This is a genomic window from Rudaea cellulosilytica DSM 22992 (assembly GCF_000378125.1).
In the GTDB taxonomy this organism is placed as follows: Bacteria; Pseudomonadota; Gammaproteobacteria; order Xanthomonadales; family Rhodanobacteraceae; genus Rudaea; species Rudaea cellulosilytica.
Window position 1 is genome coordinate 2,065,067 of sequence record NZ_KB899241.1, and the last position, 57,671, is coordinate 2,122,737.

The 57,671-nt window shown below is 59.5% G+C and carries 42 protein-coding genes and 1 tRNA gene (2 of these 43 running past the window's edge); 36 read left to right on the forward strand and 7 right to left on the reverse strand.

Annotated features, from left to right (window positions below; genetic code table 11):
- Together F455_RS20325 and F455_RS0109065 are read right to left on the reverse strand one after the other, a co-directional pair.
- Window positions 1-573 carry the 5' portion of a tetratricopeptide repeat-containing sulfotransferase family protein gene (locus F455_RS20325; RefSeq protein WP_018972969.1) on the reverse strand. It extends 1,200 nt beyond the left edge of the window, so only the first 573 of its 1,773 coding nucleotides appear in the window; the start codon lies at window positions 571-573; its stop codon lies beyond the left edge, outside the window.
- 132 nt (window positions 574-705) lie between these two features.
- On the reverse strand, window positions 706-3,090 hold the full coding sequence (locus F455_RS0109065; RefSeq protein ID WP_026293221.1) for a TonB-dependent receptor plug domain-containing protein: 2,385 nt from the start codon (window positions 3,088-3,090) through the stop codon (window positions 706-708).
- A 225-nt stretch (window positions 3,091-3,315) separates the two neighbouring features.
- On the opposite strand from F455_RS0109065, the gene F455_RS0109070 reads away from it, so the two are divergent.
- From F455_RS0109070 to F455_RS0109155, 18 genes are all read left to right on the forward strand, one after another.
- Window positions 3,316-3,642, forward strand: a complete 327-nt coding sequence (locus tag F455_RS0109070; protein WP_018972971.1) for an FmdB family zinc ribbon protein — start codon at window positions 3,316-3,318, stop codon at window positions 3,640-3,642.
- Between the two features lie 138 nt (window positions 3,643-3,780).
- Complete coding sequence (locus F455_RS0109075; protein WP_018972972.1) at window positions 3,781-4,332, forward strand: DUF3011 domain-containing protein; 552 nt, start codon at window positions 3,781-3,783, stop codon at window positions 4,330-4,332.
- Between the two features lie 146 nt (window positions 4,333-4,478).
- Window positions 4,479-6,251: an aspartate--tRNA ligase gene (aspS, locus tag F455_RS0109080; protein WP_018972973.1), complete on the forward strand. Its 1,773-nt coding sequence runs from the start codon at window positions 4,479-4,481 to the stop codon at window positions 6,249-6,251.
- 35 nt (window positions 6,252-6,286) lie between these two features.
- A complete protein-coding gene (locus F455_RS0109085; RefSeq protein ID WP_018972974.1) occupies window positions 6,287-6,934 on the forward strand; it encodes an esterase/lipase family protein in 648 nt (215 codons plus the stop codon).
- A 1-nt stretch (window position 6,935) separates the two neighbouring features.
- Window positions 6,936-7,511, forward strand: coding sequence for a crossover junction endodeoxyribonuclease RuvC (ruvC, locus tag F455_RS20330; protein ID WP_018972975.1), 576 nt, complete (start codon window positions 6,936-6,938; stop codon window positions 7,509-7,511).
- Window positions 7,508-8,095 carry a Holliday junction branch migration protein RuvA gene (ruvA, locus tag F455_RS0109095; protein ID WP_018972976.1) on the forward strand — a complete coding sequence of 196 codons (588 nt, stop codon included), beginning with the start codon at window positions 7,508-7,510 and terminating at the stop codon, window positions 8,093-8,095. The genes ruvC and ruvA overlap by 4 nt, the downstream gene beginning before the upstream one ends.
- A gap of 20 nt (window positions 8,096-8,115) precedes the next feature.
- Window positions 8,116-10,014 carry a potassium transporter Kup gene (locus tag F455_RS0109100; RefSeq protein WP_018972977.1) on the forward strand — a complete coding sequence of 633 codons (1,899 nt, stop codon included), beginning with the start codon at window positions 8,116-8,118 and terminating at the stop codon, window positions 10,012-10,014.
- Window positions 10,015-10,057: 43 nt separating this feature from the next.
- Complete coding sequence (ruvB, locus tag F455_RS0109105) at window positions 10,058-11,113, forward strand: Holliday junction branch migration DNA helicase RuvB (RefSeq protein ID WP_018972978.1); 1,056 nt, start codon at window positions 10,058-10,060, stop codon at window positions 11,111-11,113.
- Entirely contained in the window at window positions 11,110-11,529 is a 420-nt protein-coding gene (ybgC, locus tag F455_RS0109110) for a tol-pal system-associated acyl-CoA thioesterase (RefSeq protein ID WP_018972979.1), read from the forward strand. The genes ruvB and ybgC overlap by 4 nt, the downstream gene beginning before the upstream one ends.
- A 14-nt stretch (window positions 11,530-11,543) precedes the next feature.
- Window positions 11,544-12,236, forward strand: coding sequence for a protein TolQ (gene tolQ, locus F455_RS0109115; RefSeq protein ID WP_018972980.1), 693 nt, complete (start codon window positions 11,544-11,546; stop codon window positions 12,234-12,236).
- Window positions 12,237-12,269: 33 nt separating this feature from the next.
- A complete protein-coding gene (gene tolR, locus F455_RS0109120; protein ID WP_018972981.1) occupies window positions 12,270-12,695 on the forward strand; it encodes a protein TolR in 426 nt (141 codons plus the stop codon).
- 25 nt (window positions 12,696-12,720) lie between these two features.
- Window positions 12,721-13,647 carry a cell envelope integrity protein TolA gene (gene tolA, locus F455_RS20335; RefSeq protein ID WP_018972982.1) on the forward strand — a complete coding sequence of 309 codons (927 nt, stop codon included), beginning with the start codon at window positions 12,721-12,723 and terminating at the stop codon, window positions 13,645-13,647.
- Window positions 13,644-14,960, forward strand: a complete 1,317-nt coding sequence (gene tolB, locus F455_RS0109130) for a Tol-Pal system beta propeller repeat protein TolB (RefSeq protein ID WP_425413739.1) — start codon at window positions 13,644-13,646, stop codon at window positions 14,958-14,960. Before tolA ends, tolB begins: the two co-directional genes overlap by 4 nt.
- 207 nt (window positions 14,961-15,167) lie before the next feature.
- Window positions 15,168-15,683, forward strand: a complete 516-nt coding sequence (gene pal / locus F455_RS0109135) for a peptidoglycan-associated lipoprotein Pal (protein ID WP_018972984.1) — start codon at window positions 15,168-15,170, stop codon at window positions 15,681-15,683.
- Window positions 15,684-15,755: 72 nt separating this feature from the next.
- Complete coding sequence (gene ybgF, locus F455_RS0109140) at window positions 15,756-16,604, forward strand: tol-pal system protein YbgF (RefSeq protein WP_020684069.1); 849 nt, start codon at window positions 15,756-15,758, stop codon at window positions 16,602-16,604.
- Between the two features lie 45 nt (window positions 16,605-16,649).
- Window positions 16,650-17,324, forward strand: a complete 675-nt coding sequence (gene queE / locus F455_RS0109145; RefSeq protein ID WP_245539956.1) for a 7-carboxy-7-deazaguanine synthase QueE — start codon at window positions 16,650-16,652, stop codon at window positions 17,322-17,324.
- Window positions 17,325-17,558: 234 nt separating this feature from the next.
- Window positions 17,559-18,248 (forward strand): 7-cyano-7-deazaguanine synthase QueC, encoded by a 690-nt coding sequence (gene queC / locus F455_RS0109150; RefSeq protein ID WP_018972987.1) that lies wholly within the window; start codon window positions 17,559-17,561, stop codon window positions 18,246-18,248.
- Between the two features lie 114 nt (window positions 18,249-18,362).
- Window positions 18,363-18,438 (forward strand) — tRNA-Lys (locus F455_RS0109155).
- 253 nt (window positions 18,439-18,691) lie between these two features.
- Here the strand turns inward: F455_RS0109155 and F455_RS0109160 are convergent.
- The gene (locus tag F455_RS0109160; protein WP_018972988.1) at window positions 18,692-19,636 is read right to left on the reverse strand and encodes a S1 family peptidase; all 945 of its coding nucleotides are present in this window, start codon (window positions 19,634-19,636) and stop codon (window positions 18,692-18,694) included.
- A gap of 61 nt (window positions 19,637-19,697) precedes the next feature.
- Here F455_RS0109160 and F455_RS0109165 point away from each other — a divergent pair, with 61 nt between their 5' ends.
- The 13 genes from F455_RS0109165 (at window position 19,698) to F455_RS0109215 (ending at window position 43,584) form a co-directional block, all read left to right on the forward strand.
- Window positions 19,698-21,776, forward strand: a complete 2,079-nt coding sequence (locus F455_RS0109165) for a hypothetical protein (protein WP_157578563.1) — start codon at window positions 19,698-19,700, stop codon at window positions 21,774-21,776.
- Between the two features lie 256 nt (window positions 21,777-22,032).
- The gene (locus F455_RS22920; protein WP_157578565.1) at window positions 22,033-22,296 is read left to right on the forward strand and encodes a hypothetical protein; all 264 of its coding nucleotides are present in this window, start codon (window positions 22,033-22,035) and stop codon (window positions 22,294-22,296) included.
- Window positions 22,297-22,499: 203 nt separating this feature from the next.
- Entirely contained in the window at window positions 22,500-23,267 is a 768-nt protein-coding gene (locus F455_RS22440; RefSeq protein WP_083918850.1) for a site-specific integrase, read from the forward strand.
- Window positions 23,268-23,873: 606 nt separating this feature from the next.
- On the forward strand, window positions 23,874-26,429 hold the full coding sequence (locus F455_RS0109170) for a S9 family peptidase (RefSeq protein ID WP_083918851.1): 2,556 nt from the start codon (window positions 23,874-23,876) through the stop codon (window positions 26,427-26,429).
- Between the two features lie 181 nt (window positions 26,430-26,610).
- Window positions 26,611-28,857, forward strand: coding sequence for a hypothetical protein (locus F455_RS0109175; protein WP_157578567.1), 2,247 nt, complete (start codon window positions 26,611-26,613; stop codon window positions 28,855-28,857).
- 346 nt (window positions 28,858-29,203) lie between these two features.
- Window positions 29,204-29,785, forward strand: coding sequence for an RNA polymerase sigma factor (locus F455_RS0109180; RefSeq protein WP_018972992.1), 582 nt, complete (start codon window positions 29,204-29,206; stop codon window positions 29,783-29,785).
- Window positions 29,782-30,798, forward strand: coding sequence for a FecR family protein (locus F455_RS0109185; protein WP_018972993.1), 1,017 nt, complete (start codon window positions 29,782-29,784; stop codon window positions 30,796-30,798). The genes F455_RS0109180 and F455_RS0109185 overlap by 4 nt, the downstream gene beginning before the upstream one ends.
- Before the next feature lie 274 nt (window positions 30,799-31,072).
- Complete coding sequence (locus tag F455_RS0109190; protein WP_018972994.1) at window positions 31,073-33,532, forward strand: TonB-dependent receptor; 2,460 nt, start codon at window positions 31,073-31,075, stop codon at window positions 33,530-33,532.
- 144 nt (window positions 33,533-33,676) lie between these two features.
- Window positions 33,677-36,097: a S9 family peptidase gene (locus F455_RS0109195; RefSeq protein WP_083918853.1), complete on the forward strand. Its 2,421-nt coding sequence runs from the start codon at window positions 33,677-33,679 to the stop codon at window positions 36,095-36,097.
- A 344-nt stretch (window positions 36,098-36,441) separates the two neighbouring features.
- Entirely contained in the window at window positions 36,442-37,017 is a 576-nt protein-coding gene (locus tag F455_RS20340) for an RNA polymerase sigma factor (protein ID WP_018972996.1), read from the forward strand.
- Window positions 37,010-38,125 carry a FecR family protein gene (locus F455_RS20345; protein ID WP_033408972.1) on the forward strand — a complete coding sequence of 372 codons (1,116 nt, stop codon included), beginning with the start codon at window positions 37,010-37,012 and terminating at the stop codon, window positions 38,123-38,125. Before F455_RS20340 ends, F455_RS20345 begins: the two co-directional genes overlap by 8 nt.
- 147 nt (window positions 38,126-38,272) lie before the next feature.
- Complete coding sequence (locus F455_RS0109210) at window positions 38,273-41,188, forward strand: TonB-dependent receptor (protein ID WP_018972998.1); 2,916 nt, start codon at window positions 38,273-38,275, stop codon at window positions 41,186-41,188.
- 41 nt (window positions 41,189-41,229) lie between these two features.
- The gene (locus F455_RS0109215; RefSeq protein WP_026293225.1) at window positions 41,230-43,584 is read left to right on the forward strand and encodes an alpha/beta hydrolase family protein; all 2,355 of its coding nucleotides are present in this window, start codon (window positions 41,230-41,232) and stop codon (window positions 43,582-43,584) included.
- Window positions 43,585-43,876: 292 nt separating this feature from the next.
- On the opposite strand, the gene F455_RS21975 is transcribed toward F455_RS0109215, so the two are convergent.
- From F455_RS21975 to F455_RS0109230, 3 genes are all read right to left on the reverse strand, one after another.
- Window positions 43,877-45,730 carry an alpha-L-fucosidase gene (locus F455_RS21975; RefSeq protein ID WP_245539957.1) on the reverse strand — a complete coding sequence of 618 codons (1,854 nt, stop codon included), beginning with the start codon at window positions 45,728-45,730 and terminating at the stop codon, window positions 43,877-43,879.
- 14 nt (window positions 45,731-45,744) lie between these two features.
- Window positions 45,745-46,143 carry an L-rhamnose mutarotase gene (locus F455_RS23630; protein ID WP_157578571.1) on the reverse strand — a complete coding sequence of 133 codons (399 nt, stop codon included), beginning with the start codon at window positions 46,141-46,143 and terminating at the stop codon, window positions 45,745-45,747.
- A gap of 190 nt (window positions 46,144-46,333) precedes the next feature.
- Window positions 46,334-47,551, reverse strand: a complete 1,218-nt coding sequence (locus F455_RS0109230) for a hypothetical protein (protein ID WP_169337309.1) — start codon at window positions 47,549-47,551, stop codon at window positions 46,334-46,336.
- 423 nt (window positions 47,552-47,974) lie between these two features.
- On the opposite strand from F455_RS0109230, the gene dld reads away from it, so the two are divergent.
- Window positions 47,975-49,798, forward strand: a complete 1,824-nt coding sequence (gene dld / locus F455_RS0109235; RefSeq protein ID WP_018973004.1) for a D-lactate dehydrogenase — start codon at window positions 47,975-47,977, stop codon at window positions 49,796-49,798.
- The gene (locus tag F455_RS0109240) at window positions 49,795-50,646 is read left to right on the forward strand and encodes a fumarylacetoacetate hydrolase family protein (RefSeq protein WP_026293226.1); all 852 of its coding nucleotides are present in this window, start codon (window positions 49,795-49,797) and stop codon (window positions 50,644-50,646) included. The genes dld and F455_RS0109240 overlap by 4 nt, the downstream gene beginning before the upstream one ends.
- A gap of 52 nt (window positions 50,647-50,698) precedes the next feature.
- Here F455_RS0109240 and F455_RS0109245 read toward each other — a convergent pair whose 3' ends face one another.
- Entirely contained in the window at window positions 50,699-51,469 is a 771-nt protein-coding gene (locus F455_RS0109245) for an IclR family transcriptional regulator (protein ID WP_018973006.1), read from the reverse strand.
- Between the two features lie 534 nt (window positions 51,470-52,003).
- Here F455_RS0109245 and F455_RS0109250 point away from each other — a divergent pair.
- The 3 genes from F455_RS0109250 to F455_RS20365 all read left to right on the forward strand — a co-directional run.
- Window positions 52,004-54,799, forward strand: coding sequence for a TonB-dependent receptor (locus F455_RS0109250; protein WP_083918854.1), 2,796 nt, complete (start codon window positions 52,004-52,006; stop codon window positions 54,797-54,799).
- 60 nt (window positions 54,800-54,859) lie between these two features.
- Window positions 54,860-56,746 carry an alpha-L-fucosidase gene (locus F455_RS0109255; RefSeq protein ID WP_083918855.1) on the forward strand — a complete coding sequence of 629 codons (1,887 nt, stop codon included), beginning with the start codon at window positions 54,860-54,862 and terminating at the stop codon, window positions 56,744-56,746.
- Window positions 56,747-56,842: 96 nt separating this feature from the next.
- On the forward strand, window positions 56,843-57,671 hold the 5' portion of the coding sequence (locus F455_RS20365; protein WP_018973009.1) for a sugar porter family MFS transporter. The gene runs 674 nt beyond the window's last position; 829 of the gene's 1,503 nt are visible here — the first part of the coding sequence; the start codon lies at window positions 56,843-56,845; the stop codon falls past the right edge of the window.

Below are 57,671 nucleotides of genomic sequence, written 5' to 3' on the forward strand. Positions count from 1 at the left end.
CTCGCGCAACAATTCGGCATAGATGTCGATTGCGGTGGCGTACTCGCCGATACGGCAGAGCACGGCGGCCTTGAGGTTGCGGTATTGCGGATTGGCCGGATCGTCGCGCAGCAGCGCTTCGAGTTCGGCGATGGCCTCGATCGGCCGGTTCGCACGATGCAGGACGATTGCATGATTGTGTCGCGCCTCGCGGAAGCCGGGTGCGAGTTCGAGGCAGCGCGCGAGCAGGTTCTCCGCGTCCTCGATGCGGTCGACGCGCACGGCGAGCTCGGCGAGCATGCGGATCGCAACGACGTCGGTGGGCGCCTCGCGCAATTGCGCACGCAAGCGAGCCTCGGCTTCGGGGATGTGATTGGCGGCGAGCGCCGCCGCGGCTTGCATCAGCGCCGGATCGTGAACGCTGTGGCTGACGTGTTCGAGATAGGCGTTGGCGGCTGCGGCGCTGTCACCCGCTGCGAGCAGACGGTCGCCGAGCTGACGCCAGATCTGCGGTTCGGTCGGCGTGCGTCGTGCCGCTGCACGCAGGGCAACGAGATCGGAACGGATGCTGCTGTCGATACCGCAGTCGAGCATACGGCGCCTGGACGATGGACATTGCGCAAGCTCCGCTCCACCGGAGCGGAGCGGCGAGGGTTTCGCCGCTCCGCGAGCGAGTTTGCAACAAGTCCGTCATATCCGCCACTGCCGTCTGTGGCGGATGTCGCTTTACCAGTGCAACGTCGCCTTGCCGTAGACGAACGCGCCGTTGAAGCCGAACGGCGAGTAGTTCGAGTACGGTAACTGACCGCTCTGCGAGTTGGCGTAGATCGTTGCGTCCGGATAGACGTTGGTCACGTTGTCCGCGCCCAGAGTGAAATCCCAGCGGTCGAGATGGTAGGTGCCCGAGACATTGAGCAGCCACTTCGCGCCGTAGGTCTGGTCGAGCGCCGCGTTGCTTGCGTTGAGCACGGTGACGTCGCCGTAGCGGGTTACGTCGCCGTGCAGGGTCAGGTTCCAGAAGCTCCAGTCGGCGCCGAACACGTATTTGTCTTTCGGCGAGCCCAGGGTGATGCGGCCGACTTCGTCGCGCGTCACGCGCGCGAGAACGAGGCCGTTCTGCTGCAGTATCGCCGGGTTCGGCTGGATATAGAGGACGTCGGTCTTGTTATGGTTGGCCGCAAGGCTGAGGTTGAGCGTGCCGGCCGAATCGAGGTCGAGCCTGTAGTTGGCGACCGCGTCGACGCCGCGCGTGCGCGTGTTCACCGCGTTGGTGAAGTAACGGCCGCCCTGCACGCCGGGATAACCGTTCGCCTGCAGATAGTTGCTGACCGCCGTGCCGGTCAAATTGCCGGAGAGCACGATGCGATGATCGACGGTGATCTGATACGCATCGATCGTCGCCGAGAACGCGTCGGTCGGCTGCAGCACGAGTCCTACGCTGTAATTGCGCGACTTCTCGGCTTTGAGCGGTTCGGCGCCGAGCGCGATCGCGGCCGGATCGGAAACCGGGAAGGTGCGCACCTGCTGCAACTGGTTGCCGCTGGGTGTCGACACGAGGTTGGTCGCGGTCGAGGAAAAATACTCCTGGGCCAGCGACGGCGCACGGAAACCATTCGACGCGGTCGCGCGCACGGCGATGGCATCGACGATCTGGTAGCGCGCGGAAAGCTTGCCCGACAGCGCGCTGCCGAAGTCGCTGTAGTCCTCGTAACGGCCGGCGAGGCCGGCGGAGAGCTTGTCGGTGAAATTCGTCTCGAGATCGAAATACGCCGCGTAGCTGTGCCGGCTGTGCGAGCCGGCGTCGTTCGGCGTGAAGCCGGGATACACCTGCGCGCCGGTGCCGAAGTACGAGGCCGGGTCGCCCGCGCTGACCGAGTAATTCTCGTGGCGGTATTCGCCGCCAAAGGCCACGGTCACGGCGTTGGGCAGGAAGCCGAATGTCACGTCCTTGCTCAAGTCCGCGTTCAACGCGCCCTGTTCGCTTTGCAGGATGCCGTCGAAGAAGTAGGTCGGACTCGTCGGCCCGATGCTGGTGTTGAGGCTGTGCGCGGTGTCGATCGCGATGCGGCTGTAGCCGTAATCGGCGCTGAGGTCGTAGTGCCAGCCGTCGGCGACCGTGCCACGCAGGCCGGCGACGCCTTGGCGGTCCTGCGCGTGCACCAGTTCCAGCGGCAGATAGCCGTTCGGATAGATCGAAAGGATGTTGTTGCTCGCACCGGCTGCGCGGAAGAAACCGTTCGAGGTCGAATTCAGATTGCGGGCGCCGCCAAAGGCATAGAGCGTGGCGGCATCGGACAGTTTGTACTGGCCGTTGAAGGAAAATTCCGGTTGCTCGATCTGCGGGTCGCCATAGCGCTGCGCCACGACGCCGAGCGGCGGCTGACTCGCGCTCGGGGTTCCCAGGTAGGGGCCCGCGCGATTCGACCAGTCGTTGCTGTTGTATTGCGCGGCGAGGTGGATCCAGCCGCTGTCGCCGAGCTTGAAACCGCCGTCGCCGCCCGCAAGCAGCTGGGCGCCGTCGCCGGCGCTGTATTCACCGGTCTGCAGCGATGCGCTGCCGTGTTCGCTGCCGCTCTTGAGCACGATATTGACGACGCCGGCGATCGCATCCGATCCGTACTGCGCGGAGGCGCCGTCGCGCAGCACTTCGACGCGCTCGACCGCACTCAGCGGAATCTGGTTCAGATCGAACGGCGCCGAGCCGCGGCCCTGGCTGCCGTTGACGTTGACCAGCGCCGAAGTGTGCCAGCGCTTGCCGTTGACGAGGACGAGGGTCTGGTCGGGTGAGAGGCCGCGCAGCTGCACCGGGCGTACCGCGTCGGTGCCGTCGGTCAGCGACGGATTGGGGAAATTCAGCGATGGCACCGCGCGCGACAGCGCCGCAGTGAGCTGGGCCGCGCCGGTCGCCTGCAGCGCTTCGGGGGTGATGATGTCGATCGGCGAGAGCGATTCGGCCACCGTGCGGTTCTGTACCTTGGTGCCGGTGACGATGATCGTCTCCATTGCCTTCGTTTCCTTGGGCGCCTCTGCGAGAGCCTGCTGGGCGGTCGCATTGGTAACGATACCAACAGCAAACACGGCAAGCGCGGCGGGAATAGGGCTTCTGTTCATGGGCATTACTTCTCTGGCTAGCGGTATTTCGACGCAAGTATTTGTTACAATTGGGTTAAAGTTAATGTTGCGTTGCGGCAATGTCAAATATCCTTTGCTTCTAAGCGAAGGTTGTTTGGCAAGTCCGCGGCCTCTTGATAAACGCCCAATCGACCCGATACTTCGCCGCTGCGCGAGTCGAGCCGGCTTGGCAGTCTCGTCATCATCGAACCTGCGGAAGACCCGATGCCCATCTACGAATTCGAATGTGCTGCCTGCGGCAACCGTTTCGACCGCCTGCAGAAGCTCAGCGACCCCGATCCGACCGCGTGCCCGCATTGTGGTGCCGAGCGCGTCTCGCGCCGTCTTACCGCACCTGCGTTCCGTCTGAGCGGAAGCGGCTGGTACGAAACCGATTTCAAAAAGGACGGCGACAAGAAGCGCAATCTCGCCGGCAAGGATGAAGCGCCTAAATCCGCTGCGGAGCCGGCGACCAAGTCCGACGCGGCAAAGCCCGCCGCCGCTCCCGCGGCGGCGAAGTCGCCGGCAGCGAAAGGCGACTCGGCGGCGTAGTGCTGTATGCAATGAACGTGTGCTGATCGGTTGCCGACCGCAGACTAAACACTGTTCGCGACGAGGCATTGCGCACATTGCCGCTCGAGTCGCATGGGGTACACTCGTCCTCACTCAACAAGAGAGAGGGAGAGCGTCATGTTGATCCGCATTTTCGTTGCAATCCTCGTCGTCGCGGCCGGTTTGCTGCCCGCCGCTTCGTTGCATGCGCAGTACGGAGGCTACGGCCCGGGTCCGGGCGAGGCCATCGAGTGCAAGAGCAGCGGCTACAACTATCAGCGTTGCCCGGTGCCGTGGCGCGACGCGCAGATCGTGCGCCAGTTGTCCGACACGCAATGTCGTCGCGGACAGAGCTGGGGTTTTGACCGCCGCGGCGGGTTCATCTGGGTCGATCGCGGCTGCCAGGCGCGCTTTGTCGCCGCCGGTGGTGGTTATCCGGGGCAGGGGCCGGGTCCGGGTCCGTGGCAGCCCGGTCCAGGCTGGGATCAGCGTTTTTCGGTCCGTTGTGAGAGCAACGACGGGCGCAACAATTTCTGCCAGGTCGACGTCGGCGCACGCGGGCGCGTGTACCTGGAGCGCCAGGAATCCAGTACTCCGTGCCGGGAAGGCCAGAACTGGGGCTGGAACCGTGGTGGCGTCTGGGTCGCACAGGGTTGTCGCGGCGTGTTCACGGTCGATCGGCGCTGGTAGCGCGACTGCTTCGTCGAAAACACCCGCCGCTGGCGGGTGTTTTCGTTTGCAGTGCAGCAAAAACCCTCGTAGCATGCCGGGCTCGTTTCGCGCGGTGTCTCCGCGAGACTTGAAATTTGGGATTCCTGGTGGAGTAGGTTTTGGGCATGCGCACGCATTATTGCGGCCTCGTCGACGAGGCCCTTGTTGGTTCCGAAGTCGCGCTTTGCGGCTGGGCGGACACGCGCCGTGATCACGGCGGAGTGATCTTCATCGATCTGCGCGATCACGAAGGCGTCGTCCAAGTTGTCATCGAACCGGAAAACGCGAACGCCTTCGGCGTGGCAGAGAACGTGCGCTACGAATACTGCCTGCGCATCACCGGCAAGGTACGCGCGCGTCCGGCGGCGCAGGTCAACGATCGCCTGAAAACAGGAAGGATCGAAGTCGTTGCCGACAAGGTCGAGGTGCTCAACGCCGCGGCTCCCCTGCCGTTCATGCTCGACGACACACCGGGCGAAGACGCCCGCCTGCGTTACCGCTATCTCGACATCCGCCGCCCCGACATGCAGCGCAAGCTGCGCATGCGCACCAAGCTCGTCGCCGCGCTGCGCCGCTATCTCGATGCGCGCGGTTTCCAGGACATCGAAACCCCGATCCTGACCAAAGCCACGCCCGAAGGCGCGCGCGACTACCTCGTGCCTTCGCGTGTGCATCCGACCGAATTCTTCGCCCTGCCGCAGTCGCCGCAGTTGTTCAAGCAGCTGCTGATGATGGCCGGCATGGACCGCTACTACCAGATCGCGCGCTGCTTCCGCGACGAAGACCTGCGCGCCGACCGCCAGCCCGAATTCACCCAGCTCGACATGGAGTTCGCCTTCGTCGAAGAGCGCGACGTGCAGGACACGGTCGAGGCGATGATCTGCGAGGTGTTCAAAGAGGTCGTCGGCGTCGAATTGGCGAAGCCGTTCCCGCGCATGACCTACGCCGAGGCGATGCGCCTGTATGGCTCGGACAAGCCCGACCTGCGCATTCCGCTGCAGCTCGTCGATATCGCGGAGCAGGTCAAGCATGTCGATTTCAAAGTGTTCGCGGGCCCGGCCAACGACGCCGGTGGCCGCGTCGTCGCGCTGCGCCTGCCGGACGGTGCCGCACAGCCGCGCAAGTATCTCGACGAGCTCGGCGTCTACGTCACGCGCTACGGCGCGAAGGGCCTTGCCTGGATCCGTGTTGACGACATCGCGAAAGGCCGCGACGGCCTGACGTCGCCGATCACGAAGTTCCTCGATGACAAGGCGATCGACGGCATCTTCAAGGCCGTCGCTGCGCAGGACGGCGACGTGATCTTCTTCGGCGCCGGCCCGTACAAGACGGTCAGCGACTATATGGGCGCGCTGCGTCTCAAGGTCGGCAAGGACAACGGCTTCGTCGAGAACGCGTGGAAGCCGCTCTGGGTCACCGATTTCCCGATGTTCGAGTACGACGCGGAAGCCAAGCGCTACGTCGCCCTGCATCATCCGTTCACTGCGCCGAACATCGACGACATTGCCGATCTCAATGCGAACGCCGCGACGGCGCTGTCGCGCGGCTACGATATGGTGCTCAACGGCAACGAGATCGGCGGCGGTTCGATCCGTATCCATCGTCCGGAAATGCAGTCGGCCGTGTTCGAATTGCTCGGCATCGGCGCCGAGGAAGCGGAAGCCAAGTTCGGATTTCTGCTCGAAGCGCTCAAGTACGGCGCGCCGCCGCACGGCGGCATCGCGTTCGGCATCGACCGCATCGCGGCGCTGATGGCTGGTACCGAATCGATCCGCGACGTCATCGCATTCCCGAAAACCGCGAGCGCGCAGGACCTGCTCACCGGCGCACCGTCGAACGTAGCCGAAGCGCAGCTGCAGGAATTGCATGTACGCACGGTGAAACCTGTAAAGGCTTGAACAACGGAAACGTGGAGCAGCGGGGCAGGGGCCGTATGGACGAACACGTCATCCTCGTGCACGGATTGTGGATGCGTGCATTCACCCTGGCGGCGCTGCATCGCCGGCTCGAGCGCGAAGGCTACAAAGTACACTTTTTCGACTACGCCAGCGTGCTCAGCGAGCACGATGCGAGCATCGACAAGCTGGTCGAGTTGGTGCGTTCGATCGAGGTGACGGACGATCCTCCGGGCAGAATCCATTTCGTCTGCCACAGCCTCGGCGGCTTGATGGCGCTGCGCGCGCTGCGCAAACTGCCCGATCTAGCGCCCGGCTGCGTGGTCTGCATCGGTTCGCCGCTGCGCGGCAGCGCAATCGCGCGCAGTGTTGCGCAGTTGCCGGGCGGGTCGTTCTTCATCGGCAAGAACCTCAGTGTGCTGCTAGAAGGCTTCGAGCGCTGGAGCGGCAAGCGCCCGGTCGGCGCGATCGCTGGGCGCCTGCCGTTCGGCCTCGGCCTCGTTTTCGGCGCGCTGCCGATGCCGCATGATGGCACGGTCAGTGTCGAGGAGACGCAATTGCCGGGTTTGACCGATCACATCGTCGTGCCGGCCACGCACACAGGCCTGCTGTTCTCAGATGAGGCTGCGGCACAGACTGTCGCGTTTTTGCGCAACAAACGCTTTCATCACGCTGCGGCAGCGTAAAATGGCGGCCATGAGCGCGGGCTCGACAATTCGCATCCTCGGCATCGACCCCGGCTCGCAGCGCACCGGTGTGGGCATCGTTGACATCGACGCGGCTGGACGCACGACGCACGTGTTTCACACCGCGCTGAACCTGCTCGGCAACGACGACTTCCCGCTGCGCCTCAAGCAGATTTTCGACGAGTTGCGCGACATCGTGCTCGCCCACCGGCCGCATGAGGTCGCGATCGAGCGCGTGTTCATGGCGCGCAATCCCGACTCTGCGCTCAAGCTAGGCCAGGCACGCGGTGCGGCGATCTGCGCCGTGGTCGCGCACGGTCTGAGCGTCGCCGAATATTCGGCCAAGGAAATCAAGCAGTCGGTGGTCGGTGGTGGCGGCGCGGAGAAACGCCAGGTGCAGCACATGGTCAGCATGCTCTTGAACATCGACCGCAAATTGCAGGCCGACGCGGCCGATGCGCTCGCGATCGCGCTCACCCATGCGCACGCGCGTGCGAGCGCGCAGCGCCTGCGCGCCGGGGTGACCCTTGCAACGCGTACACGCGGCACCACATCGTCGTGGCGGAGTTTCCGATGATCGGACGCCTGCGCGGAATCCTCGCTTCGAAGCAACCGCCGTGGCTGGTCATCGACGTCGGCGGCGTCGGCTACGAAGTCGAGGCGCCGATGTCGACGGTGTTCGACCTGCCCGAGACCGGGCGCGAGGTCGCGCTCTACGTGCACTACGCGGCCAAGGAAGACACAGTGTCGCTGTACGGTTTCCTGCGCGAGGCCGAGCGCGTGTTGTTCCGCACGATCCAAAAAGTGTCGGGCATCGGCGCGAAGACGGCGCTCGCCGTGCTCTCGGGCGTATCGACCGACGAATTTGCGCGTCTGGTCCAGTCGGGCGACGTGCAATCTCTGACGCGTATTCCGGGCATCGGTAAGAAGACCGCCGAGCGCATCATCGTCGAGCTGCGCGATCGCGTCGACGGCATGGCGCTGGCGCTGCCCACGGGCGCGGCGAACGCGCCGAAGGATCCGCAGGCCGAAGCCGCAAGCGCGCTGCAGCAGCTCGGCTACAAGCCGGTTGAAGCTGCACGCCTGGTCAAGGAAACCTTCGCCACCGGCGACGATGCCGAGGCGATCATCCGCAAGGCGCTCAAGGCGGCGCTGCGCTGAAAGCGCTTCAAGGAAACCGCATGCAACCCAACGCACAGACGCTCACCGGTTCCGCGCGCAGCAAAGCGCTCGCTGCGCTTGCGCTCGGCGCGCTCGGCGTCGTCTACGGCGACATCGGCACCTCTCCGCTGTACGCGGTGCAGGTCACCTTCGGCGAACAGGGCATACCGGTCAGCCCCGAGAACGTGCTCGGCGTGCTCTCGTTGATCTTCTGGTCGCTGATCCTCGTCGTCTCGCTCAAATATGTCGTCTTCATCATGCGCGCGGACAACAAGGGCGAGGGCGGCATCATGGCGCTGATGGCGCTGGCCCAGCGCGGCGCGCACGGCAATGCGCGTCTGCGCCGCGTCATCGTCGTGCTCGGCCTGTTCGGCGCCTCGCTGTTCTACGGCGATGGCGTAATCACGCCAGCGGTGTCGATCCTGTCAGCCGTCGAAGGCGTCAAAGTCGCCGCCCCGGCGCTCGACCGTTTCATCGTGCCGATCACGCTGGTCATCGTGATCGCACTGTTCGCCGTGCAGAAGCGCGGCACCGCGACCATGGGCGCAATGTTCGGCCCGATCATGATGCTCTGGTTCGCCACGCTCGCCGCGCTCGGTCTGTTTCAGGTCGTGCAACAGCCGCAGGTACTGTACGCGCTCAATCCCTGGCACGCGGTCGTGTTCTTTCACGACAATGGCGCGCATGCGTTCCTCGCCTTGGGCGGTGTCGTGCTCTGCCTGACCGGTGCTGAGGCGCTCTATGCCGACATGGGGCATTTCGGCAAGCGGCCGATCCGCATCGCCTGGTTCGGCTACGTTTCGCCCGCGCTCGTGATCAACTATTTCGGCCAGGGCGCACTGCTCATGCACCAGCCGACCGCGGTATCCAATCCGTTCTTTTTGATGGTGCCCGAAGGGCTGCTCTATCCGATGATCGCGCTGGCGACGGTGGCGACGATCATCGCATCGCAAGCGGTGATCACCGGCGCTTTCTCGATGACGCGCGAGGCGATCCAGCTCGGCTTCGCGCCGCGCATGGCGATCAAGCACACCTCGAAGGAAACCCAGGGCCAGATCTTCCTGCCCTGGGTCAACAGCATCCTCATGCTCCTTATCCTCGGCGCCGTGGTCGGATTCCGCTCGTCGGAAAATCTCGCTGCGGCCTACGGCATCGCCGTGACCGGCACGATGGCGATCACGACCTGCCTCGCGCTAGTCGTCGCGCGGCGCCTGTGGGGATGGAACCGAGTGCTGGTCGTCTTCGCCGGTGTGATTTTCCTCATCATCGACGTCGCCTTCTTCAGCGCCAACGCGATCAAGATCGAGCACGGCGGCTGGTTCCCGCTCGTGCTCGGCCTGTGCTCGTTCCTGATCATGAGCACTTGGCGCAAGGGGCGCGAGCTGGTGCTGCGCGAGTTGCGCCAGGGCGGCCTCGCGCTTGAGCCCTTTATCGAAAGCGTGACCGCGCACCCGCCGCTACGCGTGCCCGGCACGGCCGTGTTTCTCACCGCGAACGTCAACTCCGTGCCGAACGCGATGCTGCACAACCTGAAGCACAACAAGGTGCTGCACGAGCGCAATATTCTGATGACGGTGGAGACGCTCGACACGCCCGTGGCCGAATACGGCGAGCGCACCGAGATCACCGCGCTCGGTCATGAGTTTTATCGCGTCGTGCTGCGCTACGGTTTCGCCGAAGATCCGGACATCCCGATGTCGATGCAGAACTGCGAAGCCAAGGGCCTCGGCTTCGACATGATGGACACGACGTTCTTCTTGAGCCGGGAAAACGTGATTGCATCAGCCGGCGCGCGAGGCATGCCGATGTGGCGCGACAAGCTGTTCGCCTTCCTCACCCGCAATGCGAGCCCGGCGACGGCGTTCTTCCGCATCCCCGGCAATCGCATGATCGAGCTGGGTACACAGGTAGAGATTTGAGCCCGGCCCACTGGCGCACAAGCGTTCCTGCCATAATTGCCGCATGAACGATTCCCGCCTGATTTCCTCGACATCCACGCGCGAGGACGAGCTGCTCGAAGCGTCGATCCGACCGCAGAAACTGTCCGAATACCTCGGCCAGCAGGCGGTGCGCGAGCAACTCGGCATCTACATCGAGGCGGCGAAACGGCGTGGCGAGGCGCTCGATCACGTGCTGATCTTCGGGCCGCCCGGTCTGGGCAAGACCACGCTCTCGCATGTGATCGCGAACGAACTCGGTGTCAACCTGCGCTCGACCTCGGGGCCGGTGATCGAACGCGCCGGCGATCTCGCCGCGCTGCTCACCAACCTGCAGTCGCGCGACGTGCTGTTCGTCGACGAAATCCATCGTCTGTCGCCGGTGGTCGAGGAAATCCTCTACCCGGCGATGGAGGACAACCAGATCGACATCATGATCGGCGAGGGCCCGGCCGCGCGCTCGATCAAGCTCGACCTGCCGCCGTTCACCCTGATCGGTGCGACCACGCGCGCGGGCATGCTGACCAATCCGCTGCGCGACCGTTTCGGTATCGTCCAGCGCCTCGAGTTCTACACCCCGGACGAGCTCGCCGCGATCGTGCGCCGCTCGGCCAAGATCCTCGCCATCGCCTGCGCCGACGATGGCGCGGTGGAAATCGCGAACCGCTCGCGTGGAACGCCGCGCATCGCCAACCGCCTGCTGCGACGCGTGCGCGATTTCGCCGAGGTAAGGGCCGACGGGCACATCACGCGCGAAGTCGCGATCGCGGCGATGCAGATGCTCAAGGTCGACGACGCCGGTTTCGATGCGCTCGACCGGCGTCTGCTCGGCACGATCATCGATCATTTCGACGGCGGTCCGGTCGGGGTCGAATCGCTCGCCGCCGCGCTCAGCGAGGAGCGCGGCACGATCGAGGACGTGCTCGAACCGTTCCTGATCCAACAGGGCTATCTGATGCGCACCGCGCGCGGGCGCATGGTCACGCGCAAGGCGTATCTGCATCTGGGATTGAAGGCGCCGAAGCGTCTGCCGCAGCCCGAAGACCTGTTCGACGGCAGCGAGGCCGAATCCGGCGAATGAGCGCGAACGACGCAGCGGCGGTGCCGGTCTTTTCCTGGCCTGTGCGCATCTACTGGGAAGACACCGACGCCGGCGGCGTCGTCTACTACGCCAACTACCTGCGCTTTCTCGAACGCGCGCGCACGGAATGGCTACGCAGCCTCGACATCGACCAGTCGCAGGTGCGTGACGAGCTTGGCGTGGTCTTCGTCGTGCGCGAGGTGGCGATCGAATATCTCGCGCCGGCAAAACTCGACGATGAGCTCGAATCCCGCATCGATGCGGTCGAGCGCCGTTCAGCTTCGATGACTTTTGCACAACGTATACTTCGCCGCATCGACGGCGCCGTGCTGGTGACGGCGCAAGTGCGCGTCGCCTGCGTCGCCGCCGACGGTTTCAAGCCGCAACGCATCCCCGAATCCCTGTTCCTCCGATAACGAAAAATATCGACATGCCCGCCGCTCCCAGTGGTCTGAACATCATCGACCTCGTGCTCAATGCGAGCATCTTCGTCAAGCTCGTGATGCTGCTGCTTCTGATCTTTTCCTTCATGTCCTGGGTGATCATCTTCCGCAAGCGGGCGATGCTCAACCGGGCGATGTCGGGCGCGGACGATTTCGAGGAGCGCTTCTGGTCGGGTGCCGACCTCGCCGGTCTGTTCCGCGAAGTCACCTCGAACGGCACGACGACCGGCATCGAAAGCATTTTCGAAGCGGGCTTCCGCGAATTCGCGCGCCTGCGCCAGCGCGGCCGCCTCGACGCACGCACTATCCTCGAAGGCGCGCAACGCGGCATGCGCGTGGCCGAGTCGCGCGAGCTCGATCGGCTCGAACAGAACGTCGAGTTTCTCGCCAACGTCGGCTCGATCAGCCCCTATGTCGGCCTGCTCGGCACGGTCGCCGGCATCATGGTCGCCTTCGTCGGTTTGGCCAATATGAAGGATGCGACGATCGCCACGGTCGCGCCCGGCATCGCCGAGGCGCTGATCGCGACCGCGATGGGCCTGATCGCCGCGATCCCCGCGGTCTGGGCCTACAACCGTTTCCAGACCAAGATCGAGCGTCTGTCGACGCGCTTCGACACCTTCGTCGAGGAGTTCTCCTCGATCCTGCAACGCCAGGTCCACGCCGACGACGGCGCCTGACCCCGCGCCGCAGCGAATCCCGTTCAAGCCATCATGCGCACGCGCAAGAAACGCAAGCTCAAAGCCGAGATCAACGTCGTTCCGTACATCGACGTGATGCTCGTGCTGCTGATCATCTTCATGGTGACGGCGCCGTTGCTCAACCTCGGAGTCGACATCAAGCTGCCGCAGTCGACCGCGAAAGCCGTGTCCGTGCCGAAGGAGCCCATTCTCATCGGCGTCGACAAAGACGGAAAGTTCTATCTGACCAAGAGCGGCTCGTCGCGCGAGGAGATGTCGGCTGACGACATCGTCAAGCAGGTCGCCGCGATCGTGCGTCAGAACCCGGATGTTCCGGTGCTGTTCGGTGCGGACGCGCGCGTGCCGTACGGGCAGGCCTATCAGATTCTTCCGGGACTGCAGGCGGCCGGTGTGACCAAGGTCGGGCTGATGAGTCAGCCGCTGCAGGATTCCAAGTAGCGATAGGCCGCATCGCAACCGAACCATGGAAAGCCAAAGCGACAAGGTGCGCGCCTACCTGTATGCACTGCTCGTGCATCTGGGTGTGTTCGTCTTGCTGTTCATCGGCCTGTTCTGGGCGACGCCGCAGGCGATGCCGCTGCTGCAGGGGCCGGTGATCGAAGCCACGATCGTCGGCAAGCCCGGCGCACCGAAGCCGACACCGCCGAGCAAGACGCCGCCCGCGCCGCCGAAGGAAGAAACCGCGCCGCCACCCGCGCCGAAGCCCGCGCCGCCGCCTCCGCCACAGCCGGAGAAGACGCCGCCGCCGACCGTGCAGAAGAACGACAACCGCGACCAGGAAAAGATCGCCGAGATGGCGATGCAGAAGGCCGAGCAGGCGAAGAAGGCGGAAGAGGAAAAGGTCAAGCAGAAGCAGATCGAGCTGCAGCAAGAGGAAGAACGCAAGGAAGCCGAACAGCGCGAGAAGCAACTGCAAAACCAAAAGCTGCTCGAAGAAGTCCGCAAGGAGCGCGCGGCGAACGACAAGAAGCTCAAGCTCGCGAAAGAAAAATTGAAGCAGCTCGACGACCTGCAGAAACAGCAATCCGCGCCCAAGCCGGTGAAGGCGCCGGCCGCCGACGTGCCCGAGGCCGCCGAGGCGCGCACCGGCATGAACGGCAACGATTCGAGCCTGCTCGCCGAATACAGTTCAGCAATCGTCAAGGTCGTGACTGATAATTGGAATCGCCCGGATACGACACCGAGCGGGGTGCGTTGCACGATCACGATCACGCAGATTCCCGGCGGTGCGGTGATCGATGCGACGATCGGCTCGCCGTGCAATGCCGACATGATTACGCAGAATTCGATCAAGCAGGCCGTGACCAAGGCGCAACCGTTGCCGTACAAGGGCTACGAAAGCGTCTTCCAGCGCAAAATCACCTTCATCTTCAAGTACGACGGAACCTGACCATGCATACGCGATTTATCACCCGGCTAGCCGCCCTCGCATTGGCGATCTGCGCGGCGCCGTTGTTCGCGCAAAGCCTGACGCTCGAAATCCCCAACGGCAACGCTTCGGCGATTCCGGTCGCGGTCGTGCCGTTCGCTACGCAGACCGGCGCGCCGGGGGACACGAGTGTTTCCGACATCGTCGGCAACGATCTCAACCGTTGCGGCCAGTTCCGGGCTTTGCCGAAGGCCGACATTGTGGAATCTCCCGCGCGAGGTAGCGAGATCAAGTTCCCGACCTGGCGCTTGCTCAAGCAGGACTACATCGTCGTCGGCCGCGTCGTCGACTCGGGCGCGGGTGAGGTCAAGGTCGAATTCGAGCTGTACACGGTCGGTGACCAGAAGAACCTCCTCAGCTCGGCGATTGCGGGCCAGCGCAGCGACATTCGCGGCGTCGCCCATCGCGTCGCCGATGCGGTCTACGAGAAGATCACTGGCGTACGCGGCGCGTTCGACACGCGCATCGCCTACGTCACCGCGAAAGGCACCGGCAATAATGCCTCTTATGCATTGATGGTCGCCGATTCGGACGGTTACGGCCCACAGCAAGTCGTCACCTCGCGCCAGCCGTTGCTGTCGCCGGCGTGGTCGCCGGACGGTCGCAAGCTCGCCTACGAATCGTTCGAGCGCGGCTCCTCGGCGATCTATATCCAGGACATCGGCACCGGCGCGCGCGAAGTCGTTTCCGCGCGCAAGGGCATCAACGGTGCGCCGGCGTTCTCGCCCGACGGATCCCGACTCGCGCTGAGCCTGTCGAACGGCGTCAACCCGGACATCTACGTCATGGATCTCGGCAGTCGCGCATTGACCCAGATCACGCGCAACTACGCGATCGACACCGAGCCGGTGTGGGCGCCGGACGGTGCGACGATCTATTTCACCTCCGATCGCGGCGGCAAGCCGCAGATCTACCAGGTCGCCGCAGGCGGTGGTGGCGAGTCGCGAGTGACCTTCACCGGCGACCAGAATGCCAAGGCCACGATCAGCTGGGATGGCAAGAAAATCGCCATGTCGCAGGGCAATAAAAACATGTATCATATCGCTGTTTTGGATCGCGCTTCGGGCAGCAACACGCCGATTTCGACGGGGAATTTCGACGAATCGCCGAGTTTCGCGCCGAACGCGAGCATGCTTCTGTACGCCGCGACCGAGGGATCGCGCGACGTACTCTACGCTGTGTCGGCGGACGGTCGCGTTCGCCAACGGCTGGTTCTGGCCGACGGGGATGTACGCACGCCGGCGTGGGGACCTTACCGTCAGCGTGGACAATAAGCGGGTTGCAAAACCGCATCGGCACAGGATGTGCCGACGAACCGAGCGCGAAAGCGATCGGTTCGACAAACGTGGCGCGGCTGTGCCGCGACCGTTTGTTTGCAAACCGAGGCAGGATGCCTGGTTTTGCAATCGATAATAAATTCCTCGACCTGGATGTTGAGATACCGAACTACTCCCTAAAAGCCAACCACTGAGGCAATGACAATGAAAAACTTGCGCGTTCTCCTGACCACCGTTGCTGCGACCGCGGCTCTCGCCGCTTGCTCGGGCAAGAAAGCCGTCAAGCCGCCCCCGCCGCCGGTCGACAATGGTGGTGTCACGACCGCCCCGGCCCAGTCCGGCCCGTACAGCGGACCGGAAGCCCTCGACAAAGATTCCTGCCTGCGTCAGCGCGTGATCTACTTCGATCTGGACAAGACCGAGATCCATTCGGAATTCCAGGCGCAGATCGCCTGCCACGCCGCTTACCTGCGCCAGTTCCCGGGCGCGAAGGTCACGCTGGAAGGCAACGCCGACGAGCGCGGCACGCGTGATTACAACCAGGGTCTCGGCGAGCGTCGCGGCAACTCCGTGTCGAGCGCGGTGGCCGCTGCCGGTGCGTCGACCAGCCAGCTCAACGTCGTCAGCTACGGCGAAGAGAAGCCGGTCTGCCGCGAGCACAACGAAGAATGCTGGCAGAAGAACCGTCGCGTCGAGATCGTCTACACCTCGAAGCAGTAATCGCGGAACCAGTCTCGAGGCGCGCAGGTCGAAGCACCGGCGCGCCTTTTTCTTTTTTGATCGGACGAAACCATGTCCAACATGTCGACCCGTTTCCTCTGTGCGGCTCTTGTGGCCATCGCGGCATTCGCCGCTCCTGCGCATGCCCAGCGCGAAAGTCTCGCCGAGCGCGTCGCCCGGCTCGAGCAGCAGCAGGGCGGCGGCCAGGGCAGTGTCGAGCTGGTCAACCAGATCAATGCGCTGCAGTCGCAGATGCAGCAGCTGCAGGGCCAGAACGAAGAGCTCAAGCATCAGCTCGAGCAGCTCAAGCAACAGGTCCGTGACCAGGCCATCGATGCCGATTCGCGCCTGAGCAAACTCGAGGGCAAGCCGGCCGGTAGCGGCTCCGGCACAGTCGCGCCAGGAACGACCGCGAACACGAATGTAGCTCCGCCGGACGTGCAGCTCGGCGGCGGTGCCACGACCGCGTCGAACAACAACACCGCGCCGCCGCCTGCGGCACAGCAAGCTCCGTCCGCGCCCTCGGTCAATCCGGCCGACGAGAAGGCCGCGTATGACCAGGCCTTCGCTGCGCTCAAGGATGGCCGCTACGCCGAATCGGCGAAGATGTTCCAGGGCTTTCTCGCCCAGTATCCGAATGGTGATCTCGCGCCGAACGCCTACTACTGGCTCGGCGAGTCGTACTACGTGACCCAGAATTATCCAATCTCGCTTGACGCGTTCAACAAGCTGCTCGCGCAGTACCCGAACAGCCAGAAGGCGTCCGCCGCGCTGCTCAAGGTCGGTTATTGCCAGTACGAACTCAAGCAGTGGGACCAGGCTGAGACGACGCTCAATCAGGTCGTCGCCAAGTATCCCGGTACGCAGGAAGCGAACCTTGCCCAAGGTCGCCTGCGCGCGCTCAAGATGGAACGAAGATAATTTTTGCGATCGTCCTTGATCGCGAAAGTCAAAAAGCAGCCATCCATGGCTGTACTTTTCAAAAAAATGCCCGATTCCTCCGCGCGCCTGCGCATCACCGAAATCTTCCACTCGCTGCAGGGCGAGGCGCGTGCGGTCGGCTGGCCGACGGTGTTCGTGCGCCTGACCGGTTGCCCGCTGCGCTGTGTCTGGTGCGACACCGAGTATTCGTTCCACGGCGGCGAATGGCGCGACATCGGCGACATCATCGCGGAAGTGAAAAAGTATAAAACGCGACATGTCTGCGTCACCGGCGGCGAGCCGCTCGCGCAAAAGCGCTGTCTCGATCTATTGCGCCGCCTCTGCGACGAGGGCTTCGAGGTGTCGTTGGAAACTTCGGGTGCGCTCGACGTCTCCGAGGTCGATGCGCGCGTCAGCCGTGTCGTCGACGTCAAGGCGCCGGGTTCGGGTGAATCCGCACGCAACCTGTGGAGCAATCTCGATGTGCTCGGCGCGCATGATCAGATCAAGTTCGTGCTCGCTGATCGCGCCGACTACGATTGGGCGCTCGACGTGCTCGACCGTCGCGATCTGACCGCGCGTTGTGAAGTGCTGTTTTCGCCCGTAGCCGGCAAGCTTGCACCGCGCGACCTCGCCGACTGGATAATCGCCGACGGCCGTTCCGTGCGCATGCAGGTGCAATTGCATAAGCTCCTCTGGGGTGATGTTCCCGGACACTGAAGGGAATCTCTAAATACCTACTGCGCTCGACAATTTGCGCGCGGGCGGTGCTCGGAATCCTCATGTACTGATATGTACAGTCCGGTTCTTGCGCTCCGGCGTCGCACCCGATCTTATCTAGAATCGGCTCTTCGCTCGCTACGGTTTTTAGAGGTTCCCTGAACAATGACCGTTGCCCCGGCAGGGAATGCCGGGGCCCAGACTGCACGGATGCCCGCAATGGCAAACCGAAACATGTCCAGCTCCAGCAAACGCGCCGTCGTCCTCCTCTCGGGCGGCATGGATTCCGCCGTCACACTCGCGATCGCGCGTGCGCAGGGCTTTGCTTGCTACGCGCTTAGCGTCGAGTACGGCCAGCGCCATGCTTCGGAACTGGCCGCCGCGCAGCGCGTCGCCGCGCGCTACGCGGTCGCGCACAAGACCGTGAGCGTCGACTTGCGCAGCATCGGCGGCTCCGCGTTGACCGATGACATCGCCGTGCCACAGGATACCGATCAAAGCGGGGGCGGCGGGGGCATCCCGGTCACTTACGTGCCGGCGCGCAACACGATCATGCTGTCGCTCGCGCTCGGCTGGGCCGAAGTGCTCGGCGCGCAGGACATCTTCTGCGGCGTCAACGCGGTCGACTACTCGGGTTATCCCGACTGCCGGCCCGAGTTCATCGAGGCGTTCGAGCGTCTCGCCAACCTTGCCACCAAGGCCGGCGTCGAGGGCGCGAAGCTCAGCGTGCACGCGCCGCTGATCCGCCTCTCCAAGGCCGACATCGTGCGCCGCGGCAACGAACTTGGCGTCGATTTCGCCACCACTGTATCGTGTTACCAGGCCGACGACGACGGCCGTGCCTGCGGTCACTGCGACGCCTGTCGCCTGCGCGCGCTCGGCTTCGCCGAAGCGGGTGTAGCGGACCGTACGCGCTACCGCTGAGACATTCCGACGGCTTGCTGCGTGCCTCCGGAAGTAGTTTTCCTTGATGATTTTCCACATGGCCACTAAACTTCGCGGCCCGCATTCGTGCGGCGTTCTTGCGTGTCGCTTCATGGGCCGTTAGCTCAGCCGGTAGAGCAGCGGACTTTTAATCCGTTGGTCGCAGGTTCGACTCCTGCACGGCCCACCATTGAGACCGACGCGCGGAGCATTTAGCCGCTTCAAAGCCAGAAAAGCCCGCCGTGCCGCGGGCCTTTCCATTTCCGTTGGTCACCGGAGACGAAAAAGGAGCACATTTTCCCTCTGCAAGAGGGCTGCGTCTCTGTGTTCGCATCGGTACGACCAACGAGCGTCCGGTAGCGACCACGCTCGTTGCAGGTGTTTGAGATGTCTCCCCGGAGGCGCGAAAGCATAGGTGAGGCGCTCAGATCCGCAGTTGCGATCTATTCCCACGGCGTATAGTGTGTCGTGACCCGTCCGGTGAGCTCGTCCAACGTGTATGAGATCGCTTCTGGTCGCACGATCGGACAAATCTGCGGTGCCAGTTCCAACAAAGTGCGTTTGCCTTCAAATGCCTGCGCTGGCCATCCCCCCTCAAACTTCGCTGTCAGCGCCTGCCACAACAGCGAGACATAGGACACGCCATCACCATCCTCCAGTTCAAGCGAGGAGCAGAGCAGGCCAATGAGATGGCCACCTTCGTCGAAAACGGGTCCGCCGCTCATTCCTCCCCATGAGGGGCAGTCGACCTCAAGAACGGGCCACGGCAACATCGCTTTGTCGCGACCTTGTGGATACCGCTCCTTCACAACGCCGGCGGACACCAGGAGCATCGCATCGACGCCATAGCCACGCTCACCATTGTTCATTGACCGTGTCGCTGAGTTCGCCCTGAACCCAACGATCTGCAGACGATCGCCAATCTTTGGTAGTCGGGTCGAGACGATTGCCTGTCGAAAAGTCCGTTCCGGCGGCATCGCAGAGTTCAACTCAAGTCCAAGGATCACAATATCCACGTCCGTCAAGATCGTCATCTTCTTGACGGTCCAGACGTTCATTCCGCTTTTTGCGATGCCAATGCACATGGCGTGCCTCTCGCCCTTCATCAGTCGATCAAGGTGCGACTTGATCACGTGTTTTGCTGTCAGAGCAATTCCGGGTGCAACGATGATAGCTGAGCCTTCGACGTTGTGTTCGTCGGCATCTGCGAAGTGGAACGACAGAACCGCACCATCGAAGGCGTCAATGTTCTCCATGACGACTGTTGCGTTCTTAGGCAACAGAGTTACGCTGATCGGCTGAAATCCGAGCGTGTCGCCCTCCTTGGGATTCGCGGCTGGGTCATTGACTACTCGCCCAACTACCTGCTTCTTGGCCTGTTCGTTCATTAGTCTTCACGTCGCTACGAGGGTGCTAGCGGTTTCGAGCTGCGTCCTCGCAGTCTACGCCTTGTTCGCCCTGCCCAGGGACTCAACAAAACCAATGGAAGAGGCGATCTATGAATTCCATCTAAAGTTGTTCTTCGACATCGATTCATCCACCAACCACATTCCCAACGAAATTCTTTCGAAGGATTTTACCGGCGATCCCGACGATCAAATCGCATCGCCCTTCGGCAAAGTGGTGTTTCTTGCGGACAACCGCACGCTTGCCTATTTAGGACGAGACGGCGATGAAACGCAGGTTTACACGGTCGATACGGTCAGCAAGAAGGTAAACCAACTCACGCATCACCCGTCACTTGTTCGCTCATTCGTGGTCGATCCTGACGGGAGTCTGCGCGCATTCGCCGCAGTCGCCGTCCCCGAGAAGAATCAAAGAAAGTCGCGACTGGAAGGTGACGGCGTTTTCCTCTGGGACAGCAAGCTTTTTCCCTTGCAGTTCGGCTCCTTCTCGCCCATGCCGTTGCTGTGGCAGACGGAAGGGCATCAGATACGACAATATTTTTTGAACACTGCAGACGGGCCGAAGCTGTTCTTCGACTCGCGGCAGAGCAAGCCGGCAGAGGCGGTTGACCTTAGCGATCGAAAAGTCGCCACATCCGGCGGCACCGAGTCCTGGGAGGACGAAGCGATGCTGCGCGGTTCGTCGACGCTTGCTGAAAATCCCAAGGACAAATCCCTCGTCATGTTTCCGTATGCACTGACGAATCATCCGATGCATCCGGAGCGTTACGCGTACTACAACCAACCACTTAACAAAAATGCATTCATACGTCGTCTCGCGGCTCCGTACGGACTGGTGAACCCCAATACGGGGAAGGTAGAGGTATTGATCGACGCACCGCACCCGGTCTCCGAACGATACGAAGGTGGAGATGCGTTGTGGGGCCCCGACGGCAAATCGGTGCTTATCTACACCTTGTTGCCCGATGCACCGGCCGATCCACCGAAATGGGTGGAAGTCGACATCGCTACGCGCAAGGCGACGCCACTGGGATTGCCTAAGGACTGGCACCCGATCGCGTGGGCCGCAGATGGCAAGTCGCTGATACTCAGCGGCAAGGATGGCAAGTTCGGCAATGTGCCGCGTACTTCGAGTGGGTGGGGGAAATTCGTGGAGACGGGCGCGGCCAAGGGTTTCAACAAAGACTGGCCGGTGGCCACGAATGGGCAGAAGCTGGTTGGTGTGCGCGACGCGAGTTTGAGTCCGCCGGAGCTTGCAACGTACGAATTGAACTCGGGGAAAGTCGAGGACCTCAGCAATTTCAATCCGCAGCTGCACCAACGCAAATACGGTTCCGTGGAACTGTGGCATTGGCCGAGCACGAGCCAGAAGGATGCAGCAGGCTTCCTGATCAAGCCGGTGGGCTACAAGTCCGGTACGCGCTATCCGCTCGTCGTGCTACTCGACGACAACACCATGGGGCGTGTAGGCGAGCCCTACCTGCTCGACGCATCATGGCAGTTGAGCGGTCACGCAATCCAGATGCTCGCCGCCCAGGGGTACGTGGTGCTGTATCCCCGTGAACCGATTCTACGCGATGTTGTAGAAACCGATGCAGAAGGCAAACGCGTGCGCGAGTACCTCGAGAGCGCGGTTGCCGAGCTCGATAAGGAAGGGCTTATCGATCCCAAACGCGTGGGCCTGTCGGGTTGGAGCCGCGCGGGCTACTACACCGACTACATGTTGATCCATTCCTCGATCAACTTTGCTGCGGCGTCCGCGATCGACGGTGGTGGCGTCGAATACAACGACGGCATGCGGGCCTTCAGCGACGACGAGCTGAAGCATATCCACACGCCAAAGTTGCTCGAGGCGCATGGCTTGACCTCGCTTGTCTGGCTGGCCGGTATGGCCGATCGCATGACCTCGCTCGGCAAGCCGAATGACATTCTCTACTTCGCCACTGCGTCACATTCGACCACGCGACCCCTGCACCGCTTGCGCTCTCTCGGCACCCATCTGGATTGGTGGAATTTCTGGCTGAAGGGCCAGGAGGATCCTGATCCCGCCAAGGCTGACCAGTACACGCACTGGCGCAAGCTGCGCGAGACACAAAAAAGTGCCGGCAAGTTGCCTGGTTGAGGTGCTTTTCGGAACGAGGTAGGGGTTGCACGCTCAAGATCGTCGTTATTCGTGGGCTCGGCAACGATCGTCGTTTCTGCAGAGGCGAGTTCCAGCGTCTTGAAAGCAAGAAGACGCTGGATTCCGTCGATGTGGATAACGAGCGGAGCTCCACACGACGGTTGCCAGGGGAGGTAAGACCAATGCGCAAGACAGCACCGGATTGCATTCGCACTCAGACGCGGAGGTTCAGTCTCCTCGCGGAAGAGCGCTGGGTATGAGCGATCTTCGCATTCGCCGGAGGTTCGCGGTATTCCTCGGCATCGTGCTGTGGTCGTCGTTCTGGACGGGGTTCGGGGCGACGCTACAAGGCAGCGAGTCGTCTTCAGAAGAGGAGGAAGCGGCTTCAATCACGGCGCGTTGCAAGGAGCTTCGCCGTGAACAACGAAGAGCAATGACGGCTCGCGCGGGTATGCCGAATCAGGAAAGGGAAACTGTTTCACCCCTGATGGTCATTGCCTGCTGGATTCTCGATGGGTGAGGGCGCGCAGTTGACGTAGATACACACCGAAGAATGGCACTAGCGAGTAAGCCGGCGCCGGCGCCATTAATCGCGATTTGCCGATCTAAGCGGGGGGAGTTTGCGCTCTTTTGCGTCTAGTAAGGGTGCACGCCCTCTGTCGAGTGCCTTCTACTCGACGGAGATATCCGTTTTTCTCCTCTCAAGCACATAGGACTAGCCGCATGCCCGGTTCTGGCACCGTCGTCGCTGGCGAATTGCCTAGCAAGTTCCCACTCTTGCAGCAAGGCAATTCGACGCCGCCGCGGCAATTGATTCAGCTCGCCAAAGTCATCGACTGGCTCGATAACCTTGAGGCAACGGCGCGTGTGCGTGGGAATCGCGCCGCAGTGGTGCGCGCAAAGCGCGACCGATCCTTCGTTCTATTGGGGTTCTGGTGCGGGCTGCGCTCCCAGGAGTTGATCCAACTTCGGGTGGAACATATCAGTATCGCGCCCGGCGCCGGCATGACTTGCTTTCTGGCGTCGCGCGAAGCAAGGGGCTTGGATGAGGCGGTCCATTGGCTGCCTTCGCTGACGCCTTGGTGTCCGATTGCATCGACTCTTGCATGGAAGAACGCGGCGAGGTTGACGCAAGGACCGCTGTACCGTGCGGTGAACTATCGAAACGTTGTTTCGGAAGCGGCTTGGGGTCCGTCAAATGTTTTCCGCTCGTTGCGGCGCATTCTTACCCGCGCTGGATTGCGAGCTCCGAACGATTTCACCGGGCGTTCTCTGCGTAGGGGATTCTCCAGCTGGGCCGAGAGTGACGGCTGGGATGTGAAAGCACTGATGGAATATGTGCGAGTGGGGAACGAGCATTTGACGATGCTTAGCGACGCCGACGACCACTGCGATCGTCGAAATCGTCTCGAATCCATCCCTTCTGCAAGTGCTTCACCATTTCCCAAGCAATTTCGAACGAGGCAACGCGTGCATCAGAGGGCATGTTGAGACGAGTCGATTCGCCTTCCGGAGCTCGCGAATCAACGACTCGTTGCTCGTTGCTTAGGATCAGGGTGTCGGGGGCATTTGGAATTCACAGTGAGGGACTGGGTTGAGAGAGCAAACGAATCTTGCGAGTTGTGATGATCTCGTTCGTGAGTTGGAGAAGCTTGTTGCAAGCTGGCGCAAAAAGCCTTCGCGATCCCGTGAGTACTCTGAGCGCGTGCGTTGCAGTGAATTGATCAAAGCTATCGAGAACCGATTCGGTCGAACCTATTACATCGTCGCAACCAACCATCAGCCGGGTGACTATCAAGTATGCAGCGACCACCCGATGCTTCGTCAGAACGAGTCAGAAACAACGTGAAAGACGGCTGGGAAAAACTAAAAAACGCTGAACGAATCTTTCGTAGCTGCCAAGCGTCCTGGCTTGCGCCGTAGTCCCTATTGCGCGTCACCGAAAACGGGTAATTCGAGTCATCAAGGTGGGGCAAACCCGCCTAGCATCGTCTATTGCATACGTACATGGGTCTTCGTCGACAAAAGTTTGCCGACGACGGTACCTGTTTCCCCTACTTGTACGTAGATGTTTCGACTGGATGACAAGGTGAAACGATGAAGACGGCTCAACATTGGTGCATGGTCGGCATTTTCTCCCTGGCTGCGGCAGTGACGCCGGGCAAGACGTTCGCGCAACCGACATCAACGAAGGGAAACACAGCAACCAAGCGTGCCTATACGGTTGACGACGCCCTGAATCTTGAGCAGATCGGCATGTATTTCGGCGGTCCGTTCTCCTTTGCGCCTGACGGAAACAAGCTTGCCTTCACGCGCGTGCGAACGAAGAGCACGTTGGCGAACCTCAAGTGGGAGTACCTGTGGGGCAACGCCGGCGGCGATGTATGGGTGCAGGCTGGGCAGGGCGGTACCGCATCGAATATCACTAACGGCGTTAGCGATGGATCGGGTTGGTGGTCGCCGCAGTGGTCCCCGGACGGAAACAAGCTAGCGATGTTGTCTACGCGCGGCGGAAACGTTCGGATCTGGCTGTGGGATCAGAGTTCTGGACAACCGCGGTTACTCTCTGCGCGCGGCGTCGACTTCACCGATCCGCACCTACGTCCCTTTCTCTGGCTCGACGGCCAACACCTACTCTATTCCGCACTGCCTGAAGGGGAGCAGCCGTTCAGCATGCGTGTCGAACTCGACACGCCCACGATTGCTTCACGAGAATGGCCCAAGGTCACAAAAGGCAAGGAGGCTACCGCCAGCGTACTCGATAGCGGCATGCCGATCGATCTCGCCAAGCGATCGCACGGCCAGCTTCGCCTGGTCGATCTGGCTGGCGGAGAAGAGCGTGTTCTCGTCGATGCCACGACCAGCGAGTGGAGTATCGCACCGAAGCACGATGTCGTCGCTTTTGCGCGACAGACGAGCGTGTACGCGCCGAAGGCGAACGAACCCCTTCCGTTTGGAAACAGCGAAACCTACGGGCTGGGTCTTGCCACGCTCAACGGCAAAAATATCGAGTTGAAGGGCGATGTCAGCCCTGACATTTTCCGGGACTCGCTACGCTGGTCCCCGGATGGCGATCAATTGGCGTTCCTGGGCTATCCCGGCGGCGATCGACTAAAGCTTCCGGTGCTCTATCGCGTGGATATCGCGCAACGTACCGTAAGCGCACAAGCGCTCGGCGAGCTCGATGCCGCTCCGATCGTCCGCGAGAGCGCACAGCTCGAATGGACAGGTGATGGCGCCTTGCTTGTGCTCGCGGTAAAGCGGGTGGGCGATGCTAAACCTGACGTGCGTGCGCGGCGCGACTGGTGGTTGATTGGCAAGGATGGAAGCCGACGTTCTCTTACCGCACAGATGCCGGCAGCGCCTGGGGGGCTATGGGCCGAGCCGACCCATCGCTCGTTTGTCGGGCTAGCCAAAGGCAAGCTTTGGCGCGTCGATCCGGGTAGCGGCAAGGTCGATGACTTGACCGTGGCGTTCAAACCTGAGATCGCGCAGATCGCTTGGCCTGCGTATACCAACACGGGTGTAGAGGAATGGCCGCAGCGTGATCGCACGTACACGCAATTGATACTCGGTGTGCGCAATGGGGAGGCGATCGCGTCATATCGCATCTCGCTCGTAAACGGGAAGATCGATCCGATCCCGGCGCCCGGTCCGAAAGCAGAATTGAAGATTTTCGAGCCCACCACCGAAACGGCGATCTTCTACCAAAGTGATCGAGATGGACTGTATCTGTGGCGCCGCAGCCTTAAAGTCGGCAAGACAGATGAACTGATTGCCGCCAACACGTACTTGCGGGAGATCGCAAGCGGACAGTTCAAGTCGATCGACTACACCAGCCTCGACGGCAAGCCACTCAAGGCATGGCTGTTGCTACCGCCCGACTATGTGGCCGGCAAGCGCTATCCACTGTTGACCTGGGTCTATGCCGGTTCGGTCGCTGGACCCAAGCCATCGATCATTGCCGACATCGGTTTCGGCGGCAGTTTGAATATGCAGGTACCCGCGGCGCACGGGTACGCAGTGCTGATGCCGAGTATGCCGCTCAACCCCGAAGGCATGGTCGACGATCCGATGTTGCGTCTACCGAATGGCGTGTTGCCGGCCGTCGACAAAGTGGTCGAATTGGGTATTGCCGATCCCAAACGAGTGTTCCTCATGGGGCAAAGTTTCGGCGGCTTCTCGACCTACGGCTTGGTGACGCAGACCGACCGCTTCGCCGCTGCAGTTTCGTTGGCAGGGTTGTCCGATCTGATCAGCTTGTATGCGCAGTTCGATGCGCGCATGCGTTACCTCGATCATCCAGAGGAGCACGGCCTTTTCATGATGGCTCTGGCGGAGGCAGCGCAGACGCGCATGGGCGGTCCGCCGTGGAAGGACCTCGGACGCTACATCCGCAACAGTCCGATCTTCCAAGTCGATCGCGTCAACACGCCGCTGATGATCATTCAGGGTGACGTCGACTACGTGGCGATCCAGCAAGGTGAGGAGTTCTTCAACTCCCTCTACCGGCAGGGCAAGCGCGCGCGTTTCGTGCGCTATTGGGGCGAGGGTCACGTCCTCGAAAGTCCGGCGAACATCCGCGACATGTGGGAACGCATCTTCGGCTGGTTCGACGAATTCCCGCCGAAGGAAACAGTATCGGCAAAATAGTTCCTGCGTCCGCGAACGAGATCTTTGCGCGCGACCGCACTGGAGAATATCTGGGAGCCGGCTTGGATTCCCGGATCCCCGTCGATGGCTTCAAAGCTGTGTCTCGAAGTTGGCAATCCGACGTAGGGGGGAGCCCCTCTTTGTCGTCTCGTATTGGCAATACTCAGTAGTCGAGGGCGATATGAAGATGACAATCACGGTTGGGTTGGCGTGGGTACTGATGTTGGTGTGCTCTGCGGCCGTTTCAGCGAAAGACGAATCTGCGTCGACGGCAAGCGTCGTCGATGCGATCGAGATGACTCGAATTCAACACGAGGCGGGGGCGGACGGTGCCGTAGCTGCGATTTCGCCCGACGGCACACAAGCAGCGTTTGTAACGTGGCGCGGGGACATGGCGCGCAACACCAACGCCTATGAGTTGCGGCTGCTGGATCTGCGAGCGCCATTGCAATCGCGTCCTTCGAAGACGCTTTTGACGCGCCTCTATCCCGGAGATCGTCATGATCAGCAGGCGTCGCCGATCAAGCAATTGCGTTTCGTGCAGCAAGGAAAAGCGTTGGCGTATCTGGGGCTCGATGGGAGCGCGGTGGCACAAGCGTACGTCGTGGAGATCGCGACCGGGAAAGAGCGTCAGCTGACCAAGCATCCAAGCTCCGTTCGAAACTTTGTGCTCGACGCAAAAGGCGGCTTACTCGCCTATTCGGCCGTGGCTTATCCGCAGGATGAAACGTCGCGCCGCGTGGAAGAAGATGGTGTCTTCCTCTGGGATTTCGCGATGTTCCCGGACTATCGCGCGTCGTTCCCGGCCGGCTCGATCCTGGCCCGGCAAGGCGGTTGGAAGGGGATCCGCCAGTACTTTTTGGCAGGCAATTCGCCGAAGCTGATTTTTGATTCGCGCCAGAGCCGACCCGCTGAGCAGAGTGCTCCGAGCGATCCGAAGGCAGCAGTCAGTCCATCGCAATCGCTTATGGACGACATGGTGTTGGGCTTTGCGGCGTTGTCGGCAGACCCGAGTGGCAAACAATTTCTGCTCTATCCGTACCAGATCACCGAACATCCGATGCACCCGGAGCGCTACCAATACTATCGCGCTCCGAACATGAATTCATACGCGCGTCGCGTTGCGCCGCAGGTCGCTTTGGTCGATGCAGCGACCGGCAAGATCTCACCCCTGATCGATGCGCCGAGTCCGCAATTCGAACGCTACGAGAGCGGAGCGCCGCTGTGGTCGGCGGACGGGCGTTCGGTTTTGATGTACACCCTTTTCTCAGATAAGCCAGATGTACCGCCCGCATGGGTCGAAGTTGAACTGGCTTCGCGCCGAGTCGTTTCGCTAGGCTTGGAAAAGGATTGGAAGCCGGTCGGCTGGGCAAGCGATGGAAAAAGTCTGGTCCTTTCGAACAAAGGCGAACGGTTTGCGCTGCTGCATCGAGGCGATGATGGTCGCTGGCTCAAGCCGCAGAACAGCGGCAGCATCAAGGGACTCAATCCGGATTGGTCTGCGGTAACCGACGGCGCCGTTGTGCTTGGGGTCAAGGATGGGTTGCGCCAGGCGCCCGAGCTTGCCGCGTACGATTTGCACGCAGGAAAAGAACAGCTCTTGACGGATCTGAATCCACAACTGCGCCAACGGCGCCTTGGGGAGGTATCCGGGCTTCACTGGCGCGATCCGCCCAGCACGGAGGCCGAAGGGTTCCTGGTGAAACCGGTGGGGTTCCAGGCGGGGAAGCGCTATCCGCTGGTGGTCTTGCTCGACGATGGCACACTGCGCCGCGAAGGTGATCCATATTTTCTTGACGCCGCTTGGCAGCTCAGTGGACATGCCGCACAAATGTTGGCGGCGCAAGGTTTCATGGTGCTTTATCACCGCGAGCCACCGCTGCGAGACGTGATCGAAACACCGGAAGAGCCGCGCCGCATGCAGCGTGACATTGAGGCAGCGGTGGCAAAGCTAGACCAGGAAGGTCTGATCGACAAGGCGCGGATTGGGATCTCTGGTTGGAGCCGGGCGGGCTTCTATACAAGTTATTTGCTGATCCACTCTTCACTGCATTTTGCCGCGGCAACCAACATCGACGGTGGCGCTTCAGAGTACACCGACCGGATGCGTCCTTTTACCGATGACGAGCTGAAGCAAATTTCGGGTCCCGTGATGTTCGAGTCCCACGGTCTATGGAGTCTCGTCTATCACTCGGCGATGGCCGAGCGAATGACTGCGCTCGGTGTGCCGAACGAGATTCTGTATTTCGACGCCGCGTCACACTCGACCACGCGGCCGCAGCATCGCTCGCGCTCTTTGCAGACCAATATCGATTGGTGGCGATTTTGGCTGCAAGATCAGATCGATCCGGAACCAGCGAAAGCCACGCAGTATGCACACTGGCAACAGTTGCGTGAGGCAGAGCAGGCACGCAAGCCAAAATCTTGAGGCCGGCAGACCGTAGCCAGCATCAAGGCGGATGCCGGGATGTGTGCCTTGCCGGGTAAGACCAATAGGTGAGAACCTCTTGGCCCGAGGCCATGAAGCAACCAAGTGGCGAACGCAGCGCATCGGTGGGGAACTTCCCCCGATGCGCTTTGTTTAGCCCTAACCGAAACCTGAGTGCCAGCCTTCGTCCTTCGAATTGTGTGGTCCGATTGGTTTGGCGACGCACGAGAGGGCTCGCCCCCTACCCCAAGAAATGAAAGAAAAATGAAATATTTTTCTTGTGGGGGTTGCGAATGGATGCAAGACTGGAATCCTTGCTACGCCCCAATCGCAAGCCTTCGAGAACATGGCTGAAACGTACTCGTCAGGCGGTGAATTGACCCTTCAGGAACGGGATTTTCCGCGGGACGAGCGCCGCTACCCGCAGCAGGACTTCGATGCCTTCTTCCAAAGGCACCGCCCGTCGCTGATCGCATTCTTGCGCCGTCGCACGCCGACGGAAGCGGACGCGGAGGAGATTGCGCAGGAAAGCTATACGCGCCTACTCGGATCCGACTACAACGCACCACGGCCACCGGAAGTGTGGCGATCGCTCCTCTACCGCATCGCCGGAAATCTTGCGGTAAGTCAGCACCGCATGCGCCAGAGTCAGCACACGCAGAGCGGCTACAACCTCGAGGAAATGGAGTTCAGTGGCGATTCTCCCTCACAGGAACGCATGGTCTCGGCGCAACAGGAATTGGTTCTGGTGCGCATGGCACTCGCCGCGTTGTCGCCCAAGTGTCGGAAGGTCTTCATGCTGAGTCGGGCGCACCACAAGACGTATCCAGAGATCGCGCAGCTTTGCGAGATCTCCGTAAAAATGGTGGAGAAATACATGTCGCAGGCGCTGGGCGCCTTGCGTCGGGCGGTAGGGGACAGGGCATGAACAGCGTCAAAGCAAGCATGGAAAAGGATCAGCGTGCACTTGACGAGGCGGAGGCTTGGTTCGCGCGCCGGCTTGCACACGATGACAGCGATAGCCAGCAATTCGAGAAATGGCTTCGCGAGAATCCCGCGCATGCCAGTGCATGGCAGAAAACGCAGGCCCTGTGGGATCACATGGGGGACTGGGTGCAAGATGAAGCGCTCGCAGACTATGCGCGCGAAGCATTCGAGCCCGAGCACACTACATCGAGCGCGGGTCATCGCGAGAGAGACATCGCCACTCGGCATCGTCGTGCTTCGCTTCGGCGCCATCTCAAGTACGCAGCTGCCGCCGCCGCAATCGTTGCCACTGTCACTATCGGACTTGGAATCGGCAGAACTCGTTCTCAGGTCTATACAACCGACATCCAGGTCGCCGACATTCACCTTTCCGATGGGTCGACAGTCCGGCTCGACGCAGGATCACGCTTGGAAGCGAGCATGAGCTGGTGGCGTCGCAATGTGCATCTGCTTCAGGGACGAGCATTGTTCGATGTGACTCATGATGCTTCCCGACCCTTCATCGTTGACGCCGATGCTGGTCGCATCACCGTGCTTGGCACCAGCTTCGAAGTCGACCGTCGAACCGACGATGTGGTGGTTACCCTTCTTCGTGGCTCCGTATCGATTGATACGCCAGGAGATCCTGTGCCAACCAAACTCCGACCCGGCGAGCAGGCGCGCTGGCAAGCGGACGCCAAACATTGGAGTCAACGAGGCGTGGATGTAGCAGTGGCGACACGCTGGACAACGGGCTTCCACGTGTTCGACGCGATGCCACTCTCGCAGGCGGTGGCAGAGATAAATCGTTATTCGGCACGCAAGATACGGTTGGCGGATTCTTCTCTCAGTGCTCTAGAGCTCAATGGCAATTTCCATCTTGGCGATGCCGGCGGTATTGCCAACGCACTTCCCTACGTGTTGCCGGTGAAGGTGCGTGATGAGGGTGCAGAAATCATTGTGTCGCATCGGTAGGGTGGCAAGACATCCCCGCGTCTAAGGTCAGGCCAACGCCATCGCAGCAATCGCGCGCGATGCCACGCCAACCATGGGGAAAAACATGTTTGCAAATGTTCATCGTCGACGGAGCAACGGAGTGTTACGCCGTTTGTGCCTGAGTTCGATCATTGTCTGTTCGCTCGTAAGCGCAACTTGGGCGCAAGGTACTGAGCAAGCGTTTGACTACTCGTTGCCAGCTGCGAGCCTAACGCAGTCCGTGACTGCGATCAGTCAACATAGCGGTATCCAAGTGATCTACGAATCCGCGCCGTCGAAGGAACTGAAGGCGGCGCCGATCAACGGTCACTTCACCGCAAAGCAAGCTTTGGACAAGGTGCTGGTCGGTAGTGGACTGACCTACGAATTTATCAATAGCGGCACGGTGGTCATCCGCAAATCTCCCGGCAATACCGCTGACGGTAAACAGTCGCCTGCTTCAGCCAGGAACAAACAGAGCTCGAACGGCAAGGCGGACGGTGGTGAGGAGCCCACGGTCCTGAACTCAGTGTCGGTCACAGGTACGCGCATCCGCGGAGGAGACACTGCTTCGCAGACCATCGTGATCGACGATCAGCGAATGAAGGAAGAAGGTCTCAACGATCTCGGCGAGGTGATTCGCAGCATCTCGCAGAACTATCGGGGAGGTCAGAATCCAGGCGTTACCGCAGGAGCTTCGGCGGGCGGCATCGCCAATCAGAATATGACCGGCGGTTCTGCCCTGAATCTTCGTGGCCTGGGTCCGGATGCGACGCTAACATTGCTCAATGGGCGTCGCTTGAGTTACGACGGTTTTGTTCAGGCGGTAGATATCAGCCAGATCCCACTGGAGGCTGTCGAACGCATCGAAGTCGTGCCGGATGGAGCTTCTGCGATTTACGGTTCGGATGCGGTGGCGGGTGTGGCCAACGTCGTCCTGAAACGCGATTTCGATGGCGTGACGTTGTCGTCGCGGTACGGTTCGGCAGCGGACGGGGGATTGACCGCGCACGAGTACAGCGCGACTGCGGGCACCACCTGGCCGACCGGTGGGGTGATCGCGACGTTCAAGACGACGGATCAGGACCCCATCTACGCCACCCAACGCGCGTATACGCGAGCTATGGACGATCCGACGACGATCTACTCCGGAACGCAGATGCGCAGTGGCCTGTTGAGTGCGCACCAGTCGATCGGAGATTCCATCGAATTGCGACTGGATGCACTGCGTACAACTCGCGACTTGCTGGACTCGATTGCCTATCCGGGCTACTACTACTTGGACGAACCGCGAACGATCGTTTCGTTGATCGCGCCGAGCATCGTGTTCTCTTTGCCCAATGACTGGTCGTTGACTACCAGTTTTACCAGCGGCAAGGATCGCAACGTCTACAAAGACTATATGGTGACTGGCGGCGTGCCTGCTCTGCAGGCGCGCGGCTGCTACTGCAATAAGTCGCGGACCGCCGAAGCCAGCGCAGAAGGCCCGCTGTTTCATCTCGGTCAGAACGAGGTGAGATTGGCTGTTGGCGCCGGAACGCGCACGGATGACTTTCTCATCCATTCGTATACGTCCGGTCATCAGTATGGCGGCGAAGAAAGCAGTCGCTATGTCTATGGTGAGTTGGCTGTGCCGATCGTTTCGCCGGAACAGGGCCGTCCTGGTTTGCAGCGGCTTGAGTTGAGTCTTGCCGCGCGGACGGAAGACTACGACAGCTTCGGACGAGTCACCACGCCGAAAGTAGGCCTCGTCTATGACCCCTCCGGCGACTACACCTTGAAGGCTTCGTGGGGACGCTCATTCAAGGCGCCAACACTGCTGCAACAATACTCGGATCGGATTGCGTATCTGTGGAACGCGCAGCAACTGGGCGGCACGGCGTATCCGGCGGGCTCCACCGTACTGATGTCTTACGGCGGAAACCCAAATCTCAAACCGGAGCGGGCACGTACGTCGAGCGTGACGCTCGCCTTCCATCCCGAGGCGATTCGAGGGTTGGATGCGGAGCTGAGCTACTTCGACATCGACTACACCGATCGCGTGGCGCAGCCGTTTATCTATCTCGCCAATACCCTGCGCGATCCCAGTTATGCGCCATTCGTGACCTATTCACCAACTTCTCAGCAACAGCAAGACTTGCTCTCGCAATTCAGCGATACCTTCTACAACTACGCTAGTGCTCCCTACGATCCAAGCAAGGTTGTCGCCATAGCTCGCGACGAATATGTGAACGTCGGTCAGCAGCAGGTGTCCGGAGTTGACTTCACAGGATCGTACCGATTCGATCTGGGCGTCGGACAGATGCAACTCCGTGGCTCCGCCAGCTGGTTGGAAAGCTCGCAGAAGAATGGCCCGGGTCAGAAAGAGTTCGATCTTGCCGGTACGATCTATCACCCGGCGAAATGGAACAGCCGCTTCGGTGCCGTTTGGCGAAATGGCGGCTTCAGCGCGTCGGCGTTCGTCAACTTTACTCAGGGAGTCATCAGCACGCTGACTTCAGCGACAGAACGGACGGCCTCGTTCACGACGTTCGACACGACTTTGCGCTATGAAACTGCGCCTGGTCACGATGCCCTCTCTGGTGTCATGGTCGCGCTTTCGGCCCAAAACTTGTTCAACAAGGCGCCGCCGCTCTACACGCCGCCCTATTCGTCTTATGTCCCCTTTGACTCGACAAACTATTCCGCGATTGGTCGCTACGTGAGTTTGTCCGTCGCCAAGCATTGGCAGTAACCGTGGTGCGGTGACGAGTTCCTGTCCGCTGCGTAGCTCGTCCGACTGCACCCGCGAAGTTCGTTCGATAAAGCACTGGTCACGCCTTCGATCGAAGCCTGCTTCGAATTGTGTCGTCGCGCCAGTCCAATCAGGAGAATTCTCATGTCGAAAGTCGAAAATAGAGGTTGGAGTCGGCCGGCTATCTTGGCCTTCTGCCTCGGTGCTTTGCTGAACGGAGCGGATGCGATCGCTGCCTCAGGGAAGACGGAATCCACTCGTGCATATCCGTACGAGCTGGCGTTTCAGATGCGCGAGCTTCGTCGAAGCGATCTGTACACAGCATCGCCCGATGGAACTCGTGTCGCCGCAGTGGTGTTGATGCGGCCTGACGAACGCGAACAGTCCGTACGTTTCCTGGAGAACGGTTCGCCGATCGACGCACAAGGCGCGCACATACTGGTGTCCTCTGCGGGCGAGCGGCCAACGCCGGATCACGCGCCCATCTGTGGAGGCAAGGGCAATCAGTGGAGCCCTGTGTGGTCGCCCGATGGACGCCGTCTGGCATTTTACTCCGACATCGATGGCTCTCCTCGCGTATGGGTAATGGAGACCAACGGTGGCGCGTGCCGACGGGTGAGCGATGCCGTGGTTCGGACGAGTCTGTTTGCAGGCTATCAGGCTCATTGGTCCCCGGATGGGCATACGTTGTTCGTGCCGTTGCGCCCTGAGCAGGCGGGGGCGGTGCGTGACAGCGAGCGCTTGAGTACGGCTGAAAGCGACGCCCAGCACGACGCGAAGAAGCCTCCGGCGGTGTTCTATAGCGGAAGCGAGCAGCCCAAGGAGAGCAAGACAAACGGTGCAAAATCCGGCGACGATCTCGCGTTCTTCCTTGCCCACTACAACTCGACGCTCGCTTCCATCGATGTGGAAAGCGGTGCTACAAAAGTCGTCGTGGATGCGCGCGAGGAACCGCGTCCCGCCACACTAGAAGTATCGCCGTCAGGCCATTGGCTGACACATACATCCGTGTCCCGACGCAAGGAAGAAATATCGACGGTCTATGTGAAGGACCTTTCGTTCATTCCAGCCGTCGGAGGCAAGAGCCGACTTCTAGTCGGTGGCATGGTGTCGTCCGAAAGTCCTATCAACTACACCGAACTCGATTACCGTTGGCATCCCACGCAAGACCGCCTCGTCTATCTCAATGACGGTGCCGCATGGTCGGTGGACTTCACGGATGCTGGACCATCGACGCCGCGGCGGCTCGCGCCGGAATTGGGTAAAGTCGGTGGCGTGATTCTGTATTTTTCTCGCGACGGCAAAAGTCTGCTTGTCGGTTTGGACGCGAAGCAAGAAGGGCGCAACACGGTGCCAAAGAGCTTGGCGGTGATTCCGCTCGACGGTGGCAAAGCGTCGACCTACGCGCTGCCGGACACGATGCGGTGGCAGTTCCTCGATGTGGTTCGTGCCAACGACGATGTTCTTTGGCAGCCGCGTGCGAACGAAATCTCTTTCCTCGAACGTGATCGCACGACGGCCGAAGAGACCGTGTTCAGCCTCGATCTGGTGAGCGGCAAGACGCGTGCGATGAATACCGGACTGCATCAACTGAATCATTTCGCCTCGGGCGGCGACCACAAGCAGTTATTTGCGATCTTCGAGGACATCGCGACACCACCAGACGTTTATCGCTATTCCGCAGACCTGAGCAGCAAATCCCGCGTCACAATGGTGGAGCCGAGGGTCGAGGGCTTGCTGACGAGCGTGCCCAAAGTGCTTCAGGCGCGAGTTCCCATGTATGACGGTAGTCTCAAGACGGTGCGCACGACATTGCTTCTCCCACCCGGTGCGAAGCAGGGTGACAAGGTGCCCGCGATCGTCATGATCTATTCGGGTTCCGATCTTTCCACGCGGGCAACCTACTATGGCGGTGGCATGGGCAACACCGTGCCCAGCCAGATTTTCACCAGTCGTGGCTACGCCGTGCTGATGGCCGATGTGGAGCTGGCGCCCGAAGGCGAGCCCAGCTATCCGTTGCAGCACATGGTCGACATCTTGCTGCCGCAGGTGTACGCGGCAGCAAATGAGGGCTATATCGACATCAATCGTTTGGCCGTGAGCGGCCAATCCTATGGTGGCTATAGCACCGCGTCGATTGCCAGTGTGACCAACGTGTTCCGCGCAGCGATTCCGGTAAACGGTACGTATGACCTGGCGTCGTTCTACGGTGGTCTCGACAAGCAAGGCAACAGTCATTGGATTCGTTGGGCGGAGCAGGGCCAAGGCCGCATGGGACAGAGTCCCTGGGCTAATCTTCAGCGCTACATCGACAATTCGCCGTTCTACCGGATTGACCGCATCCATACTCCGTTGCTGATTGTGTCTGGTGGGGCTGACGAAACATGCCCGACCGATGGCGCTCGATTTTTCTTCGTTGGCCTACGACGGCTGGAGCGCCCAGCAGAACTGTTGATTTATCCAGGCGAAGGACATGTAATCAGCGAATGGTCGGTGGGACATGCGGCAGATGTGAGCCGGCGGATGGTGGAATTTCTTGGCAAACATTTGGATAAATCTGAGTAAGGTGCAACCCTTCATTCAGGCGGTCGCCTTCGGCGGCCGCTGATGAAGGCTAGCCAGAACAGTACCATCGTAGCGATGTGGCAATTTCTACATGTCCGTCCAAATCGTCGAAGACGGCTACGAATAGGCCGCACTCTGAGCGGGCGTGAAGGTTGCGGAGCATCTGCGAAGTTCAGGTCGATTCACCCAAAGCGACCAACGAGGCGCGGTGCCGAGGTGCCCCGCTGAACCCTGGGAACGCCAAAGACGAAGAACTGAGCGATATCCCCCACGAATTTTCGAAAGAAATTAATTAAATTTTCGAGTCGCACAATTCGAACCTACTTCGCGCTAATGTGCGGGCGATGAACGAAGCCCTCGACGTGTGGTTTGCGAGCGAAATCCTCGTGCACGAGGCGTCGCTCGTTCGCTATTTAGCGCGCGTGTGGCCGCACCGCGACGAAATCCACGACCTGCGCCAGGAGGTCTACGTCAAAGTCTATGAGGCCTCGACGAAGGCGCGGCCGAAGTCGCCAAAGTCGTTCCTGTTCGCTTCCGCGCGACACCTGATCACGGATCGGCTACGGCGCAGCCGCGTCGTCTCGATCGAAGCCGCGGGGGATTTGGAGGCATTCAACGTCTTGATAGACGAGATCTCTCCTGAAAAGGAAACAGGTGCTAGGCAGGAACTGAAACGCTTGGCGGAGGCGTTCGACCGTTTGCCGAATAGATGCCGTGAAGTGGTTTGGCTACGCCGCGTGCAAGATTTTTCGCAAAAGGAAGTGGCGGCGCATATGGGTATCAGCGAAAAGACGGTTGAAAAGCAGCTCGCCAAAGGCGCGCGGTTGATCGCCGACTACGTGTACGGTCGCACGTCATCGAGAATACATCCAAGAGAAACTGGTACAGAAGAAAGAAGTGAGGAGAACGTGCATGGATAGCAGCACCAAGATCGAACGCACCGCGGCTGGATGGTTAGCTCGGCGCGATGCGAACACATGGTCCGACGAGGATCAGGCGGAACTGAATGTGTGGCTGGAAACGGCGATTGCGCATCGCGTGGCCTACATTCGCCTGCAATCCGCATGGCAGCAAGCGGGTCGACTCAAGGCGTTGGGCGCTGGCGTCCCACGTGGCCAGATTCCGTCAAAGGGGCAATGGACGCTGTCGCCTTTTTTTAGTCACGGCGAGGCCGTGGAAGAATCATCGCCGCCGACCGTATCCGGTCAGGCAGAAAGTCTTTCCAACGGAGTCGTGTCGGGCTGGCACCGGCATGGCGCCAAGCAGCTCCGTCGACCGAGGTCAAAACGCCGCGGTTGGCTAAAGATGGGGTTGCTGGCGGTATGTTTGCTATTGGCGGTTCCATTGGGGCTCGGATTGCGTCGGTATACCGCCGTACAAAGCACCGCTTATTCGACTCCGATGGGCGGAACGCAAACAGTATCGCTCGACGACGGCTCCCAAGCGGTATTGAGCAGCGACAGCAGTGTCGCAGCCGCGATGTCGAGGAGCGAACGGCATATCGACTTGCAGCAGGGCGAGGCGTTCTTTGAAGTAGCGAAAGATGCTCAGCGCCCCTTCGTCGTCGCCGTCGGCGATCGGCGCGTCATCGCGGTCGGTACGCGCTTTTCCGTACGCCGGAACGCTGACGGTCTGCGTGTGGTCGTCACTGAAGGCATTGTGCGGCTCGAGACTGGCGCAGATATGCCTGCGCAGCAGAGAGTCATGCGCTTGCCAGCCGGAAGCGTCGCTTTGGTCGGAAAAAACGGCGTTTCCATCCAATCGGTTCCGGTCGACAAGGCCGAGGAATATTTGAGTTGGCGCAGTGGCTTCGTCGTGTTCCGCGATACTTCGCTGGCCGACGCGGTGGCAGAATTCAATCGCTACAGCGCGCAAAAGCTGGTTGTCAACGATGCGCAAACTGCAGCAATTCGCGTGGGCGGCCATTTCCGTTTGTCGAACACAGAAGCTTTCGTGCGATTGCTGGAACAAGGGTTCTCGATTCGCCCTGAACGCCTGGGCGACAGGATCGTGCTGCACAGCGAATGATCGGTGGGTCAAGTCATTTCGATGAAGTTCGCGGGTGGAAATTTTTCAGTTTTTTGAAACCGACAGGTGGGATTTTCTAAAGTCGTTCGTCTCGATATCGCAACGCAACCGCAATCCCGCGGTCGCATCGGGGAGAGATATCGAAACATGAGCAGATTCCGAATTCTGCATCGCGCGCTACTTGCCGCTGCTTGTCTTGCGTGCACCGCCGCCTTCGCACAGGCACGCGACCAGAAGCCCATTAACATTCCTCCCGGCGATCTCGTCGGCGCCCTCGACGCCCTGGCCAAACAGTCCGGCGCCGAGTTCATCTATCGCGCAGATCAGTTGACAGGACTGCACACGGAAGGTGCACAAGGCAACTTATCCGCCGACGAAGCGCTTTCGCGATTGCTGCGGGGAAGCGGCTTCGTTATCAAGCACGACGCATCTGGCGCAATTCTGATCGTCAAGGGAGATCAACCCGCGAAACCGTCGAAGCCCGCCAAACGCGACGACGCGTCGGCCCGTTCAAACGAAGAAGCGCCTGCGGAACTCGAAAAGGTGACGGTGACAGGTTCGCGGCTTCCTCAAGTATCGATCCAGGGGCCGCAGGAAGTGAAGCTTTATACGCGGGCGAACATTACGGAAAGCGGCCAGAAGACCGTCATGGATTTTCTGAACACGCTGCCGACCGTATCGACCGTCGTCAGCGAGGCCGGTTTCGATACGGTTGGCGGCGCAGGAGCGGTGCGCTTGCGCGGTTTGCCGATTGGATCGACTTTGGTGCTGTTGGATGGGCGCGCGGTCGAGGGAGCGGGATCGGGCCAATCTCACGGCAATCCTTTCGACGTCAACAACATCCCTATTTCTGCAGTGGAACGTATCGAAGTGGTGCCGGAAGCGGCTTCCGCCGTCTACGGTAGTGACGCCATCGGTGGCGTCGTCAACATCATTTTGCGCAAGGACCTTGATGGCGGCGAAGTGAATGTGACCTCCGGCTCTCCGACGGACGGGGTCTATCGAGATACGACGGTCAATGCCGTGTGGGGCAAGAAATTCGAACGCGGCGATTTGTCGTTTGTCGGCAGCTATCAAGTTCGCGGCGCATTGCTCAACACCGACCGCGAACTCACAGCCAATCAAGACTATCGCCGTTATGGCGGCTTGGATGAACGCTCGACCAGCTGTACCCCGGGCAACGTCTACTCGGCCGACGGAAAAAATCTCCCCGGGTTATCGTCTTCGTTTGCCGGGATTCCCTACAGCACAAACGGTGCGCTGACGCCCTCGGATTTTCTTTCGACGAGCGGAGTGCTGAACAAATGCAGCAGCGGCTCCTTCGGCGGCACGATCGTCCCGTCGACGCATCGCGCCAGTCTTATGGGGTATGGGAACTACGCGATCACCGAAACGACACAAGCTTTTTTCCAGGCCGCGTATACGCAGATCGAACAGGCTCCTTATCTTTCGCCGCGAAGCGTTTCCCAGATCGCCGTGCCGGCGACGAATCCATTCAATCCCTTCGGCGTGCCGGTGCGGGTGACCTATCGCTTCGCCGACGAAGGACGCTTCGGTTCGGCGATCGGCACGGAGATGTTCTCGCGTATCGTCGGTGGATTCAAAGGCACGTGGGGAGATCGTTGGGATTGGGAAGTGGCCGTTTGGCAGTCCGGCGACCATATGAACAGCAAGGATGAAAATACGATCAACACGGCCGCGCTGGTCGGCGCGTTGGCCAATACTGATCCCACGCAGTCCATCAATCTGTTTTCTTTGGGGATTCCCGCATCGCAGACAATATTGGACAAAATCCTCTACGACGCGCCCGTCTATTCGTCGAGCAAGCTGCAGGTCGTAAACGGCTTCGTGCGCGGCAGTCTCTTCGATTTGCCCGCAGGCCCCGTAAACGTCGTGCTTGGTGGTGAATACGACCACACTCGGCAAAGCCTTTATGCGCCTGGTGAAGGGTTGCCTACGGTCGATACTTTTTCACGAAGCGCGCGCTCGATTTTCGGTGAGATGCACATACCCGTTCTCGCTGCAGCGGATGGCGAGGTGGGAGAAAAGCTAGCCCTTACATTCGCTGGGCGCTACGACGACTACAACGACATAGGCAGCCGCTTCACGCCGCAAGGCGGTGTTGAGTTTCGGCCGACCGAAACGTTGCTGCTGCGAGCGACCTATGCTGAGGCATTCAAGGCGCCTGATCTGCGCGCGATCTACGCCAGCCCGATTGTCTACAGCGGCATTGAAGTTGCGCCCGATCCACTCAGAGGAGGCGAACTCTATCCCACGACACTCAAATACGGCGGCGATCTCACACTGAAGCCGCAGACCGGAAACTCGCGGTCGATAGGATTCGTTTGGTCGAGCAAGGCGATAGAGAATTTGCAGATTGGCTTGACCAATTTCCGGGTTACGCAGAACGATCGAATCATTCAGCCAAACGCGCTGACTATGATTGCGAATCCCGCTGCGTTCCCGGGCCGGGTCGTGCGGCAAGCACCGACTGCCGACGACGTTGCCAAAGGTTATGCTGGGTTGATCACGCTGATCGATTCCTCCTACACCAACTACGGCGAACTGATCGTCGAAGGATTCGATCTCGATGTCGATTACAAATTCGACACGGCGATAGGAACATTCAGCCCAGCTCTCAGCGTGACCGAAGTTTACAAGTACGACGCGGCCGTCGCTCCCAACGCACCGTTGCAGGACAGATTGGGCTACGCCAGCGCCGATGCCTTTGCGACGCGCTGGAAAGGCACGGTCTCGCTCGCCTACAACACCGGGGAGTGGACGGCGCGCGTGGCCGGGCGCTACATCAGCGGTTACATCGACTACGACCTGGTGCGCCACCTCGGCGACTACTGGCTGTTCGATGCTTCGCTGCACTATGCCCTCGGCAAGCGTTTCTTCGCCGAAGACTCGCTGATGAAAAACGCTTACGTGGAAGCGAGCGTCGTCAACGCCTTCAACAAGGCACCGCAATTCACCGACTACTACGGCACCGGCTACGACCCGCGCATGGCGGATATCCGCGGCCGCTTCGTTTCCATGACGCTCGGCACGCGCTGGTAACGACGTCCGACCGTTCAACCTGTTGCACCATTGGAGTTGTTATGCGCTATTTCTCAATATTGCGCGCGGCCGTGTGCGTGCTTGTTTCGACCGGTTCCATGGCATTCGCCGCGCCAGAGAGGCGGTTCACCGTGCGCGATTCGATCGAGCTGTCGACGTTCGTGCGCGTGGGGTCGCAGTACATGCCTTCGTCGCGAGTTTCGTTTTCGCCTGACGGCGCGCATTTCGTCGCCGTCACGATGCGCGGAGACCTAAAAAGCGGCAAACGTGAAGCGACGATGTGGCTGTTCGATTGCGATGGGGTCCGCGACTATCTAAGCCATCCCGCAGCAGCTTATTTCGATAAGGCCAAGCCGTTGGTTCGCTTCGCTAGCGCCTCGAACCACGAACCGCTCAACGATTGGCGTTGGACCGAAGACTCGAAAAGCATTCTATTTCTCGGCGCGGACGACGACGGTGCAGAGCGTCTCTATCGCGTGGGCCTTGCCGGCGGAGATCCGGTCGCGCTCAGTCGCGCCGACCAGGACGTGAATCGCTACGAAGAACGCAACGGCGCGATCGTCTACTTTGCCCATGCGCCCATTCGGGCAGAAGATCTGTATCAGGCCGGCGGCGCCTCGCTGCCGGATATGGAAGTTGCGACCGGTAAGAACATTCTCCCCTTGATTTTCCCCAATTGGATGGATGCGCAGTTTCGCGACGGCGAGGATGAGCTGTGGAAGATCGAAGGCGACAAGGCCGTTAGCGTGCTCGGACCTGATCGCAAGACGCCGGTGAAGCTTCGCGATTCGCGACTAATTCTGGCGCCGAACGGACGCCAGGTCGTACTGACTCCGTCGGCCAAACATATCCCCAAATCTTGGGAGAAATACCAGCCGCTGATCGACTATCCGGGTTTTCGCATCGTCGCTGACACGCCGGAGACCGAGGGTGGCACGGATAGATATCGTCCGAAGCAGTATGCGTTGCTTGGACTGGACGATGGGAAAATGTCGCTACTCGCCGATGCTCCGATCGAAATGACCGGCCTGTTCTATAGCCACGTTACAGCGCGATGGACAGCAGACAGTTCGCATATCGCACTTTCGGCGCTGTATCCGAAGCCGAGTGCGTCCATGGAAGCGGCGAAAGCCGCATCGATGCCCTCCTGCACGCTCGCCGTGGTTGATACCCACGGCGGAGACTTCTCTTGCGTGCAGGTCGCGGCACCTGTCGATACGAACAAGAATCCCTATCCGGACCGCTTGCAGATGGTGGACTTGCAGTGGCGCAACCATGATCAGGAACTCGTCGCGACCTATGTCACGCCGAACGCGCCCGATAAGAAAGTCATTAAGGCATTCTTTCGGCAAGGCAGCACGTGGGCGATGAAGGAAGAGCCCGCGCCGACCGAGGTGCTTGCCGTGAGCGTGCGCGAATCATTAGACGAGTCCCCTGTGCTGGTGGCGGGTTTGAATGGCGGTGCGTCACGGCCCTTGTTCGATCCCAATCCACAACTGAAAAACATCGCCCTCGGCAAAGCCGCGTTCTACGAATGGCGCGATGCCAACGGCAACGCCTGGACAGGTGCGCTGGTGACGCCACCCGGCTTCTCCAAGAATCGCCGCTATCCTCTGGTGATCCAGACGCACGGGCTCGATCGCGCCAAATTCCTGGTCGACGGGCCCTCGGCGACAGGCTTTGCGGCACGCGCATTTTCCGCGAAGGACATCGTCGTGCTTCAGGTGCAGGAGATAAACAAAGAATCTGGTACACCGAAAGAATCTGAAATAGGTGGTGCCGCAGGTTACCGCGCCGCGATCAAACAGCTTGCCGAGGAAAGAATCGTCGATCCCGCGAAAGTCGGCATCATCACTTGGAGCCACTACGGCCCGCACGCGATGCAGGGACTGATCGACGAACCTCATGCCTATGCCGCGGCCACGTGGGCCGAAGCGGCCTACAACAGCTACGGCGAATACCTCATCAATATCGACTACATGGGCAGCGCGCGCGAAAAAATGTTCCGCGCACAGTTCGGGGCGAAACCGTTCGGCGAAGGGCTGAAGCAGGCTGTCGAAAACTCGCCGGGATTTCACACCGACCGCGTCTGCACGCCGATACTGTTTCAGATGAACGGGCCGCCGTCGCTGATCTACGGTTGGGATGCGTACGCGGCGATTCGCGCGCAAAACAAGCCGATCGATCTGTTCTACATCCGCAACGGCGACCACGTGCTGGTGAAGCCGCTGCAACGGCTCGCGGAGCAGGGCATGAACGTTGACTGGTACGACTATTGGCTCAACGGTCGAAAGGATCCTGATGCCGGAAAGTCGGCGCAGTACAAGCGCTGGGACGCATTGAAAGCGTTGCCGCGTTGCGGTTCCGACGTCGCGGATTCGACCAAGAAGCCTTGAGGGCGAACAGGGCTTGGATCCCACTGCGTGTGCTCGCGATCCGTTTCACAAGGAGGTTCAGGATGAAGAACGGTGAAATAGGAAGTGGAGACGGCTGCTGTTGTCTGGCAGCCTCGCGGTGATGCCTGGTGGAGTTTCTGGAGGGGCACGTGGGAAAATTGAAACGGCGGGCAATTCGCCTGCCGCGCAAGAATCGGTTCTCCCGTGACCATGAGGCCGAATCGTTAGATCAATAGACCGAGAAGCGCGTAGATCGCGCTTCGACATCTCTGTCCGGTTTTATGTACGCCGGCTATCTTTCATACAGCTCAAATTGGTGGACGATAGGTGGCGAAATAGATTTAAGGATTTTGAGCCGCACAAAGCGGGCACGTTCGGAAGAGAAGCGAACCTCCGGATGGAAAACGGAAATGGGCCAATCGAAAAAATCTTCCTCCTGACCGGTGTCAAAGCCCCAAGTCGTCACGTCGGCAATGCGCCTCCAAGACTCGTTTTCGAAAAGCTTCACCTCGATTTGATAGCGATGAATGTTGGCCAGTTCTCCCTCGTACGTGCCCTCGAAGAGGATGGCGCGACTGATTACTCTCTCGCTGCCGAGGTCAAATATCAGCCAAGGCTGCTTAGTCTGACCATCGGCCTTCCAGGCTGTCAGCATGTCACCGTCTGATGCCATACCGTCAAGGGTGGGATCATGATTGGAGGACTTGGCATTCGCCCCGTGATTAACCGGCTTCTCGCTGATTGGTGCGATCGCTTCAGCCGACTGATCGAGATCGAGGACAACAATGGTTGACGGGGCTTCCATAGCGTTTGGGTCGATCTTGACCGTGACGTTATCGGCCTCCTGGATCAAGCTGGCCTTACCTCCATTCATCAAGGAGCAGCCGAGAATACGAGCGGGGAGTGCGGGCACCCTCAGCGTGGTGAGCTTTGTGTCGAAGATGTGCAAGTAGATCCGCTTTCCCTTGCACGTTGCGCCATAGGCGCTCGTCCGCTTGTAGGGCCCACCGCGTGTCTCGAACAGGCTATCGCCGTAACGCTTCAGCCAGACGTTGCTTGCAGCGAGCTTGTCGACCAAATCCGGGTCAAATCGGCCAGATAAAGGGGGCGATATTCCCAGGAGGTAGTTGCCGTCGCCGCACGCGGATTTGACAAAGTTGTCGAGCCAGACCTTGGGCTCCAGATACGGCCCCGCGGTCCAGCAATAGCTGCGGCCATTCGCCGGGGTCGTATACTCCCAAGGAATGTCGCGGTTGAATCGCGGCATGTCGACTTCGAGCACGGCAAAGTCTCCAACATACTCGCGGTCAGACGGAAACCAGGTCGGCATGTAAACCCGACCGTTGTAGGCGCATCCGACGCGCTGATTCGCGAGCGTGTCGGGCCGCAGCGTGCGCATGTATCGGAGCAGATCGACGCCGCGCTCATGAGTCCATTCGCGCATCCAGCCACCATCGAACCACCAGGCGGTTACCGGTCCGTAGTTCTGCGACAGTTCCTTCAGCTGTCGCTTCATATACGCGACATAGCGATCGAAATCGGGCTTCTCGGTGGCAGGTAGATCAAAGCCCTTGAGGCCCAAATAGATGCCATTGGCGGTATTTGCTCCGATGCAGTCCGGCTGGTAGAGATCAGCGATCGAGTAGTAAAGACACAAAGCCAACTTTTGCTTCTTACAAGCCACCGCCAGATCTTTGAGCACATCGCGTTTGAGGGGCGAGTTCATGACGCCGTAGTCAGTGGTCTTGGTATCCCACATGGCAAAACCGTCGTGATGCTTGGTGACGAAAGTGACATAGCGAAAGCCGCTATCCTTCATCATTCGTACCCATGCCTCTGCATCAAAGGCGTCAGGGGCAAAGCGTTTATAGAAGTTGTCATATTCTTTCGCGGGGATATCCACCTCGCGAACCCAACTAAACTCTTTACCTGCTACTGTCGCGGGGCCCCAGGAAAGAAGTGCCCCGTAGCGAAGGCCCATGAAGCATTTGAGCGTGGCGGCCTCCGCTGGGATCAAAGGTCCTATCCCTGGCGGCGGGTTGTTATAGAGAACATCCGCGGCGGCGAATGCGCTCGGCAGCGAAGGCATTAGGCTGGAAATCGCTCCTGCCACCGTACCGCGAAGGATATCTCGGCGTGTCGCCATGCGCATTCCCCGGTTCAGCTGGCGTGAAAGACCTCAACCGCATCAGACCAGATTTTTCCTTGCGCTTTTGCATCGGGAAGTGGAATCTGGCATGGGTCGGTTTCCCTCCACCATCGCTGAGTCTCGGGGTCCGCAGCGATCTTGACCATATCACCCTCGAAGTCGTTGCCGATGTATTCGAAATAAGAGAACAAGAAGAGCTTTCCCTCAATTTCCTTCAATGCAACGGAGTAGTTGCGAATGTTGCTATCTTTGATCCGTTGAAGGACGCCCGGCCAAGTTTTGGCGTGAAGCTTGATGTAGTAGTCCGCCTTCTCAGACCCGTTACCGAATGCACGCGTCGCGGAACGGTTGCTTCGGATACGCCCGCCAGAGCGCTGCTCGGTAGCAACTAACTGAGGTTTACAAGGCAAAACAGACGACGGCTAAACACGTAAGGTTTCTTCATAGGAACCTGGCCCTGTGAGACGCAGAATGAGGATTGTCGCTTCCTTGGAAGCGCCAATCTGGCGACGGGATTCATCTAAACCACAGAAGGGCTCGGCCGACTTATGCAAATCGGTTTCATCTTGATTCGCCGGGCCGCCATGCTCCGTCGTCTCGCTATCGAATCGGCGTCCACGTCCAGCTGGGCGCTGAGGAGTATGTGACCGCGATAGTGTCCCCGGGCTCCAGAATTACAGTGACGTTTGTGACGGCGAATAACCACGTCGAATTGCGCTTCACGAGACTCACCGCACCGCCTGATACCGCCACCAACACCTTTTGACCTGAGGTGTTGGTCACCGCTGTGCCGCTGGCGGGCAACGTCGGTGTTGCGACATTGTTGAAGTTTGGTGTTTCGAGCCAGACACCCGTGCTATTTGGCATGAAGGCGGTGCCCGTGCCGGTGATGGCGTTGTTGATGTTGATGAATTTATTGCCGGACCCGGCCGTCGCATTGATTCCATATGTTGCCAGGGAAATCTGGCCACCAACCCATGTGTTCGAGACAGCGTTCGCGCTATCAATTCGGATGTCGGTGGTATTCGCCTCGGTGTCCGTATTCAGAAAGGTATTGGTGACATTGAATCCGTTCGACAGATAGATCCCATTGCCTGAAAGGCTGTAGGACCCCATGAAGGTGTTCATAAAACACTGATTGCAATACAGCGCAGCGTATCCAGAGCCGACGTTCGTGGTCGTGTTGAATCCACCCCCGTTCGCATCTACGTTCACAAGCCCGTTGAGGAAGTAGTTGAGCTTCAGGGCAACAGCAGATCCATTGGTGCTGGTGTTGAAAATGAACAAGTTGTTGAGCTGGAACTCATTCATCGCATCATTGAAATCATCTCGCCCGAAAGCCATCAGCGTTCCCGCAATGCTCCCCAGCACCTGAAAGTTTTCAAACCTGGAATAGTCCAGACTCTCGTCCGGAGTATCGTTTCCCACAATATTCCATGCGGGCGAGGTTACGCCCGAATCAAATTTGATTATCGAGATGGCGCGGCCATCTCCAAAGACATTGATGCCGGTACTAGCAATCGGGTGAAGGTTCCAAACGAGTTGCGATGCCGCACGATAGGTGCCGGCCGGGATGTACAGCGCTTTCTTGAGCGCTACGCCTTCTGCGAACCAATTCCCGATACCAGTCGAACAGTCCGTCACTCCGGTGTTGTCTGAGCAGTAGTCGAGCAGGCTTAAAGCGTTTTCCTTGGCTTTGGCATCCAAGGAGCGCGTCAACGCGCCGGTTCCAAGTTGAGTGAATGACGATGCTGTAGCGGGAATGGTCGCTGAAGCCGTTATGGGGCTGGTCCCATTTCCGTAGAGATAACCGGACAAGGAAGTCGCACCGGTGCCTCCCCCACTGACTGCCAATTGGGCATAGGTGAGAGTAGGTAGGCATAGGATCGAAAATGCTATCGACCAGGTGGTCGAACGCAGCGAAATGATTTGAAAACGACCTGACAACGAGCCAACGCTGGCACGCGTTGCGGACACCAATACGCTTAGTACCGAAACTAATCTACTCACTGGGGTTCTCCCTCTGGGCAACGATTCGTTTCTAGAGGTACCAGGTGTATGAATACCTCGTCGTATATATAATACGATACATCATATACGAGAAGTCGTCAATCTCGAGGATTTTCGACGTGGGAGCACGCCATAAAAGGGGCGACTCTTGTGGAGTTGGGCGTCCGAATGTATCGTATATACGACAAGAACTTATATGTAAGATGTAAAATGCTCGAAAACAGCCGCAATATGCCGAACGATGCGTGCGTTGGTGGAGTAGTCGACCAGGTCGCCCACCAAGGATTGCTCACGAGGCTCAGGCATATCGTTGGCAACAGGCATGTCCTTACGCATGCTCGTGCCACCCGCCGCTTCAGAACGGGTTTTCGATTCGGCGGTGGCAATGTGCTGGCTGTAGTCAGACCGGGAACGCTGCTCGAGCTATGGCGGACTCTTCAGGAGTGCGTTCAATTTGAAGCAGTCATAGTTGTTCAAGCGTCAAACACTGGGCTAACGGGCGGCTCCACCCCGGCACCTGACGGCTACGACCGAGAGGTCGTCATCATCAGCACGTTAAGACTCGATTCGCTTTTCGTGATCGGCGACGGCCGGCAAGTTGTGTGTCTGCCGGGCGCAACGCTTCACAAACTGGAAAAGGAACTGCGACCGTTCGATCGTGAGCCGCATTCGGTCATTGGGTCATCGTGTTTTGGCGCGACCGTTGTTGGCGGCGTATGCAACAACTCCGGTGGTGCGCTCGTGCGCCGCGGACCTGCATACACGCAGATGTCTCTGTTCGCTCGGGTCGACGCACACGGCTCCCTAGAGCTCGTGAACCATCTTGGCATATCACTCGGAAATGCGCCTGAGGAGATCTTGCAGCGACTCCAGTCAGGAGCTTTCTGCGGCGGCGATATCGAAAATCCGAACTGGACAGCCTCGGACAAAGACTATGAAACTTGCGTGCGCGATATCGATGCCCGAACGCCCGCGCGATTCAATGCTGACCCACGCCGGCTGTTCGAGGCTTCGGGCTCCGCCGGCAAGCTCGTGGTATTCGCAGTTCGTCTCGATACCTTCCCGCTGGAAAGGGAGAGCAAGGTCTTCTATGTCGGCACGAATTGTGCCGAGGAGTTGGGCCGACTTCGACGCATGATCCTATCGAAGTGCGCTTCGTTGCCGATCGCAGGAGAATATCTGCACCGTGATGCATTCGATCTGGCTGACCACTATGGGAAAGATCAATTCCTGCTCGTCGAGCGCATCGGGACAGATCACCTCCCTCGCTTTTTTGATCTGAAGAGTCGCTGCGACGGCTTTTGCGCGCGCCAGCGGTGGCTGCCTGCAAACTTGCTGGACCGAGTGCTATATGCGTTCGGTCGGCTATGGCCGGATCATCTTCCAAGGCGACTCCGCGAATACCGACAGCGGTTTGAACACCATCTCATTTTGCGAGTTTCGCTTGATTCCTACGAAGAGATGCGTTCTCTGCTTTTCGATTGGCATCGCGCCAACGAGTCTGGGTACTTCGACTGCTCGGAAGTGGAAGCGCGAAAAGCTTTCCTGCACCGCTTCGTTGTGGCCGGTGCCGCCGTACGTTATCGCGCGATCCATTCCCGGGAGGTGGAAGACATTGTTGCTCTCGATGTTGCACTGCGGAGGAACGACAGGGATTGGTTCGAGTCGCTGCCCGAGGATATTGAGCGCAAGCTCGTTGGCAAAATCTACTACGGTCACTTTCTATGCCATGTGTTCCATCAGGACTACATTGTGGCGAAAGGTCAAGACTGTATGGCGCTCGAGCATGCAATGTGGCGATTGCTTGACGAGCGTGGCGCGCGTTATCCAGCAGAGCACAATGTCGGTCACCTCTATGTTGCCGAATCACCATTGCTCGACTTCTACCGAACGCTCGATCCAGGCAATCGGTTCAACGCGGGAATCGGGCAATCGTCGAAGTTGAAGGACTACGCGCCGCCAGCTACCTCGAAAACTCATCGCTGCCCGAATCCCCATGCGCGGGCTTCTGATCCTTCGCACCCGACAACAGCAAAAAAGGAGCTTCCCCTATGAAACTTTGTCGCTATGGCGCGCCTGGGCTAGAGAAGCCGGCCGCCGTTGATGCCACAGGTCACCTTCGCGACCTATCTGGCGTAATCGCTGATCTTGGTCCTGCACAACTATCTCCGGATAGTCTGAGAAAGTTGGCGAAAATCGAGTTGCAAGATCTACCCCTTGTGCAAAGTGAACCGCGGCTTGGGCCGCCTTTTGTCGGTACGCGACAGTTCCTTGCGATAGGGCTCAACTATTCGGATCACGCGCACGAATCGGGGATGGAGATCCCGAAGGAACCTGTCGTATTCACTAAGGCGGTAAGCTGCATACAAGGGCCATACGATCCGGTGGTCATCCCGCGCCATTCGCAGAAGACCGATTGGGAAGTTGAGCTTGGGGTGGTGATTGGATCGAGGGCATCCTATATCTCCGAATCGGACGCTCTCCGACACATCGCAGGTTACTGCGTCGTCAATGATCTTTCGGAGCGTGAATTTCAGCTGGAGCGCTCAGGTACATGGGACAAGGGTAAAGGATGCCCGACCTTTGGGCCGATTGGTCCGTGGTTGGTTACGGTTGACGAAGTCGATGACCCGCAAGATCTTTCAATGTGGCTAGACGTGAACGGTCGCCGCGTCCAAACGGGCCATACACGGAAGATGATTTTTGGTGTCGCCAGCCTGGTGGCCTATCTCTCGCAGTTTCTCACACTGCTGCCCGGTGACATCATCACAACGGGGACGCCTCCCGGTGTCGGGCTAGGCCAAAAGCCGCTACCGTGGTACCTGAAGCCGGGCGATGTCGTTGCCCTCGGTATCGAAAAGCTTGGCGAACAGCGTCAGAATGTATTGGCTTGGAGCCGATAGCGCAGCCGTCACGACATGCAGATGTCTATGCCGCGTTAGATGACGCGAATGCTCAGAGCCTACTTGATAGGTCAGCAGTGACTTTGCAAAGCGCCTTGGTAGCGTCTCGCTGAGACACGCTGACCGCCGAGAGCTGCATGTAGGGAATAGCCAACGCTGCTATTGGTTGTCCGTTGCGCATAATAGGTGCTGACACGTCAGTGACACCCGATACTGCTGTACTGACAATGGCTGCGTAGCCTGCCTCGCGGATAGCGTCGAGTTTTCGAACGAGTTCCTCTCGTTCTTTCGGGGCTAGCCGTTTGCCGTACTTTTTTACCCAAAGCGTTCGCACAGCTTCTGGTTGGAATGCCGTCAGGACGATGCCAGAGGTCGCTTCAAGAATGGGGCGATGATGACCAATTCGCACCGCCAAACCAAGGTCGGATGGCGACTCGATACGCGCGATGACCACCATATTCTCATCCGCGGCCACGACCAAATGACAGGACTGCCGCGTATCCTCGGTAAGCTTGCGCATCGAGGGCAGGGCAAGTTCCAGAAGTTCCTTTAGCGGCGGGCGCTGCATCCCCAGCAGGAAAAGGCGATTGGTTAGCGTGTATCCGTCAGTACCTTCCACGCGCTCCAAGTAGCCCAGGCTCTCGAGCACGTAGACCATTCGGAATATCTCGCTCTTCGCCCGCCCGACTCCCTGCGATATCTCAGAAAGATTCATCGGATGCGGGGCCTTGGAAATCATTTCCAAAATGCCAAGCCCTTTCTCGAGTGCGGGAGCGCTGTAGCTGGTGGCTCTTTTCGTCATCCGGTCTTTGGACATAGTCATCGTCTATTTCTTGGTGGCGGTCAGCTTCAAAATCGCGGTGTGCGACTCGCGACCGACGCGTGCGGCGATTTCAAATCATAGGGGCTTGCTGAACATTTTGGCAGAAAATTTTCTGGTTGACATCACCAGGGAGCTGACCAATTTGGCGCCCTAGGCTCGCAACCTGGCTGTGTGCACGGTCGCTTTAGTCGCTTCGACTTCTTCGCTTCGCAGCCCTGCGATCGTTTGGATCAACCACGCCAGGGGCGTTGACTGACAGGCCACACGACCTCTTCATAGCTCTCTCTGGTTGGACAAATGTCAGCGCAAATCGAGGGTCGGAACGCCTTGCGACAGGGTCGGTAGAAGTGTGTGCATGACGCGGTCGTGCTCTCTTGAAATCGCTACGGCGTAGGTTCGTTGAGCCATTGTGAGCAAGGCTCAGAGCGCTACTTCAAGCGTGGATTCGGTGTGCGGATTTTGACTCTTGATCTTACGAATACGATGGTATATTATATGTGATAGAAGCTTTCATAACGATAAGGGGAGGAAGATATGAATGGTGTATCGCTTTCCGCTGTGCTTCGAAGCGCTTTGCTTATCCTTCTGGGTGTAGTGTCGAATTCTTTGGCACGTGCCTCTGGCCAGTCCGATGCGAATGCGCCGGTGCAAGAGGCAAATAAGGATGCGCAAGACGCCGAAAAGAAGACGCAAGACTCCAAAAGAAAGGAGGCTTCTTCCGAGATTGCGGATACGCTTGGCACCGTGACGGTGACCGGCTACGCCAAGAGCCTTGAGCGAGCTTTGGCGAACAAGCGCGAAGCGGATGTCGTCAGCGACGGCATCTCTGCCGAAGACGTCGGCAAATATCCCGAACAGAACATTGCTGAGTCGCTGCAGCGAGTAACCGGCGTGCAGATCACGCGAAGCCTTGGTGACGGGCAGTTCCTCAGCGTCCGTGGCTTGGATCCCAAGTTCACCGACACCTTGTTCAATGGACGCCAGCTGCCGACGGCCTCCGGCACCAGAGCGTTCGATTTCCAGGTCCTGACGTCGAACTTCGCCAATCAAGTAGATGTGTACAAATCGCCAACCCCGGATCTTCCCGAGAGTGGACTGGCGGCGACGGTGAACGTTCAATCGATCAAGCCGCTCGATTTGGGGGCCGAGCGTGCTGCATTGAACGTCGAAGGCGTTTATGACGAACAGGCCAAACAGGGCGTGAAGCCCCATGTGTCGGCGTTGTACTTGAATACGTTCCTGGACAATCGGCTCGGCTGGATGGTGAGCGTCGACTACAACCAGCGCAGGCTAAATGATCAACAGTTCACCTCAGACGGCGTTCTTCCGGATTCCACCTATACCGGTCCGGGTACCGTATATCGAGTATTCGGCGTTCATCTCAACGATCTTCTCGGTACGGACCGCCGCCTCAGTGGCATGAGCATGTTGCAGTTCAAGGTCAACGATAACTTGGAATTGCACCTGGACACGATCGCCTCGCGCTTCGAGCAGCGTTACAACTATTACCAAGGGCAGAATTTCTATCCCGGTGCCGGCGCCTTGGGGGCTTCTCCGACCGATTCGCAGACGCTTGATCGTAACAACGTCGAAACGGTTTGGTCCGGCTCAAACGTGTTCGCCTGGATGCAGGCCAACATGTTCGACTTCTTGCAGGAGACGACCTCTACCGCACTGGGAGGAACGCTGACATTCGGCGACTGGAAGATCGACAACGAGTTGTCTTACGGTGAGGCGACTGAACATACGACGCAAGCCTATGTCTCATGGGCGACGAAGGCACCAGGTGCCAATCTCCGGTATGACACGACGAAAGATCCGGGCGGTCCGATCAGCGTTGGGTTCTACAACGGCTTCAATCCGAACGATCCATCCAACTACTACTTCTTCGGCGTGCAGGGTGCCTACAAGGAGCCAACGCGCGATCAGATTTGGAACTATCGCATAGATGCGACACGTTCGCTGGATTCCGGCTGGCTCAAGAGCGTCAAAGTCGGCGCAAACTTTGAAGATCGCACCCTGTCTTCCACGCCGAACTGGATGGGAAATTCAGGTGCTGGCTATCCTACCGACATGAGCCCCTACTTGATCCTGCATGATAACTCGTCCTTCTTCTCCTCATACGATGGCGGGGCGCAGGTGCCTTCGAGCTTCATGACGGTCAATTTGCCGAAATTTTTCTCTGACTTCCCCCTGTCGCAGATCGTGGCCAAGAACCCCCCGATGCAAGTGGTGACCGCGACAACAGTGGTTGAGGAAAAATCCGAAGCCGCCTATGTTCGAGTGGATGTGGGTGACGCTGATGGTCGCTGGAAAGCGAACGCAGGGCTTCGGGCCGTACGCACGGAAGAATTGTCTTCCGGCTACTCACCGACTTCCGGCGCCTACCTCATCTACGGGTTGGTCGGCGGCTCCAACTCCCTGAGCTATACCGACGCCTCGATCCATGCGCAATCGCATACCTACAACAATCTGCTCCCGTCACTCAACGCGAGCTATCTGATCAGTGACGACCTGATTGCGCGGTTCGCCGCTGCGAAAGTGATGCAGCGGCCGGATATGAATCTACTGGCGGCTGCGAGCAACCCGAATGCCTCAACGAGCCCACCGCCGGGCGGCACGTGGGTGGGTACGCTTGCCGAGGGCAATCCGGATCTCAAGCCGTATCTGGCAAATCAATTTGACGTTTCGCTGGAATGGTACTTCAGCAAGCGCGGAATCTTTGCTGCGGATTTCTTCCTCAAGAACGTCCAGAACTTGGTGCTGACGAACTACACCAAAGAAACGGTCGACGTCGCAATCGGAAGCGCGAATGGGCCGAAGCAGCCGATCGAACTGTCGGTGTCGCAGCCGGTCAACGCGACGACAACGCAAATCAAGGGCGTCGAACTCGGCTACCAGCAGGCATTCGATTTCCTACCCGGGTTCTGGAGCGGGTTAGGGGCGCAGGCAAATTTCACGCACATCTGGTACGGAAGCGTGGTGTTGAACCAAGGGCAGCCTGCGTTGCCACTGCCGGGCATTTCCAAGAACACATACAACCTCGGCGTGTACTACGACAACGGCAAGTTCGACATCCATGCGGGTTACAACTATCGCAGCGGGTGGGTGGCCGACCCGCTGAGCTACTTTGGCGACGGCATATTCGTGAAGGGCTATGGCCAGCTTGATCTCTCCGCCAACTACAAAGTGAATTCGAAGCTCAGCTTCAACGCTTCGGTCGTCAACCTGACCCAGTCGGCGCTGAGACAAGATGATCGATATGGGATCACGCGCCTGTATGACCTCAGCGGCCGCCGCTACTACGTCGGTGCGCGCCTGAATTTCTAGTCAGGGCTATCGGCAAGTCACAATCCGGGGTGAGGACACAATATGGTTACGCGTAGAGAAATGATTGCCGCCACGGCAGGGGCGGCATTCGCTGGGGGGGTGTGGGCGAGTGCAGTTGCCTCGGCTCTGGGCGATGCTGCCGGTTCCGCGGCAACAAACGGGATAGGTCCCTTGCTGCCGACGCCTGCGGCGGCCTTGAAACGGTTCCTCGGGCTTCGTTACGGCGCTTTCATTCATTGGGGGCCGGCGACCGTACTTGGCAAAGAAATCAGCTGGACGCGCGAAGTTGAAACCCCTTCCGCCGAATACGATGTGCTTTACAAGCGCTTCAACCCGGTGGAATTCGACGCCGACGTTTGGGTGAAGATGCTCAAGGACAGCGGTTTCCGCTATTTGACGTTCGTCACCAAGCATCACGAAGGCTTCGCGATGTGGGATACGAAGACGACGAACTACAACATTATGAACAGCCCGTTTCGCAGGGATGTTCTCAAGGAAATATCGGCGGCGTGCAAGAAGCACGACCTGGCGCTTTGCCTCTATTATTCGATCGCAGACTTCTATCAACCCGATTGTATTGGCGCGAGTAGCGCTAACGGCATGTATTTGGGTCCGCCGGGCTATTCGCTCCCAGAAGGGCGCAATCCGAATTTCGATCGCTACGTCGAGTACATGAAGACCCAGCTCAAAGAGCTAACTCAGAACTACGGCCCGGTGCTCGCCTGGTGGTTTGACGGCGGCTGGATGAGCGATTGGACTTACGAGCGCGGAGTCGATCTTTTGAAGTACATGCGCTCGCTGCAGGCGGACACTCTGGCGGATCAACGCGTGGGCGGTGCATACAACGGCCGGGTCTATATGCCCACATGGTTCCCCACGGATCGGAAGTACGTCGGAGATTTCGCGGTACTTGAGGTCGACACGCCGCGTTTCAACCGCACCATTCCCTGGGAGTACACAACGCCTGCCAATGGTCGTAGCTATTGCTGGACACCCGGACCGTACGGAGATCCGCATACATGGATTGATAATTTCATTAAATCAGCGTGCGGAGACGGAAATTACCTGCTTGGCCTGACGCCACCAGCATCAGGGCGCTTCGATCCTGCACTCATCGACAAGCTGGCCGAAAGCAGCGTATGGGTCAAGCGCTACGGCGCGAGCGTGTTTGAAACCCGCGGCGGTCCGTACATGCGTACGAACGTCTACGGCAGCACATGCAAAGGTAACCTCATCTATCTGCATGTGTTCGATCCGAAAGTGACGACGCTGACTTTGCCGCCGCTTCCTCGCAAGATCGTCGGCTGCTCGATGCTCAATGGTGGCAAGGCAACGGTCGCCCAGGATGCCAAGTCGGTAACGGTAAGCGTCAATCCAAACGACGTGGCAAGCCCGTCGACGATCGTCGTGCTTAAGTTGGAGGGTTCCGCCGAGCAGATTGCGCCGATCAGCGAACCGTCGCTGACTCGCGCCGCAACCGTGCGGTCGTCGAACAAGGATCCGTCTGGCGACCACATGATCGCAGACGGTGATATGCAAACTTTTTGGAAGTCCGACGGCCATACGAAGCAGCCTTGGATTGAATTTGATCTGGGTACCGAAAAAACTGTCAGTCGCGCGACCCTTTTTGAAGGCGAATACGAAGGCGAGCTCGCCAACATTCACCGTTACCAGATTGAAGTGAAGTTGGGCGATGAGTGGAAACCTGTTGAGGGCGCAAGCGCATGCTGGCCGGAATGTCAGCCGGGCCGGGAATGGAAGCGTGTTGCGGATATCTCGACTTGGGGAACCGACACGGGGCAAGAGGAGGATTTCAACGATTGGCCCATCTCGGTGTTTCATCCGGAAATACGCTTCACACCCGTACGGGCAAGGAAGGTGCGGTTGAAGATACTCAAGTCCGTCGCCCCTGCTGTCATTCACGAGTTCGAGTTGTACGAACGATAGTGATGAAGAACCGTAGCCGCGCCGAAACGGTGCGGTAATCTATGGCTTAGGCGTTTGCGCAAGCATTAAGCAGCATCATTTCGAGGCAGTCCATTCATGGAAATATTCGCCAGATCCGCGGAACAACGCATGCCGGACGGAGATGCCACAAGGGGAGCTGGCAATCTGCTCTTCGTGACGTTGATTAGTCTGGTCTCGGCAATGGGGGGCTTCCTGTTCGGCTATGAGACTGTAGTCATTGCGGGCACGATCTCGCTGGTCAAGCAACAGTTCGCGTTTTCGGCGTTCATGGAGGGCTGGTTCGTCAGTTCGGGCCTCATGGGGTGCGTAATCGGCGTCGTGATAGCGGGAAACCTCTGCGATAAGGTAGGACGTAGAGGAGTAATGACGCTGTCAGGAGCGTTGTTGACGGCCGCTGCGATCGGCTGTGCCTTCGCGCCCGATCCGCTTTGGGTTATCGCCGGGCGCATCGCTGGTGGTGTCGGCGTAGGCCTGGCGTCGATCGCTTCGCCACTCTATATCTCTGAAGTCGCGCCGGCGAAATATAGGGGTAGGCTCGTATCGCTTTTCCAACTCACCATCACGATCGGCATCGTCGCCGCGATGCTGATCAATGCCGAACTGTTGCGCCGCGCTTTGGGTGGAACACAGGTGCCGGGGCAGGGATGGTGGCATTGGTTGATGGTGGAACAGGTTTGGCGTGGCATGTTCCTGGGCCAGTTTGTCCCGGCAACAATATTTCTCATTTGCGCCGCTGCTGTGCCGGAGAGTCCGCGCTGGCTAGCGTTGCGCGGTCATTTCGAACACGCACAGCACGTGCTCGAGCGATTACGTGGAGAGAAGGCATCTGCCGCTGCGGAACTCGGCGAAATTCGAAATGCCGTGAACAAAGAAATTCAATCCAAGCAGGGCTGGGCCGCGGCCG

Coding starts and splice junctions, on each gene's coding strand:
- F455_RS0109085 (WP_018972974.1), top strand. CDS start 6,287: ATGGACGAACACGTCATCCTCGTGCACGGATTGTGGATGCGTGCATTC.
- F455_RS0109240 (WP_026293226.1), top strand. CDS start 49,795: ATGAAACTTTGTCGCTATGGCGCGCCTGGGCTAGAGAAGCCGGCCGCC.
- queC (WP_018972987.1), top strand. CDS start 17,559: ATGTCCAGCTCCAGCAAACGCGCCGTCGTCCTCCTCTCGGGCGGCATG.
- F455_RS20345 (WP_033408972.1), top strand. CDS start 37,010: ATGGATAGCAGCACCAAGATCGAACGCACCGCGGCTGGATGGTTAGCT.
- queE (WP_245539956.1), top strand. CDS start 16,650: ATGGCTGTACTTTTCAAAAAAATGCCCGATTCCTCCGCGCGCCTGCGC.
- F455_RS0109215 (WP_026293225.1), top strand. CDS start 41,230: ATGCGCTATTTCTCAATATTGCGCGCGGCCGTGTGCGTGCTTGTTTCG.
- F455_RS0109195 (WP_083918853.1), top strand. CDS start 33,677: ATGTCGAAAGTCGAAAATAGAGGTTGGAGTCGGCCGGCTATCTTGGCC.
- F455_RS0109065 (WP_026293221.1), bottom strand. CDS start 3,090: ATGAACAGAAGCCCTATTCCCGCCGCGCTTGCCGTGTTTGCTGTTGGT.
- F455_RS0109255 (WP_083918855.1), top strand. CDS start 54,860: ATGATTGCCGCCACGGCAGGGGCGGCATTCGCTGGGGGGGTGTGGGCG.
- ybgC (WP_018972979.1), top strand. CDS start 11,110: ATGAGCGCGAACGACGCAGCGGCGGTGCCGGTCTTTTCCTGGCCTGTG.
- F455_RS22440 (WP_083918850.1), top strand. CDS start 22,500: ATGCCCGGTTCTGGCACCGTCGTCGCTGGCGAATTGCCTAGCAAGTTC.
- F455_RS0109160 (WP_018972988.1), bottom strand. CDS start 19,636: ATGAACGAACAGGCCAAGAAGCAGGTAGTTGGGCGAGTAGTCAATGAC.
- F455_RS0109250 (WP_083918854.1), top strand. CDS start 52,004: ATGAATGGTGTATCGCTTTCCGCTGTGCTTCGAAGCGCTTTGCTTATC.
- tolR (WP_018972981.1), top strand. CDS start 12,270: ATGCGCACGCGCAAGAAACGCAAGCTCAAAGCCGAGATCAACGTCGTT.
- ruvB (WP_018972978.1), top strand. CDS start 10,058: ATGAACGATTCCCGCCTGATTTCCTCGACATCCACGCGCGAGGACGAG.
- F455_RS22920 (WP_157578565.1), top strand. CDS start 22,033: ATGAGCGATCTTCGCATTCGCCGGAGGTTCGCGGTATTCCTCGGCATC.
- F455_RS0109185 (WP_018972993.1), top strand. CDS start 29,782: ATGAACAGCGTCAAAGCAAGCATGGAAAAGGATCAGCGTGCACTTGAC.
- F455_RS0109075 (WP_018972972.1), top strand. CDS start 3,781: ATGTTGATCCGCATTTTCGTTGCAATCCTCGTCGTCGCGGCCGGTTTG.
- F455_RS20340 (WP_018972996.1), top strand. CDS start 36,442: ATGAACGAAGCCCTCGACGTGTGGTTTGCGAGCGAAATCCTCGTGCAC.
- F455_RS0109070 (WP_018972971.1), top strand. CDS start 3,316: ATGCCCATCTACGAATTCGAATGTGCTGCCTGCGGCAACCGTTTCGAC.
- tolA (WP_018972982.1), top strand. CDS start 12,721: ATGGAAAGCCAAAGCGACAAGGTGCGCGCCTACCTGTATGCACTGCTC.
- F455_RS0109100 (WP_018972977.1), top strand. CDS start 8,116: ATGCAACCCAACGCACAGACGCTCACCGGTTCCGCGCGCAGCAAAGCG.
- ruvC (WP_018972975.1), top strand. CDS start 6,936: ATGGCGGCCATGAGCGCGGGCTCGACAATTCGCATCCTCGGCATCGAC.
- F455_RS0109170 (WP_083918851.1), top strand. CDS start 23,874: ATGAAGACGGCTCAACATTGGTGCATGGTCGGCATTTTCTCCCTGGCT.
- tolQ (WP_018972980.1), top strand. CDS start 11,544: ATGCCCGCCGCTCCCAGTGGTCTGAACATCATCGACCTCGTGCTCAAT.
- dld (WP_018973004.1), top strand. CDS start 47,975: ATGCCGAACGATGCGTGCGTTGGTGGAGTAGTCGACCAGGTCGCCCAC.
- F455_RS0109180 (WP_018972992.1), top strand. CDS start 29,204: ATGGCTGAAACGTACTCGTCAGGCGGTGAATTGACCCTTCAGGAACGG.
- pal (WP_018972984.1), top strand. CDS start 15,168: ATGAAAAACTTGCGCGTTCTCCTGACCACCGTTGCTGCGACCGCGGCT.
- F455_RS21975 (WP_245539957.1), bottom strand. CDS start 45,730: ATGGCGACACGCCGAGATATCCTTCGCGGTACGGTGGCAGGAGCGATT.
- F455_RS0109245 (WP_018973006.1), bottom strand. CDS start 51,469: ATGACTATGTCCAAAGACCGGATGACGAAAAGAGCCACCAGCTACAGC.
- F455_RS0109175 (WP_157578567.1), top strand. CDS start 26,611: ATGAAGATGACAATCACGGTTGGGTTGGCGTGGGTACTGATGTTGGTG.
- ybgF (WP_020684069.1), top strand. CDS start 15,756: ATGTCCAACATGTCGACCCGTTTCCTCTGTGCGGCTCTTGTGGCCATC.
- ruvA (WP_018972976.1), top strand. CDS start 7,508: ATGATCGGACGCCTGCGCGGAATCCTCGCTTCGAAGCAACCGCCGTGG.
- F455_RS0109210 (WP_018972998.1), top strand. CDS start 38,273: ATGAGCAGATTCCGAATTCTGCATCGCGCGCTACTTGCCGCTGCTTGT.
- aspS (WP_018972973.1), top strand. CDS start 4,479: ATGCGCACGCATTATTGCGGCCTCGTCGACGAGGCCCTTGTTGGTTCC.